The 54,324-nt window shown below is 70.4% G+C and carries 56 protein-coding genes and 1 tRNA gene (2 of these 57 running past the window's edge); 20 read left to right on the top strand and 37 right to left on the bottom strand.

What is annotated here, in order from left to right:
* From ACG0Z3_RS19645 to ruvB, 4 genes are all read left to right on the top strand, one after another.
* Positions 1-66, top strand: the final stretch of a protein-coding gene (locus ACG0Z3_RS19645; protein WP_394400686.1) for a sensor histidine kinase. Its footprint begins 1,347 nt before the window's first position; 66 of the gene's 1,413 nt are visible here — the last part of the coding sequence; its start codon lies off the left edge, out of view; the stop codon is at positions 64-66.
* Positions 67-91: 25 nt separating this feature from the next.
* Positions 92-745, top strand: a complete 654-nt coding sequence (locus tag ACG0Z3_RS19640) for a response regulator (RefSeq protein WP_268168026.1) — start codon at positions 92-94, stop codon at positions 743-745.
* Positions 746-772: 27 nt separating this feature from the next.
* Positions 773-1,342, top strand: a complete 570-nt coding sequence (gene ruvA, locus ACG0Z3_RS19635; protein WP_394400683.1) for a Holliday junction branch migration protein RuvA — start codon at positions 773-775, stop codon at positions 1,340-1,342.
* A gap of 82 nt (positions 1,343-1,424) precedes the next feature.
* Positions 1,425-2,483 carry a Holliday junction branch migration DNA helicase RuvB gene (gene ruvB, locus ACG0Z3_RS19630; protein ID WP_394400680.1) on the top strand — a complete coding sequence of 353 codons (1,059 nt, stop codon included), beginning with the start codon at positions 1,425-1,427 and terminating at the stop codon, positions 2,481-2,483.
* A gap of 90 nt (positions 2,484-2,573) precedes the next feature.
* Here ruvB and ACG0Z3_RS19625 read toward each other — a convergent pair whose 3' ends face one another.
* The 7 genes from ACG0Z3_RS19625 to ACG0Z3_RS19595 form a co-directional block, all read right to left on the bottom strand.
* Positions 2,574-3,530: a porin gene (locus ACG0Z3_RS19625; RefSeq protein WP_394400678.1), complete on the bottom strand. Its 957-nt coding sequence runs from the start codon at positions 3,528-3,530 to the stop codon at positions 2,574-2,576.
* A gap of 142 nt (positions 3,531-3,672) precedes the next feature.
* The gene (locus tag ACG0Z3_RS19620; protein ID WP_394400675.1) at positions 3,673-4,317 is read right to left on the bottom strand and encodes a histidine phosphatase family protein; all 645 of its coding nucleotides are present in this window, start codon (positions 4,315-4,317) and stop codon (positions 3,673-3,675) included.
* A complete protein-coding gene (locus ACG0Z3_RS19615) occupies positions 4,317-4,640 on the bottom strand; it encodes a DUF1840 domain-containing protein (protein WP_394400672.1) in 324 nt (107 codons plus the stop codon). The genes ACG0Z3_RS19620 and ACG0Z3_RS19615 overlap by 1 nt, the downstream gene beginning before the upstream one ends.
* A gap of 33 nt (positions 4,641-4,673) precedes the next feature.
* Positions 4,674-6,812: a putative bifunctional diguanylate cyclase/phosphodiesterase gene (locus ACG0Z3_RS19610; RefSeq protein ID WP_394400669.1), complete on the bottom strand. Its 2,139-nt coding sequence runs from the start codon at positions 6,810-6,812 to the stop codon at positions 4,674-4,676.
* Positions 6,809-8,110 carry a cyclic di-GMP phosphodiesterase gene (locus tag ACG0Z3_RS19605; protein ID WP_394400666.1) on the bottom strand — a complete coding sequence of 434 codons (1,302 nt, stop codon included), beginning with the start codon at positions 8,108-8,110 and terminating at the stop codon, positions 6,809-6,811. Before ACG0Z3_RS19605 ends, ACG0Z3_RS19610 begins: the two co-directional genes overlap by 4 nt.
* A gap of 248 nt (positions 8,111-8,358) precedes the next feature.
* A complete protein-coding gene (locus tag ACG0Z3_RS19600) occupies positions 8,359-9,396 on the bottom strand; it encodes a LacI family DNA-binding transcriptional regulator (RefSeq protein WP_394400663.1) in 1,038 nt (345 codons plus the stop codon).
* A 12-nt stretch (positions 9,397-9,408) separates the two neighbouring features.
* Complete coding sequence (locus ACG0Z3_RS19595) at positions 9,409-9,762, bottom strand: HU family DNA-binding protein (RefSeq protein ID WP_268168017.1); 354 nt, start codon at positions 9,760-9,762, stop codon at positions 9,409-9,411.
* Between the two features lie 87 nt (positions 9,763-9,849).
* Here ACG0Z3_RS19595 and ACG0Z3_RS19590 point away from each other — a divergent pair, with 87 nt between their 5' ends.
* Positions 9,850-11,883: a putative bifunctional diguanylate cyclase/phosphodiesterase gene (locus ACG0Z3_RS19590; protein WP_394400659.1), complete on the top strand. Its 2,034-nt coding sequence runs from the start codon at positions 9,850-9,852 to the stop codon at positions 11,881-11,883.
* Between the two features lie 52 nt (positions 11,884-11,935).
* Here ACG0Z3_RS19590 and ACG0Z3_RS19585 read toward each other — a convergent pair.
* From ACG0Z3_RS19585 to ACG0Z3_RS19575, 3 genes are all read right to left on the bottom strand, one after another.
* Positions 11,936-12,020: transfer RNA gene (locus ACG0Z3_RS19585), tRNA-Leu, on the bottom strand.
* Positions 12,021-12,072: 52 nt separating this feature from the next.
* Positions 12,073-13,584: an L-piperidine-6-carboxylate dehydrogenase gene (amaB, locus tag ACG0Z3_RS19580; RefSeq protein ID WP_394400653.1), complete on the bottom strand. Its 1,512-nt coding sequence runs from the start codon at positions 13,582-13,584 to the stop codon at positions 12,073-12,075.
* Between the two features lie 14 nt (positions 13,585-13,598).
* Positions 13,599-14,693: a saccharopine dehydrogenase family protein gene (locus ACG0Z3_RS19575; RefSeq protein ID WP_394400650.1), complete on the bottom strand. Its 1,095-nt coding sequence runs from the start codon at positions 14,691-14,693 to the stop codon at positions 13,599-13,601.
* Between the two features lie 120 nt (positions 14,694-14,813).
* Between ACG0Z3_RS19575 and ACG0Z3_RS19570 the strand changes: the two genes are divergently transcribed.
* The 5 genes from ACG0Z3_RS19570 to ACG0Z3_RS19550 all read left to right on the top strand — a co-directional run bounded on the left by ACG0Z3_RS19570 (position 14,814) and on the right by ACG0Z3_RS19550 (position 19,039).
* Entirely contained in the window at positions 14,814-15,278 is a 465-nt protein-coding gene (locus ACG0Z3_RS19570) for an Lrp/AsnC family transcriptional regulator (protein WP_394400647.1), read from the top strand.
* 18 nt (positions 15,279-15,296) lie between these two features.
* Positions 15,297-15,869, top strand: coding sequence for an NnrU family protein (locus ACG0Z3_RS19565; RefSeq protein ID WP_394400645.1), 573 nt, complete (start codon positions 15,297-15,299; stop codon positions 15,867-15,869).
* Positions 15,870-15,959: 90 nt separating this feature from the next.
* On the top strand, positions 15,960-18,167 hold the full coding sequence (locus tag ACG0Z3_RS19560) for a C1 family peptidase (protein ID WP_394400642.1): 2,208 nt from the start codon (positions 15,960-15,962) through the stop codon (positions 18,165-18,167).
* Positions 18,168-18,225: 58 nt separating this feature from the next.
* Positions 18,226-18,588, top strand: coding sequence for a DUF6970 domain-containing protein (locus ACG0Z3_RS19555; protein WP_394400639.1), 363 nt, complete (start codon positions 18,226-18,228; stop codon positions 18,586-18,588).
* A 16-nt stretch (positions 18,589-18,604) separates the two neighbouring features.
* Positions 18,605-19,039, top strand: a complete 435-nt coding sequence (locus ACG0Z3_RS19550; protein ID WP_394400637.1) for a VOC family protein — start codon at positions 18,605-18,607, stop codon at positions 19,037-19,039.
* 15 nt (positions 19,040-19,054) lie between these two features.
* Here ACG0Z3_RS19550 and ACG0Z3_RS19545 read toward each other — a convergent pair whose 3' ends face one another.
* From ACG0Z3_RS19545 to tsaB, 7 genes are all read right to left on the bottom strand, one after another.
* Positions 19,055-20,305, bottom strand: a complete 1,251-nt coding sequence (locus ACG0Z3_RS19545) for an FCSD flavin-binding domain-containing protein (protein WP_394400634.1) — start codon at positions 20,303-20,305, stop codon at positions 19,055-19,057.
* Positions 20,302-20,592, bottom strand: coding sequence for a c-type cytochrome (locus ACG0Z3_RS19540; protein WP_394400631.1), 291 nt, complete (start codon positions 20,590-20,592; stop codon positions 20,302-20,304). The genes ACG0Z3_RS19545 and ACG0Z3_RS19540 overlap by 4 nt, the downstream gene beginning before the upstream one ends.
* Positions 20,593-20,603: 11 nt before the next feature.
* Entirely contained in the window at positions 20,604-21,695 is a 1,092-nt protein-coding gene (locus ACG0Z3_RS19535) for a class I SAM-dependent methyltransferase (RefSeq protein ID WP_394400629.1), read from the bottom strand.
* Between the two features lie 150 nt (positions 21,696-21,845).
* Positions 21,846-23,912, bottom strand: coding sequence for a putative bifunctional diguanylate cyclase/phosphodiesterase (locus ACG0Z3_RS19530; protein WP_394400626.1), 2,067 nt, complete (start codon positions 23,910-23,912; stop codon positions 21,846-21,848).
* The gene (locus ACG0Z3_RS19525) at positions 23,909-24,703 is read right to left on the bottom strand and encodes a uracil-DNA glycosylase (protein WP_394400624.1); all 795 of its coding nucleotides are present in this window, start codon (positions 24,701-24,703) and stop codon (positions 23,909-23,911) included. The genes ACG0Z3_RS19530 and ACG0Z3_RS19525 overlap by 4 nt, the downstream gene beginning before the upstream one ends.
* On the bottom strand, positions 24,700-25,203 hold the full coding sequence (gene rimI / locus ACG0Z3_RS19520; RefSeq protein ID WP_394400622.1) for a ribosomal protein S18-alanine N-acetyltransferase: 504 nt from the start codon (positions 25,201-25,203) through the stop codon (positions 24,700-24,702). Before rimI ends, ACG0Z3_RS19525 begins: the two co-directional genes overlap by 4 nt.
* On the bottom strand, positions 25,200-25,889 hold the full coding sequence (gene tsaB, locus ACG0Z3_RS19515) for a tRNA (adenosine(37)-N6)-threonylcarbamoyltransferase complex dimerization subunit type 1 TsaB (RefSeq protein WP_394400619.1): 690 nt from the start codon (positions 25,887-25,889) through the stop codon (positions 25,200-25,202). Before tsaB ends, rimI begins: the two co-directional genes overlap by 4 nt.
* A 239-nt stretch (positions 25,890-26,128) precedes the next feature.
* Here tsaB and ACG0Z3_RS19510 point away from each other — a divergent pair, with 239 nt between their 5' ends.
* Positions 26,129-27,673 (top strand): methyl-accepting chemotaxis protein, encoded by a 1,545-nt coding sequence (locus tag ACG0Z3_RS19510; RefSeq protein WP_394400616.1) that lies wholly within the window; start codon positions 26,129-26,131, stop codon positions 27,671-27,673.
* Between the two features lie 94 nt (positions 27,674-27,767).
* Here ACG0Z3_RS19510 and ACG0Z3_RS19505 read toward each other — a convergent pair whose 3' ends face one another.
* The 3 genes from ACG0Z3_RS19505 to ACG0Z3_RS19495 all read right to left on the bottom strand — a co-directional run bounded on the left by ACG0Z3_RS19505 (position 27,768) and on the right by ACG0Z3_RS19495 (position 30,800).
* Positions 27,768-28,439, bottom strand: a complete 672-nt coding sequence (locus ACG0Z3_RS19505; protein WP_394400613.1) for a PEP-CTERM sorting domain-containing protein — start codon at positions 28,437-28,439, stop codon at positions 27,768-27,770.
* Positions 28,440-28,581: 142 nt separating this feature from the next.
* Positions 28,582-29,859 (bottom strand): ABC transporter permease, encoded by a 1,278-nt coding sequence (locus ACG0Z3_RS19500; RefSeq protein ID WP_394400610.1) that lies wholly within the window; start codon positions 29,857-29,859, stop codon positions 28,582-28,584.
* An 11-nt stretch (positions 29,860-29,870) separates the two neighbouring features.
* Positions 29,871-30,800, bottom strand: a complete 930-nt coding sequence (locus ACG0Z3_RS19495) for an ABC transporter ATP-binding protein (RefSeq protein ID WP_394400607.1) — start codon at positions 30,798-30,800, stop codon at positions 29,871-29,873.
* 166 nt (positions 30,801-30,966) lie between these two features.
* Between ACG0Z3_RS19495 and ACG0Z3_RS19490 the strand changes: the two genes are divergently transcribed.
* Positions 30,967-31,284, top strand: a complete 318-nt coding sequence (locus tag ACG0Z3_RS19490; protein WP_394400605.1) for a hypothetical protein — start codon at positions 30,967-30,969, stop codon at positions 31,282-31,284.
* Between the two features lie 53 nt (positions 31,285-31,337).
* Here ACG0Z3_RS19490 and ACG0Z3_RS19485 read toward each other — a convergent pair whose 3' ends face one another.
* The 9 genes from ACG0Z3_RS19485 to ACG0Z3_RS19445 all read right to left on the bottom strand — a co-directional run bounded on the left by ACG0Z3_RS19485 (position 31,338) and on the right by ACG0Z3_RS19445 (position 38,319).
* Positions 31,338-32,474: an acyl-CoA dehydrogenase family protein gene (locus tag ACG0Z3_RS19485; RefSeq protein ID WP_394400603.1), complete on the bottom strand. Its 1,137-nt coding sequence runs from the start codon at positions 32,472-32,474 to the stop codon at positions 31,338-31,340.
* Positions 32,475-32,541: 67 nt separating this feature from the next.
* Complete coding sequence (locus ACG0Z3_RS19480; RefSeq protein WP_394400600.1) at positions 32,542-33,021, bottom strand: MaoC family dehydratase; 480 nt, start codon at positions 33,019-33,021, stop codon at positions 32,542-32,544.
* Positions 33,022-33,102: 81 nt separating this feature from the next.
* A complete protein-coding gene (locus ACG0Z3_RS19475) occupies positions 33,103-33,768 on the bottom strand; it encodes an SDR family oxidoreductase (RefSeq protein WP_394400598.1) in 666 nt (221 codons plus the stop codon).
* Positions 33,765-34,394, bottom strand: coding sequence for a LysE family translocator (locus ACG0Z3_RS19470; protein WP_394400595.1), 630 nt, complete (start codon positions 34,392-34,394; stop codon positions 33,765-33,767). Before ACG0Z3_RS19470 ends, ACG0Z3_RS19475 begins: the two co-directional genes overlap by 4 nt.
* Positions 34,395-34,404: 10 nt before the next feature.
* Positions 34,405-35,241 carry an SPFH domain-containing protein gene (locus ACG0Z3_RS19465; protein WP_394400592.1) on the bottom strand — a complete coding sequence of 279 codons (837 nt, stop codon included), beginning with the start codon at positions 35,239-35,241 and terminating at the stop codon, positions 34,405-34,407.
* Positions 35,238-35,417 carry a hypothetical protein gene (locus ACG0Z3_RS19460; protein WP_394400589.1) on the bottom strand — a complete coding sequence of 60 codons (180 nt, stop codon included), beginning with the start codon at positions 35,415-35,417 and terminating at the stop codon, positions 35,238-35,240. Before ACG0Z3_RS19460 ends, ACG0Z3_RS19465 begins: the two co-directional genes overlap by 4 nt.
* Before the next feature lie 4 nt (positions 35,418-35,421).
* Positions 35,422-36,600: an acetyl-CoA C-acyltransferase gene (locus ACG0Z3_RS19455; RefSeq protein ID WP_394400586.1), complete on the bottom strand. Its 1,179-nt coding sequence runs from the start codon at positions 36,598-36,600 to the stop codon at positions 35,422-35,424.
* Positions 36,601-36,646: 46 nt separating this feature from the next.
* Positions 36,647-37,432 carry a substrate-binding periplasmic protein gene (locus ACG0Z3_RS19450; protein WP_394400583.1) on the bottom strand — a complete coding sequence of 262 codons (786 nt, stop codon included), beginning with the start codon at positions 37,430-37,432 and terminating at the stop codon, positions 36,647-36,649.
* A gap of 38 nt (positions 37,433-37,470) precedes the next feature.
* Complete coding sequence (locus ACG0Z3_RS19445; RefSeq protein WP_394400580.1) at positions 37,471-38,319, bottom strand: helix-turn-helix domain-containing protein; 849 nt, start codon at positions 38,317-38,319, stop codon at positions 37,471-37,473.
* Between the two features lie 58 nt (positions 38,320-38,377).
* On the opposite strand from ACG0Z3_RS19445, the gene ACG0Z3_RS19440 reads away from it, so the two are divergent.
* Positions 38,378-39,739: a cytochrome P450 gene (locus ACG0Z3_RS19440; protein ID WP_394400577.1), complete on the top strand. Its 1,362-nt coding sequence runs from the start codon at positions 38,378-38,380 to the stop codon at positions 39,737-39,739.
* 15 nt (positions 39,740-39,754) lie between these two features.
* Here ACG0Z3_RS19440 and ACG0Z3_RS19435 read toward each other — a convergent pair whose 3' ends face one another.
* A complete protein-coding gene (locus ACG0Z3_RS19435) occupies positions 39,755-40,006 on the bottom strand; it encodes a DUF3297 family protein (RefSeq protein WP_394400575.1) in 252 nt (83 codons plus the stop codon).
* Between the two features lie 177 nt (positions 40,007-40,183).
* Here ACG0Z3_RS19435 and ACG0Z3_RS19430 point away from each other — a divergent pair, with 177 nt between their 5' ends.
* The 3 genes from ACG0Z3_RS19430 (at position 40,184) to ACG0Z3_RS19420 (ending at position 43,875) form a co-directional block, all read left to right on the top strand.
* Complete coding sequence (locus ACG0Z3_RS19430; protein WP_394400572.1) at positions 40,184-40,882, top strand: hypothetical protein; 699 nt, start codon at positions 40,184-40,186, stop codon at positions 40,880-40,882.
* Between the two features lie 103 nt (positions 40,883-40,985).
* Positions 40,986-42,431 (top strand): M16 family metallopeptidase, encoded by a 1,446-nt coding sequence (locus ACG0Z3_RS19425; RefSeq protein WP_394400569.1) that lies wholly within the window; start codon positions 40,986-40,988, stop codon positions 42,429-42,431.
* Positions 42,432-42,447: 16 nt separating this feature from the next.
* On the top strand, positions 42,448-43,875 hold the full coding sequence (locus ACG0Z3_RS19420) for a M16 family metallopeptidase (protein ID WP_394400566.1): 1,428 nt from the start codon (positions 42,448-42,450) through the stop codon (positions 43,873-43,875).
* 38 nt (positions 43,876-43,913) lie between these two features.
* Here ACG0Z3_RS19420 and can read toward each other — a convergent pair whose 3' ends face one another.
* From can to ACG0Z3_RS19405, 3 genes are all read right to left on the bottom strand, one after another.
* The gene (gene can / locus ACG0Z3_RS19415) at positions 43,914-44,591 is read right to left on the bottom strand and encodes a carbonate dehydratase (protein ID WP_394400563.1); all 678 of its coding nucleotides are present in this window, start codon (positions 44,589-44,591) and stop codon (positions 43,914-43,916) included.
* A gap of 25 nt (positions 44,592-44,616) precedes the next feature.
* Positions 44,617-45,795 carry an isovaleryl-CoA dehydrogenase gene (locus ACG0Z3_RS19410; RefSeq protein WP_394400560.1) on the bottom strand — a complete coding sequence of 393 codons (1,179 nt, stop codon included), beginning with the start codon at positions 45,793-45,795 and terminating at the stop codon, positions 44,617-44,619.
* 92 nt (positions 45,796-45,887) lie between these two features.
* On the bottom strand, positions 45,888-46,784 hold the full coding sequence (locus tag ACG0Z3_RS19405; protein ID WP_394400558.1) for a LysR family transcriptional regulator: 897 nt from the start codon (positions 46,782-46,784) through the stop codon (positions 45,888-45,890).
* Positions 46,785-46,889: 105 nt separating this feature from the next.
* Here ACG0Z3_RS19405 and ACG0Z3_RS19400 point away from each other — a divergent pair, with 105 nt between their 5' ends.
* From ACG0Z3_RS19400 to ACG0Z3_RS19390, 3 genes are read left to right on the top strand one after another with little or no spacing between them, the layout of a single operon-like run.
* The gene (locus tag ACG0Z3_RS19400) at positions 46,890-47,567 is read left to right on the top strand and encodes a Bax inhibitor-1/YccA family protein (RefSeq protein WP_394400555.1); all 678 of its coding nucleotides are present in this window, start codon (positions 46,890-46,892) and stop codon (positions 47,565-47,567) included.
* Positions 47,568-47,592: 25 nt separating this feature from the next.
* Positions 47,593-48,189, top strand: coding sequence for an exopolysaccharide biosynthesis protein (locus tag ACG0Z3_RS19395; protein WP_394400553.1), 597 nt, complete (start codon positions 47,593-47,595; stop codon positions 48,187-48,189).
* Between the two features lie 44 nt (positions 48,190-48,233).
* The gene (locus ACG0Z3_RS19390; protein WP_394400551.1) at positions 48,234-49,394 is read left to right on the top strand and encodes an ATP-binding protein; all 1,161 of its coding nucleotides are present in this window, start codon (positions 48,234-48,236) and stop codon (positions 49,392-49,394) included.
* On the opposite strand, the gene ACG0Z3_RS19385 is transcribed toward ACG0Z3_RS19390, so the two are convergent.
* On the bottom strand, positions 49,384-50,781 hold the full coding sequence (locus ACG0Z3_RS19385) for a serine hydrolase domain-containing protein (protein WP_394400548.1): 1,398 nt from the start codon (positions 50,779-50,781) through the stop codon (positions 49,384-49,386). The genes ACG0Z3_RS19390 and ACG0Z3_RS19385 overlap by 11 nt on opposite strands.
* Before the next feature lie 122 nt (positions 50,782-50,903).
* On the opposite strand from ACG0Z3_RS19385, the gene ACG0Z3_RS19380 reads away from it, so the two are divergent.
* Entirely contained in the window at positions 50,904-51,755 is an 852-nt protein-coding gene (locus tag ACG0Z3_RS19380; RefSeq protein ID WP_394400546.1) for a hypothetical protein, read from the top strand.
* Between the two features lie 21 nt (positions 51,756-51,776).
* Here ACG0Z3_RS19380 and ACG0Z3_RS19375 read toward each other — a convergent pair whose 3' ends face one another.
* The 3 genes in view from ACG0Z3_RS19375 to ACG0Z3_RS19365 are tightly spaced (at most 21 nt apart) and all read right to left on the bottom strand, a layout consistent with a single transcriptional unit that may run on beyond the window.
* Positions 51,777-52,790 carry a transglycosylase SLT domain-containing protein gene (locus tag ACG0Z3_RS19375; protein ID WP_394400543.1) on the bottom strand — a complete coding sequence of 338 codons (1,014 nt, stop codon included), beginning with the start codon at positions 52,788-52,790 and terminating at the stop codon, positions 51,777-51,779.
* Positions 52,791-52,811: 21 nt separating this feature from the next.
* Entirely contained in the window at positions 52,812-53,909 is a 1,098-nt protein-coding gene (locus ACG0Z3_RS19370; protein ID WP_394400540.1) for an ABC transporter ATP-binding protein, read from the bottom strand.
* Between the two features lie 2 nt (positions 53,910-53,911).
* On the bottom strand, positions 53,912-54,324 hold the 3' portion of the coding sequence (locus ACG0Z3_RS19365; protein WP_394400537.1) for a carbohydrate ABC transporter permease. The gene runs 397 nt beyond the window's last position; only the last 413 of its 810 coding nucleotides appear in the window; its start codon lies beyond the right edge, outside the window; its stop codon occupies positions 53,912-53,914.

Genomic DNA, 54,324 nt, shown 5'->3' with positions numbered 1-54,324 from the left:
GGCCAGTGCTTGGTCGAATCCGGCCCGGGCTGGGGTACCGTCATCCGCTTGACGATCCCGCTCTAGTTTTCGTTCCCCCGAAGGTCCCCCCATGAACCACATCCTGCTGCTCGAAGACATCCCGGAGATCCGCGCCTGGCTGAAGGCCCTGATCAAGCAGGTGTTCGCCAACGCGCAGATCACCGAATGCTCGCGCGTGCAGGACGCCCTAGCCCTGGTCAACAGCCAGCGCTTCACGCTGGCGCTGCTGGACCTGGGCCTGCCGGACGGCTCGGGCGTCGACGTCATCGCCGCGCTGCGCGAGAAGCAGCCGGAAGTGCAGTCCGTCATCGTCACCATCCACGACGACGACGAGCACCTGTTCCCCGCACTGCAGGCCGGGGCCTTCGGCTACCTGCTGAAGGAGCAGTCGCGCGAGCTGTTGGTGGAGCAGCTGCAACGCATGAGCCAGGGCGAGCCGCCGCTGTCGCCGTCCATCGCACGCAAGGTCATTGCCTACTTCGCCGCACAGGTGAAGAAGCCGGCCGCCTCGCTGCTGCACGAGGTGTCGCTGACCGACCGCGAGACCGAGGTGCTGCTGCGCGTGGCCAAGGGCTTCACGCTGCCGGAGATCGGCGTGCAGCTGGGCTTGTCACGTCACACCATCGCCGACTACGTGAAGCAGATCTACCGCAAGCTCAATGTGAGCTCGCGCGCCGAAGCCGCGCTGGAAGCGCAGCGGCTGGGTTTGTTCGGTCGCAACTGAGGCTGAGCAGGCCCGGATAATCGGGCCATGATCGGAAGACTCAGCGGCGTCATCGCCGAGAAAACACCGCCCCAGGTGGTGATCGATGTGGCCGGTGTCGGCTACGAAGTCGACGTGCCGATGAGCACGTTCTTCAACCTTGGCGGCCTCGGCGAGCGCGCCGTGCTCCTGACCCACTTGACCGTGCGCGAGGACGCGCACCAGCTGTTCGGCTTCCTCACGCACGAGGAACGCGCCACGTTCCGCCAGCTCATCAAGATCAGCGGCGTCGGTCCCAAGATGGCGCTGGGCCTGCTGTCGGGCCTGTCGGTCTCGGAGCTTGCGCAGGCCGTGTCGCGCCAGGAGGCCGGCCGGCTGACGAAGGTGCCCGGCATCGGCAAGAAGACCGCCGAGCGGTTGCTGCTGGAGCTCAAGGGCAAGCTGGGCCCCGACCTCGCGCTGCCCGCCACCGTGGCCAACGACAACCAGGCCGACATCCTGCAGGCGCTGGTCGCGCTGGGCTACAGCGAGAAGGACGCCGGCGCGGCGCTGAAGGCGCTGCCGCCTGACGTGGGCGTCAGCGACGGCATCAAGCTGGCCCTCAAGAAACTCTCATGACGTTAGCCCCCACGCTCACTTCGTTCACTGCCCCCCGGAGGGGCTCCCGCCTTTCTTGGGGCGGCCCGGCGAAAGGTCGGTCATGAGCATCCAGACGGACGACTTCGCCCCGGCGCCGCGCATCGTCAGCGCCGCGCCCGAGTCCAGCCGCGAGGAAGCGCTGGAGCGCGCACTGCGGCCCAAGCTGCTGGACGACTACGTCGGCCAGAGTAAGGCCCGCGAGCAGCTGGAGATCTTCATCGGTGCCGCCCGCAAGCGCCGCGAGGCGCTGGATCACGTGCTGCTGTTCGGCCCGCCGGGCCTGGGCAAGACGACGCTGTCGCACATCATCGCGGCCGAGCTGGGCGTGAACCTGCGCCAGACCTCCGGCCCGGTGTTGGAAAAGCCCAAGGACCTCGCGGCCATCCTCACGGGATTGGAGAAGAACGACGTCCTCTTCATCGACGAGATCCATCGCCTGAGCCCCGTCGTCGAGGAAATCCTGTACCCGGCGCTGGAGGACTACCAGATCGACATCATGATCGGTGAGGGTCCGGCCGCCCGCTCAATCAAGCTGGACCTGCAACCGTTCACGCTGGTCGGCGCGACGACGCGCGCCGGCATGCTGACCAATCCGCTGCGCGACCGTTTCGGCATCGTGGCGCGGCTGGAGTTCTACACGCCGGCCGAGCTGCAGCGCATCGTCACGCGCTCCGCCGGTCTGCTCAACGCGCCCATCGATGCCGACGGCGCACTGGAGATCGCACGCCGCTCGCGCGGCACGCCGCGCATCGCCAACCGGCTGCTGCGCCGCGTGCGCGACTACGCCGAGGTGAAAAGTGACGGCCGCATCGTCGCCGGCATCGCCGACAAGGCATTGGCCATGCTGGACGTCGACCCGCAGGGCTTCGACCTGATGGACCGCAAGTTCCTGGAAGCCGTCGTGCACCGCTTCGACGGCGGACCCGTGGGTCTGGAGAACGTGGCGGCCGCCATCGGCGAGGAGGCCGGCACCATCGAGGACGTCATCGAGCCCTACCTGATCCAGCAGGGCTTCCTGCAACGCACGCCACGCGGCCGCGTCGCGACGCTGGCCGCCTACCGCCACCTCGGCCTGACACCACCGGGCAGCAAGACCGGCCCCGGGCTGTTCGGCGACTGACGTCACCGGCCTGCACCCGGCGGCAGCGCCGCCGCCGTGCAGGCGTAAAAAAGCGCCCCGCAGGGCGCTTCTCCTGGCTGATCCTGAAGATCAGAAGTTGTGGCGCACGCCCACAGCCAGCGAGTTGAAGTCGCCAGCGCCATTGGCCAGCTTCTGGTCGACGTCGGTGATGTAGCCGTAGACCTTGGTGCGCTTGCTCAGGTTGTAGTTGTAGCCCAGCGTCCACTGCGAAGCACCCGCATTGCGGAACGTGCCATCAGCACCAGCCTTGGTGCCGCCGATGTTGAAGTGGAACTCCGACTGACCCAGCGTGTACATGGCCGACACGCGGGCGATGTTGCGGGCCTTGAAACCGGAAGCGGTTTCACGCTGCACGTAACCAGCCACCAGGAACGGGCCGAACGAGTAGTCGGCTTCGAGGGTGTAGTTCTTGCGCTTCGTGGCGGTGTCAGCTTGCGAGTAGGCAGCCGCGACATGCAGGCCACCCACTTCGTAGTTGGCCGACAGGTCCATCGCACGGGCGTCGCCGGCAGCGCCTTCACCAGCGTGCAGGCTGGCGTTGACGCTGAAGCCGTTCACCGTGGGCGAGAAGTAGCCGACCTTGTTGGTGCGGAAGCCGAAGGCGAAGGACGAGAACAGGGCGTCGGACGACGAGCCGGTGTCGTGATTGTGGTTGCTGGTGCGATCCACGGTCGAGAAGTACGAATCCGGGAACCAGCTGCCCAGGCGAACCGTACCGAACGAGCCGGTCAGTTCCACGTTAGCCTGGCGGTTCCAGAACTGCGAGCCACCCGAAGCTGCGCCGGTGTCGGAGTTCAGGCCGTGTTCCAGGTTGAACGAAGCCTTCAGGCCGCCGCCCAGGTCTTCCGTGCCACGCAGGCCCAGACGCGAATTGTTGTTTTCCACAACGGCCTTGCGGTCCTGGTTGCCGATCTTCTGGCTTTCCACGGTGGTGTTGAGGCGGCCCCACAGCGTGACGGAGCTTTGAGCGAAAGCGGGAGCAGCGGTGGCAGCAGCCAGAGCGGCGACAAGGGCGATCTTCTTCATCGTGAGCCTTTGCAGATGGGTTGCGGCAGGTTGGAAAAACCTACCTTCGAAAACAGATGCAATGAAGTATAGGAGCGACTTTTCTCACGACGGGAAGGCCGATGTTCCGACGCAACAGTCGGCCTAGGGGTCGCGGCGGGCTTCAGGCCGCGACGTCGTCCGCCGCCAGGCCGGCCAGGTGCCGGTCGTCATTCCAGCCCACCAGGGTGAAGCCCTCGCTTGTCGCCAGCACCCGGTTGATGGTGGCATTTCCCAGTTGCCAGCTGCGCGGCGCGTCCAGCGCGGTGCGCGTGGCGGCGCGGTACAGGCAGTCCAGGACGCCGCCGTGGGCCACGAGCACGATGCTCTGGCCTGGATGCGCGGCAACGACACGGCGGGCCGCGCCCACACAACGGGCGCTGAAGGTATTGAGGCTTTCGCCGCCGCCCACCGCAAAGTCGGGCTCGCGACGACGCCAACGGGCAGAGTCGTCGGGGAAGCGCTGCGCGATCTCCTCCCAGCTCAGCCCTTCGAAGCGGCCGAAAGCCCGTTCGCGCAGCCCGACGTCCAGGCGCACCTCCAGCCCCCGCGTGGCGGCGAGCGCCTCGGCAGTCTGGCGTGCCCGGCTCAGATCGCTGGCGTAGACGGCGGCCAGCGGCTCGTCGGCCAGCGCCTCGGCCAGGCGCTGGGCCTGCGCCAACCCCAGCGGGCTGAGCGGGATGTCGGTGTGGCCCTGGATGCGGGTGGCGCGGTTCCAGGCAGTCTCGCCGTGGCGGACGAGGATGACGCGCGTGGGCTCCTCGAACATCACACACCCCAGACGACGTCGGCGCCGTGCCGATGGCTGCGCGTCATCAGCTCGTGCAGCGGCCAGGCACGCTGGCGCAGCGTCACGCCCTGGCGACGCGGCTCCGGCTCACCGGCCTCCTTGGCAGCGTCCACCCGGCGCTGGAACTCCGCGTCGTCAGCATCGACGCCGGCCTGCAACGCCTGCAGCAGCGCAGGCAGGTCGGCCGACTGCAGGATGCCTCGCGGCGCGGACTCGCGGCCCATCAAGCGCAACATGGCATCACCCGACTCCGCCAGCATGACGACATCGCCACCGGCCTTGGATTTGAAGCAATAGAGCATGGCCACATTCTGCGCCTGCCCCGAAACGGGATCTCAGCCGGCGCTGGCCAGACCCAGCCAGCCGGAAACCGCCGCGTCCACGACATGCCGACGCGGCCGCACTCGCTGTTCGAACTCCTCGGGGCGCAGGGCCGGCGCGAACAGGTAGCCCTGGAACTCGTGGCAACCCGCCTGGGCCAGGAAATCCCGCTGCGCCTCGGTCTCGACGCCCTCGGCGATGACCTGCAGGCCCAGCGCCCGCCCCATCTGCACGATGGCGTTGGCAATGCCCACGTCGCTGGGGTCGTTGGGCAGGCCTTGCACGAAGCTGCGGTCAATCTTGAGCCGCTGGATGGGGAAGCGCTTCAGGTAGCCCAGTGACGAGTAGCCGGTGCCGAAGTCGTCGATGGACAGCGTGACGCCCAAGGCGGCCAGCGCCTGCATGCGCTTGAGGCCCTCGTCGGCATCGCCCACCAGCACACCCTCAGTGAGCTCCAGCTCCAGCATGCTGGCGGGCAGCGCGGCGTCACGCAAGGCGGCAGCGACGCTCTCCACGAAATGGGCCTGCTGGAACTGCAGAGCCGACACGTTGACGGCGACCGGCATGCGCAGGCCGCGGCTGAGCCAGTGGGCGGCCTGGTCGACAGCCTCGCGCAGCACCCAGTCACCGATGGCGATGACAAAGCCGCTTTCCTCGGCCAGCGGGATGAATTCGGCCGGCGAGATGTCGCCGCGCTGCGGGTCGCGCCAGCGGATCAGCGCCTCGGCGCCGATGACGCGGTCACTGCCCAGCTCGACCTGGGGCTGGTAGTGCAGCCGGAAGCGCCCTTCGGCGAGCGCCTGGCGCATCGCGTGGTCCAGCCGCATGCGCGACAGCAGGTCGACTTCCTTGCGCGGCACGTGGAAACGGAAGCCCGCGCGCCCGCCTTCCTTGACCCAGTGCATGGCGCGCTCGGCGCTGGCCAGCAGCTCGTCGGGCGTGCCGCCGTCACCGGGATACAGCGCGATGCCGCAGCTGGCCGTGACGGTGAAGCTCAGCGTGTCGAAGCTGAAGGGCTGGGCCAGCAGTTGCTGAACGCGGCGCGCGGCGGCCTCGGCCTCGAACATCTGCGCGCCCTCGATGAGCAGCGCGAACTCGTCGCCACCCAGCCGGGCCAGCGTATCGCGGGCCCCCACGGCGCCCTGCAGGCGCTCGACCACCTCACGCAGCACGCGGTCGCCATAGCTGTGGCCCAGCGTGTCGTTGATCTGCTTGAAGCGGTCCAGATCCAGGTGCAGCAGCGCGAAGACCGGCGCAGGCTCACCGTCAGTGGCCGCAGCCATCTGCTGGATGATGCGATCGGCCAGCGCCCGGCGGTTGGGCGCACCGGTCAGCACGTCGGAGCGCCCCAGCTCCTCGATACGCTGGTGAGCCGCGAGCTTTTCGCTGAGGTCCCGGAACGAGAACACGCGGCCAATGGGCTCGCCACGGCTCATCTGCGGCAGCGACACCTGCTCCAGCACACGGCCGTCGGCCAGCCGCAGCATGTCGCTGGAGCGCATCAGCGGCGCGTCCAGCAGCGCCTCGATGCGCATGCGGTACTGCTCGCCGTCATGCATGACGCGCTGCAGGCTCAGCCACAGCCCGGCATCGCCCGGCTCATGTTGCAGGCCGCCGGGCAGTCCCCACAGCTTCGCAAAGCGCCGGTTGAAGCTGCGCACGCGGCCGGCGAGGTCGACGACGAGGATGCCGTCGGCCGTCGATTCCAGCGTCGCACGGAGCTCGGCCAGCAGCGTCTCGCGCTCGGCCTCGGCGCGCCGCCGCCGCGTCTGGTCGTGCAGCATGACCAGCCAGTAGCGGTCGCCCTCGGGCGTGTGGATGGGGCTGATGGCGCGGCTGACCCAGCGCGGCTGACCGTCGCTGTGCGTCAGCACGGTGTCGGAGCGGATGCGGGCGAAGGGGTCGCGTGCAGCACCCTGCCAGAAGGCTTCATCCTCCAGCGAGCCGCACAGCATGGCCGGCTGCTGCCCCAGGGCCCGTTCAGGCTTGAGGCCCAGCAGGCGCAGCGCAGCGCGGTTGATGACGCTGACGGTCAGGCTCTCGCCGTCGACCAGCCATGCCGGTTCGGGCAGGCCTTCTAGCAGTGCCTCCAACACGGAAGGCGCTGCGGGTGCGCGAGACTGGCCAGAGGTCGCCTCGCGGCTGGTGGTCACGCGGCCAGCTCCCCGGGGCCTGTGCTGACGGCGTCGAAGAAATACGCGATGCGCGCACGCGGGCTCAGGTAGTCCAGCGCCGGGCGGGGCAGGAATTGCGGCTTCAGGCTGCGGCGGATGCCCAGGTCGGGCGTCTCTTCCAGGTTCAGGATGAGCGCGTCTTCCTTGGGCACCTTGGGATCGTGGACCATGACGCGCGGCTTCAGCGGCCGTGCCGAGTTCACCGACACGACCAGCGCATAGCGGTCATCGGTCAGCTGCACGGTGGAGCCCGGCGGGTAGACGCCCATCATGCGGATGAAGGCGTTCAGCATGGTCGCGTCGAAGCGGTTGCGCCCTTGCGCAAACATCAGCGACAGCGCCTCGTGCGGCGTCATGGACTTGGACGAGATCAACGGGTTGCACAGCCCGTCGAAGCGGTTGACCAGCGCGACGATGCGTGCGCCGGTGCTCATGCGGTCCATGTTGATGCGCTGCGGGAAACCGCTGCCGTCGGCGTGCTCGTGGTGCTGCGCAATGATGAGCAGCGGCGCAGGCGCCAGCCCCATGGTCTGCGCAATGGCCACGCCCTTGGCGACGTGCTGCTGGTAGGCCGCCGTCTCGGCCGCAGTGAAGCTCTCGTCGCGATGCCGCAACCGGGCGGCCACCTCCAGCTTGCCGACGTCATGCAGCAGCGAACCGACGCCCAGGTCCATCATCTCGTCGCGACCCAGGCCGAAAGCACGGCCCAGCAGCAGCGCAATGATGCAGACATTGAGCGCGTGCGCGGTGGAGCGATCCCCGGCGGCCTCGTTCAGCAGCCGCATGTTGAGGTCGCCCTCCACCAGCATCTTGTCGAGCAGCGCGGCCGTCAGGCTCTCGGCCTGGGCACGCGCCTGGTGGGGGTCGGCCTGCACGTTCTCCATGACGCCACGGAAACCGTCGGCAGCCTCCCCGTATTGCGCCTCGCAAAGCCGCAGGGCCTCGCGCTGAGCGGCCAGCGCGCGACGATGGGCCTCACGGGCCAGTTCCTCGGGCGAGGGTTCAGCAGCCTGCGCCGCCATCTCGACCTCGGCAGCAACGGGGGTCTCCGCGCCGAGGGTGGTGGCCACCGGCTGCAGCGACAGATCGCTCTTGGCCGGACTCCAGCGCACCTGCGTCAGACCCAGCCGTCGCAGGATCAACAACTGGTCACTGGAGACGATCTTGAAGCTGGACAGCGGAAACGGATGCGACATCCACCCCAGATCCAGGTGGATGAACATCCCGACGGTCAATTGGCTGACATCGATCAGCGGATCGTTTGATCTATCCTGCATTCACTCAAACCCACGCCCACGGCGACCCTCTGTCCGACCCTGACGGGCATCGCTGCCGCGGCACTGGATCGGCCTCCTGCTGTACGTCAACTCGGCCGTTTGCTCACCCGGCCACCCGGGAAAATTCCCTGGCCGGCGCAATGCGGAGCTTAGCGCCTGATCATGAACGAAATTCTGTGCCTTTGTCGGGGCAAACGCGAAGGAATGCATGCCCTTTTGCCCCCTGTGCGCGCCTGCCGCGCGGTGGCTCAGCAGGCCCGGGTGGAATCACGCACGATCAGCTCGTGCGGCAGCACCTTGTGCAGCTCGGCCTCGTCGGTCGTCGTCGCGACGCCGGCCTTGTGCCCGAACACCAGCATCTCGACGGCGGCACGCGCCATCTCCGCGACCGGCTGACGCACGGTGGTCAACGGCGGCCAGACCAGCGATGCAGTGGGAGAGTCGTCGAAGCCAACCACCGACAGCTCGCTGGGCACGTTCAGGCCCAGGCGATGCGCCGCGGCCAGCACACCCAGCGCCATGTCGTCGTTGCTGGCGAAGACTGCCGTCGGCCGCAGCCGGCCGCTGAGCAGCTTGTGCGCCGCATCGCGGCCGCTGGCGAAGGTGAAGTTGCCCGGCCGCACCAGTTCGGCGTCGAGCTGCAGGTCATGCGCCCGCAGCGCGTTGACGAAGCCCTCGTAGCGCGCAGCACTGGCGGACTGGTCCGGCGGCCCCTTGATGAAAGCGATGCGCCGATGGCCCAGGCTGAGCAGCAGGTTGGTGATCTCCTCGGCCGCATGGACATCATCCATTCGCACCGACGGCAAGCTGCGGATGTCCCGCTCAGGCGACATCTGCACGCACGGCGTGCCACTCTCGCGCAGCGCGGCCAGCACCTCGGGGTTGTCGCACAGCGGCGGCGTCAGGATCATGCCGTCCGGTCGCAGCGCCAGCACCATGCGGTCGATCTGCTGGCGCAGGTCGGGCGCGTCGTTGTGCAGCGACTCGACGACAAGGTGGTAACCCAGCTCGCGACAGCGCAGCGTGGCGCCCTGCTGCACGCTGCCCACGAAGCTGGCACTCGGGTCGTAGTACAGCAGGCCGATCAGGAAGGACCGTCCGCCGGCCAGGCTGCGCGCCGACTGCTTGGGCCGGTAGCGCAGCGCCTCCACCACCTTGAGCACCTGATCCCGGGTGCTTTCATGCACGCCAGGCTCATGGTTGAGCACGCGCGAGACGGTTTTGATCGAGACACCCGCCTCGCGGGCGACGTCAACGATGGTGGGGCTGCCGCCGCGCGCGCTCATCGAGACGAAGAATTACTTCTTCTTGGCCTTTGCGGCAGGCTTGGCTGCAGGCTTTGCGGCCGGCTTGGCAGCAGCCTTCTTGGCAGCAGCCTTGGGGTCCACGGCGGCCTTGAAGCCGGCGCCCGGGGTGAACTTGGGCAGCTTGGCAGCGGCGATCTTGATCTTGGCGCCGGTGCTGGGGTTCACGCCGTTGCGGGCGGCGCGGGCGTGCTGCTTGAAGGAGCCGAAGCCGGGGATCGACACGGCACCACCCTTTTTGACGGTGGTGACGACAGCGTCCAGCAGCGTCTCGAGGATGCGGCCGGCTTCGGCCTTGCTCAGCTCGTGCTTGGCGGCCAGGTGTTCGATCAGATCGGTCTTGTTCATTGCGGGGGGTCTCGCGAAATTGCGCGCCCGAACGGCTCGGGCGGGCGCGATTGTGGCGCATACAGTCGGGGCAAAGCCTCGCACACAATGCCAATGCCGTCCGACGTGCACTTTGCCTCGCTGCTGGACGCCCTGCCGCAACAGGCCTGGCAGGCCGATGCGCAGGCCCGGCTGCTGTGGATGAACGCGCGCATGGCCGAGGCGCTGGCGCACCCTGCGCTCCCGCTGCCACTGATCGAGCTGCTGCAGGCCGAGGACCGGGCGGCCTTTGCGGCCACGTGGACGGCTGCGCAAGCCAGCGGCGCCTTCGAGATGGAGTACCGCCTTGGCCCCTCGTGGGTGCTGTCGCAGGCACAGCGCCTGCCCGGCTCATCGCTGTGGCTGGGCACGCACACCGACATCGCGGCCCGCCGCGCGGCCGAGGAACGGCTGCATGAGGCCGATGCCGTCTGGAAGCTGGCTCTGGAGAGCAGTGGCGACGGCGTGTGGGACTGGCATGTGCAGGCTGGCGTCGAGCACTTCTCCGACCGCTACCTGCGGCTGTACGGCTTCGAGCCGGGCGACGTTGAAGCGACGCCCGAGGCCTTCGACCGGCGCACGCATCCGGATGATCTGGCCCAGATGGCCCGCGACCGCGAGGACCACTTCGCCGGACGCATGCCCACCTACCGCAACGAACACCGCGTGCTGGCCCGCGACGGCACGTGGAAGTGGGTGCTGAGCCGCGGCATGGTCATCGAACGCGACACGCACGGGCGGCCGCTGCGCATGGTGGGCACGCACACCGACATCACCGACCGCAAGCACCAGGAGGCCCAGGCCTGGCAGCAGGCGCGCATCGACACGCTGACCGGCCTGCCCAACCGCCGCGCGCTGCGCGAGCGCATCGACCAGGCGCTGACCCAACCCGGGGAACTCGCTGTCATGTTCGTGGACCTGGATCACTTCAAGGAGATCAACGACTCGCTGGGCCACGACGCGGGCGACGCCCTGCTGGTGCAGGTGGCGCAACGCCTGCGCCGCTGCACGCCGGACGGCGGCGTCGTGGCCCGCATGGGGGGCGACGAGTTCACGCTGATGCTGCCGGCCACGCCCATCGAGGCCGAGGCCAGGCGTGTCGGCCAGGCCCTGCTGCAGACCCTGGCCGACGCTTTCGACGTGGCCGGCGAGCGGGTCTATGTGTCGGCCAGCATCGGCGTCAGCCTGGCGCCGCGAGACGGGCGGGAGATCGAGGCGCTGTTCAAGCATGCCGACCTGGCGCTGTACGAGGCCAAGGACGCCGGCCGCAACTGCATGAGCCTGTTCACGCCGGCACTGCACGACGCCGCGCAACGCCGCACGCGGCTGGCCACCGAGCTGCGCGAGGCGCTGCGGCTGGGACAGTTCAGCCTGGTCTACCAGCCCATCCTGTCGCTGCGCGATCCCGCCGCTGCGCCGCGCAAAGCCGAGGCGCTGCTGCGCTGGCGCCACCCGCAGCTGGGCGACGTGAGCCCGGCGCAGTTCATCCCCATCGCCGAGGCAACCGGGCTGATCGTCGACATCGGCGACTGGGTATTCCGCGAGGCCGCGGCGCAAGCACAGGCCTGGCGGGCGGCGGGGCAGGCAGGTTTCCAGATCAGCATCAACAAGTCGCCGGTGCAGTTCCTGGGCGAGCGCGGCCACCGCGTGCAGCCGGACTGGGCCCGGCATCTGCACACCCTGGGCCTGGACGGCGATGCGCTGGCCGTGGAGATCACCGAAGGCCTGCTGCTGGAGCGTGACGAGGCCGTCGCCCAGCGACTGCGTGACTTGCGCACCGCCGGGCTGACCATATCGCTGGACGACTTCGGCACGGGCTATTCGTCGCTGAGCTACCTGCAGCACCACGACATCGACACGGTGAAGATCGACCGCAGCTTCGTCGCCGGCCTGGCGCAGGGGGACAAGGCGCTAGCGCTGTGCCGAGCCATCGTGACGATGGCGCACGAGCTGGGCCTGGAAGTCATCGCTGAAGGCGTTGAGACCGAGGCGCAGATGCTGGCCCTGCGGCAGATGGGCTGCGACTGGGGGCAGGGATGGTGGTTTGGGAAGGGGGTCAGCGCGGCCGAGTTCGAGGCGCGCTGGTTTTCCAGCATGCGCTGAGTGAGCCCCAGAAACGGCAAAGGCCAGCACTTTTGTGCTGGCCTTTTTCGTTTGGTGCCCAGGAGAGGACTCGAACCTCCACGGAGTTACCCGCTAGTACCTGAAACTAGTGCGTCTACCAATTCCGCCACCTGGGCTTTCAGGAGCCTCGCAGTATAGCCTGATTTTTCAGGCCTGCAAGCGAGTTCGTCAAATGTCGAACTTCACACCCTGCGCCAACGGCAGCTCGCTGGAGTAGTTGACTGTGTTGGTCGTGCGGCGCATGTAGGCCTTCCACGCGTCCGATCCGCTCTCGCGGCCGCCGCCGGTTTCCTTCTCGCCGCCGAACGCGCCGCCGATCTCCGCACCGGACGTGCCGATGTTGACGTTGGCGATGCCGCAGTCGCTGCCCGCGGCGTTCATGAAGGCCTCGGCCTCGCGGAGGTCCGTCGTGAAGATGGCCGACGACAGGCCTTGCGGCACGCCGTTCTGCAGCGCGATGGCCTCTTCCAGCGTCGAGTACTTCAGCGTGTAGAGGATGGGCGCGAAGGTCTCGTGGCAGACGACCTCGGTCTGCGACGGCATGCGCACGAGCGCCGGCTGGGCGTAGTACGCGTCAGGGAAGCGGTCGCTCAGCGCGCGCTCGCCGCCAGAGACCTGGCCGCCCTGCTCGCGGGCAGCCTTCAGCGCGGCCTGCATCGCGTCGAACGCCTGCACGTCGATCAGCGGGCCGATCAGCGTGCCCACCTCCACCGGCGAGCCGATGGGCAGCTGCGCGCGGGCGCGGTCCAGGCGCTCGACGAGCGCGTCGTGGATGCTCTCGTGCGCGATGACGCGGCGCGTCGTCGTGCAGCGCTGGCCGGCCGTGCCGTAGGCGCCGAACAGGATGCCGCGCACGGCCAGTTCGAGGTCGGCGCTGGGCGTCACGATGATGGCGTTGTTGCCGCCCAGCTCCAGCAGGCAGCGGCCGAAGCGCGCTGCCACGCGCGGGCCGACGGCGCGGCCCATGCGGGTGGAGCCGGTGGCGCTGACGAGTGCCACACGGGCATCGTCGACCATCGCCTCACCGGCATCGGCGCGGCCGATGACCAGCTCGGACAGGCCATCCGGCGCGGCGTGGCCGGCGGCACGATAGGCCTTCACGGCGCGCTCGAACAGCGCCTGCGTGGCCAGCGCGGTCAACGGCGTCTTCTCGCTGGGCTTCCATACGCAGGCGTCACCCGCCACCAGCGCCAGTGCCGAGTTCCAGGCCCACACGGCCACGGGGAAGTTGAACGCCGAGATGATGCCGACGACGCCCAGCGGCAGCCACTGCTCCATCATGCGGTGGCCCGGGCGCTCGCTGGCGATGGTCAAGCCGTGCAGCTGGCGCGACAGGCCGACAGCGAACTCGCAGATGTCGATCATTTCCTGGACTTCGCCCAGGCCTTCACTCGTCACCTTGCCGGCTTCGATGGAGACGAGCTGCGCCAGTTGCGCCTTGTGCGCGCGCAGCTCCTCGCCGAACAGGCGCACGAGTTCGCCGCGTTTCGGCGCGGGCACGACGCGCCAGGCCTTGAACGCTTCGTGAGCGCGGCCGACGGCGGCCTGCATGTCGGCCGCGGTGGCGGTGGGCAGTTGAGCGAGCACGCTGCCGTCGATGGGCGAGCGCACGGTCAGGTCGCCGGACGCCGGCATGTGGACGCCCAGGGCGTCGAGAACAGAAAGGGTTGCTTGCTTCATGGCGAACATTGTCCTCACGAGATCGATTCGACCTGACGCGACTGCTGATACGCCGAGCCGAAGCGGTTGGCCAGGAAGTCCGGCAGCGCCACCTGCTCCTGGCGCACGAAGCCGCTCTGCGGCAGCTTGCCTTCTCGGAACAGGTCCACCGCGGCGCAGATGCCGGCGGCCGTCGTGATCTGGATGGCCGACAACGGTTGCGCGCCGTCACGCGTGGCGAAGATCTTGCGCGCGAACACCTCCTGCAGCAGCACGCCGTTCTTCATGCCCGACACGGTGACGAAGACGAGCACCACGTCCTGCATCGTCGCCGGCATGCTCTTGCGCATGATGTCCTTCAGGTTGCCCTGGTCGCTCTTCAGGCCCAGGTCGCCAAGCAGGAACTGCATCAGGTCGCGGTGACCGGGATAACGCACGGTCTTGTAGTCGAGGTTGCGCACCTTGCCCGCCCAGGTCTCGCACAGCGTGCCAAGGCCGCCGGAGGTGTTGAAGGCCTCGTACTCGGTGCCGTCCAGGCTGAAGTGCTCCAGGCCCTCCAGCGGCAGCGCGGCGATGGTGTCGCCTTCGTGGATGGCTTCGCAGGGGTGGCAGTACTCGTTGATGAGCCCGTCGACGGACCACGTCAGGTTGTACTTCAGCGCATTGGTCGGGAAGGCCGGCAACGCGCCGACGCGCATCTGCACGTCGCGCACCGAGTCGAAGCCGCTGGCCAGGTGGTGGGCCACGATGCCGATGAAGCCCGGTGCCAGCCCGCACTGCGGCATGAAGGCGGTCTTGGCGCCCACGGACATCTTCTTGATGGCCTGGGTGGCAGCCACGTCTTCGGTCAGGTCGAAGTAGTGGCAGCCGCATTCCAGCGCCAGCTCGGCAGCGGTGATGGCCAGGTGGTAGGGCAGCGCGTTGACGACGGCGTCCTTGCCGCGCAGCTGGGCGGCCAGCGCGCCACGGTTGTCGCTGTCGACCTCGGCCGTGGCAATGCCTTCGGCGGCCAGCACCTTCAGGTAGCCGCCGTTCTTGTCGAGCACGGTGACCTCGTAGTCGCCGGTGGCGTGCAGCAGGCGGGCGATGGTTTGGCCGATGTGGCCGGCGCCGAGCAGGGCGATCTTCATGAGGGGCTCCAGGCTGTGTTTGCGTTGGGCCGCACTCTAGGCAGAGGCGATGACGAAAGAAAGTGATGTTCCGACGAAAGCGATTTATCACTCGCCGGATCGTCGCGATAATTCGCCGTTATGAATGAATCACGGGTAAATCCGCACTCCTCGACCGACGACCTGGATCGCCGGCTGATCCTGCTGCTGCAGGCCAGCGCACGCGACAGCACGGCCACGCTGGCGCGCAAGCTGGGCGTGGCGCGCACCACCGTCGTCGCGCGGCTGGCGCGGCTGGAGGCCAGCGGCCGCATCGTGGGCTACACAGCACGGCTGGGGGGCGACGAGGCGGGCCGCAGCGTGCAGGCTTTTGTCGGCATCACCGTCAGCCCCAAGGCCGGACGCGAGGTGGTGAAACGGCTAACAGAGCTGCCGGAACTGCGCCAGCTCGCCAGCGTCAGTGGTGAGTTCGACTACATGGCGCTGCTGCGCGCCGACACTACAGCCCGGCTCGACGCGCTGCTCGACGAGATCGGCGACATCGACGGCGTGCTGCGCACCAACAGCTCGGTCGTGCTAGCGCTGCGCGTCGACCGACAGACCTGACCCTCACGAAAGACCCTGATGACCTGGCTCTCTCTCGGCCTCGCCCTCTTCCTCGGCATCCACCTGACCCAGGCCCTCGCGCCGCGCTGGCGCCAGGGCCGCATCGCCACGCTCGGCCCGATGGGCTGGAAGGCCTTCTACACCGTGGTCTCGCTGATCGGCCTGGTCCTGATCGTGTGGGGCTACTCGCTGGCGCGCCAGCAGCCGGCCGTGCTGTGGCCAGCCCTACGCGGCATGAACCACGCGGCGGCGGCGCTGATGCTGGTGGCGCTGGTGCTGCTCGCGGCGGCGCATGTGCCGCGCAACCACATCAAGGCGCGCCTGCAGCACCCGCTGACGCTGTCGGTCAAAGTCTGGGCCTTCGCCCACCTGATCGCCAACAACACGGCGACTGACCTGATGCTGTTCGGCAGCTTCCTGGTGTGGTCCATCCTCGTGTTCCGCGCGGCACGCCGCCGTCCGGCGCCGGCCCACGCTGCACCGACGCTGGCGGGCACCGCAATGGCCGTCGTCGTGGGCGTCGGCCTGTGGGCAGCCTTCGCCTTCTGGCTGCACGCGGCCTGGCTGGGCATCGCGCCCCTGGGGCGCTGACCCTTCCTTCAACCTGGGGACGGGCGCGTGGCTGGGGATGTCGTATCCGCAGCCCGGAGGCCATCATGCGCAGCCACTTCGGAGACATCCATGGCCACCCCGTCCAAGAAGCCCGTTACCGCCCGCCAGGCCGCCCCCGCTCCCCGGCTGGACGCCCGCCCCGACCGCCTGGACCTGCGTGACCTCATGTACCGCGCGCCGCTGCGCTCGCTGCCGGCGCGCTGGCCGCTGGATGCCGACCTGAAGCAGCAGCTGCCTGCCTATGTGAAGTCGGGCCGCATCCTGAACCAGGGCAACGAGGGCGCCTGCACCGGCTTCGGCCTGGCCTGCGTCACCAACTACCTGTACTGGCTGCGCCACCTCGGCGCGTCGCGCAGCCCGCTGCCCGAGCCCGTCAGCGCGCGCATGTTCTACGAGCTGGCCAAGCTCTACGACGAGTGGCCGGGCCAGGACTACGAAGGTTCTTCCTGCCGGGGAGCCCTCAAGGGCTGGCACAAGCACGGCGTGTGCAGCGCGGCGCTGTGGCCCTACCCGCTGGACGCCAAGGGCGGCGGCGTGTTCAAGCGCCCCCTGACCGGCTGGGACGAGGACGCCACGCGCCGGCCGCTGGGCGTGTACTACCGCGTCGAGAAGAAGAGCGTGGTCGACATGCAGGCGGCCATCTACGAGATCGGCGCCGTCTACGTGTCGGCCGAGGTGCATGACGGCTGGGCCATGGACGCCGCCACCCTGCCCGCCAGCCACGACAAGCTGCCGCGCATCGCGCCCATGACGCAGAAGACCGGCGGCCACGCCTTCGCGCTGGTGGGCTACAACGAGCGCGGCTTCGTCGTGCAGAACAGTTGGGGCACGGGCTGGGGTGCCAGCGGCTTTGCCGTCCTGCCGTACGAGGACTGGGTCACCAACGGCACGGACGCCTGGGCCGTGGCACTGGGCGTGCCGCAGGACCTGTCCGACGTGAAGGCGCGCCAGGCGCCGGCCCGGGGCGGCCGCAAGTCGGCCCCGGCGGCCAGCGGCTTTCGCGTCATGGCCGGCCGCGGGCTGGCCGACGTGGCCCCCACGCTGCGCCAGCCAGACAACCCACGCGACGACCCCTGGCCCTTCGACCACGCCTTCGACCACAAGCCCTACCAGCCGCTGCGCACCGACCAGGCCTACACGCACACCCTCGTCTCGGGCAACAACGGCCAGCTGATGGCCACCGACTTCACGCGCGAACGCAGCGACCGCGCCGGCCTGGCCCGCGAGATCGTCGTCACGCGCCCCGCCGCCTGGGCGCGTGCAGCCAAGGCCAAGACCGTCAAAGTCGCGCTCTACGCGCATGGCGGGCTGAACGCCGAGGGCGCCTCCATCCAGCGCATCCGCGTGCTGGCGCCCTACTTCCTGGCCAATGGCATCTACCCGCTGTTCTTCACCTGGAAGACCGGCCCGGGCGAGACGCTGAAGTCCATGCTCGAAGACCTCAAACACCGCATCGTCGACAGCGGAGACCGCAGCGAGGGCTGGCTGGACAAGCTGCGCGAAGCGGCCTCCGAGGCCAAGGACCGCGCCATCGAGGCCGTGGGCCGGCAGTTCGCGCGCGGCATCTGGAGCGAGATGCGCGAAAACGCCGCCGGCGGCGCCACCGACGACCATGTGCTGGACCTCGCCGCTGACATGCTGCGCGAACTGCGCGATGCGTTGACCCGCCAGGGCCAGACGCTAGAGCTGCACCTCGTCGGCCACTCGGCCGGCTCCATCCTGCTGGGCCACCTGCTGGGCCGGCTGGCGGACACCACGCCACTACCCGTGGCCAGCTGCGAGCTGTATGCCGCCGCCTGCTCCAGCGGCTTCGCCGTGCAGCACTACGGCGCGGCCCAGCAGGCCGGCGTGCTGTCGCTGACCACGCTGCGCCTGCACGTGCTGACCGACGCCAACGAGCGCGCCGACGGCCTGCCCAGCGCCGAGCGCGACATCTACGGCAAGAGCCTGCTCTACCTCGTGTCGCGCGCGCTTGACGATGTGCGCAAGCAGCCGCTGCTGGGCATGGAGCGGGCGCTGCTCAAGCCGCAGGCCGACTGGCCGCTGGACCAGTGGGCCGACGGCGCGCGGGCCGACATCACCGCCTGGCTCAAGCTGTGGCCGGCCGGCGCGCTGCTGAACCGCGTGACGACGCCCAAGGTGCGCACGACCAAGACTGGCGACCAAATCGCCGCCAGCCACGGCAGCTTCGACAACAACATCGACCTGCTGACCGGCACGCTGGAACGCATCTGCGGCGCCGCGCTGGTGGCGCCGATGGAGTGGCTGGACTATTGAGGCGCCGGCATACTGCGCGGCCATGCCTCACCACCCGTCTAACGCCAACTTGCTGCGGATGGCTGCCCTCGCGGCCGCACTGCTCGTCAGCGCCTGCAGCAGCGTCGACAAGCCCGCCGCACCCGATCCCGAGTTCGTCGTGCACGAGAACCTGCTCGCTGCGGAGCGGGTCGACGCGAAAGCGCTGGCCCGCATGACGGCGCACGTGGGGCCGGACGGCCAGATCGTCTACCTGCACACGGCCCTGTGCTGCGACCAGTTCAACAAGGCCTACGACGCCGACGGCCGCTACCTGTGCGCGCCGTCAGGCGGTTTCACGGGCCAGGGCGACGGCCGCTGCCCGGCGTGGGTGCACCGGCTCAGGCAGCGCCCGCCGGACACGGCCGCCAGCAACCCCTGGCGCATGCGGGACACGCTGTAGCGGGACAATCCTGCGCATGAAATACCTGCACACCATGGTCCGCGTCCATGACCTGGACGCGTCGACGAAGTTCTACCGCGACGCGCTGGGCCTCGTCGAAGTCAAGCGCTCCGAGCACGAGGCCGGCCGCTTCACGCTGGTCTACCTGGCCGCGCCGGGCGACGAGGACGCCCAGGTCGAGCTGACCTACAACTGGCCCGACGCCGACGGCAAGGCCGAGGTCTACACCGGCGGCCGCAACTTCGGCCACCTGGCCTACGCAGTGGACGACATCTACGCCGCCTGCCAGAAGTTCGTCGACCACGGCGTGCTCATCAACCGCCCACCGCGCGACGGTCGCATGGCCTTCGTGCGCTCGCCCGACGGCATCTCCATCGAGCTGCTGCAGCGCGGCCCCGCGCTGGCACCGGCCGAGCCGTGGGCGTCGATGCCCAACACGGGCGCCTGGTAATAGGGTCTGTTGCCGCTACAGCGCCAGCGTGTCGGCCCAGATGTTCTCGGCCCAACCCAGCGCGAACGCGGCCTCCTGAGCGCTGGCCGCAGCCGACACGCCGCCCGCGCCGGGCACCGGCTTCATCGTATTCTCGGCGGCGTCGTACTGGTGCACGGACGCCACGTGCATGGCCTCGGTCGGCGTCGTGAAGCTGTAGCAGGTGTTCATCACCACGGGCGCCGGGTTCACCGCCTCGCCCTTCAGCAGCGCCAGCACGGCCGCCGCGGCCACCTTGGCCTGCTGGTTGGCGAGATGGCCCGACTTGGGCATGCCGGGCGCGGACATCAGCGCGTCGCCCACCACGTGCACGCCCGGCGCCACCTGCGCCTGCATCGTCAGCCAGTCCACGCCCACCCAGCGGCGGTTCACGTTGGCGAAGTCCCGGGCCAGATCGCCCGCGCGCTGCGACGGGATGAGGTTCAGCACATCGGCCTTCACATCCTCGAACTCGAAGCGCGCGACGCCGCCGGCCGTCACCTCCTTCAGCTCGGCATTGGGCCGGTACTCCAGCACACCGGCGTGAGCTTGAGCGAACGCGCGCTCGAACAGCGCCTTCTTGCTCTGCACCTCGGGGTTGGCGTCCAGCACCAGCAGCTTGGCGCGCGGCTTGGCGCGGCGCAGGAGCGAAGCGATCAGGCAGGCGCGCTCGTACGGCCCGGGCGGGCAGCGGTACGGCGCCTTGGGGATGCTCATCAGCACGACGCCGCCGTCGGGCAGGTCCTGCAGCTGGCGGCGCAGCGCCAGCGTCTGCGGCCCGGCCTGCCAGGCGTGCACGGCGCGGCCGCTGTCCAGCGCCTGGGCCAGGCCGGGCACGTCGTCGGTCACGAAATCCACACCTGGCGCGACGATGAGCCGCTCCCAGGCCAGCCGCTCGCCGCTGGCCAGGCGCACCTGGCGGGCCGCCGGGTCCAGCGCCACCACCTCGCCCTGCACGCAGCGCACGCCCTGGGCCCGCAGCCCGTCGTAGCCATGTTCCAGCGCCTCGGGCGCCAGCGCGCCGGCGATGACGAGGTTGGACATCGGGCAGGACGCGAAGCGGGCACGACGCTCCACCAGCGTCACGTCCACGCTCGCGCCGCCCCACAGCTTGAGATAGCGCGCCGCCGTGGCGCCGCCAAAGCCGCCGCCCACCACCACCACGCGGCCCAGGCGCGCCGCCGGTGGCGTGCTGCAGCCCGCCAGCGCCAGACCGGCCGCTCCGAGGAGCTGGCGGCGTGCGATCACGGCCGGGCCTGCGCGGCGAAGTAGGCCGCCACCTCGCGCAGCTGGGCCTCGGTGTAGCCGCGCGCGATCTGCGGCATCACGGTGCCGGGCAGGCGGCCGCTGCGGTAGTCCAGCAGCCGGGCCAGCATCGCGTCGGCCGGCATGCCGGCCAGCAGCGGCATGGCCGTGCCACGCGCGCGGCCCTGGGTGCCGTGGCAGTTGGCGCAGGTGGCGGCCAACTGGCGGCCGGGATGCAGGTCCTGCGCCAGCGCTGGCGCCATCAGCAACAACAGCAGCCAGGCCTTCATCGCGCCGCCGCCTACAGCTTGTGCGACCGGTCGCCGCGCTCGAAGCCCTGCGCGTCGAACGGCGCCTGCAGCGGCGCGAAGCCGACCACCTTGAACAGCTCGCCCATCTCGTGCTCGGCCAGCAGCCGGTGCGCCATCGCGCGCTCGCCCAGCGACGCGCCGGCCAGCAGCTCGGCGATACCGCAGTTCAGCAGGAAGTTGGCCTGGCTGGTGTAGCCCAGCACGACGAGGCCGGCGTCCTGCCCGGCCAGCGCGATGCCGGTGAAGTTGACGTGGGCCGTGATGTCCTTGTCGCCCACGGCCACCAGCGGGTCGGCATCCGCGAGGTGGGCCTGGTGGCACATCAGCGTGCCACCACGGCGCTGCGGGTGGTAGTACTCGGCCTCGGGGAAGCCGTAGTCGATGAAAAAGGCAGCGCCGCGCCGCAGCCGGCCGGCCAGCGTGCGGGTGAAGGCCTCGGCCTGAGGGTGGATCTCGGTGACGGTGCCGGGCACGAAGCCCCCGTGCCCCGATTCCTGCAGCGGCGGGCGCAGCATGCTGTCGCGGTCCTCGAACGCGAAGCCCGCGCCGGCCGACACCACGCCGCGCTCGCGCCACACCTGGCCGTCGAAGGCAATGAGCTGCACGGGCATGGCGTCAAGCACCTCGTTGCCGACGACGACGGCCTCCAGCGCGTCGGGCAGCGCGTCCAGCCACTCGACGCGGCCGGCCCAGGGCGCCAGCCGCTCGCGCTGACGCTCGCGCAGCTCGGCCGACAGCTCCACGATGCGGTAGCGCGCCAGCCCGGCGCCCAGGGCGTCCAGTTCGGCGATCAGCTGCGCCGCCAGCGCGCCGGAGCCGGCGCCGAACTCGACAACCTCGGTGCAACCGCTGTGCGCCAGCGCCTGCGCGACCTGGCGCGCCAGCGCGCGGCCGAACAGCGGCGACATCTCGGGCGCGGTAACGAAGTCCGAGCCCTCGCTGGGCATCTGGCCGAACTTGCGCCGCCCGCCGGTGTAGTAGCCCAGGCCGGGCTCGTACAAAGCCATGGCCATGAAGCGGTCGAAGGGCAGCCAGCCGCCGGCGCTGGCGATCTCGGCGTGGATACGGTCCGCCAGCGTCATCTCAATGGTTGTCCTGCACGAAATTGCGGGCCGAGCGCCGGGCCGTTCCCAAGCCGGCCCGCGTTGGGCGATGTGCTTGCCGGTCGAGCCGGCAAGCATCGCCGTTCCCCTGGGGGACCGGCCAAGGCACGCCTTGGACGAGGGGCGCCATCATCTTGCCCGCACCCAGGCGTCGAACTCGGCCGCCGGCATCGGCAGGCCCACCAGCTCGCCCTGGATCTGCTGGCAGCCCCAGCCGGCCAGCAGCTGCCACTGGGCCGCCGTGCGCACGCCCTCGGCCGTGACCGTCAGGCCCAGGCCCACGGCCATCTGCACGATGGCACGCGTGATGGCCTGCGCGCCGACGTCGTCGGGCAGGCGCGAGACGAAGCTCTGGTCGATCTTGAGCTTGTCCAGCGGCAGCTCGGTCAGGTGGGCCAGCGAGGTGTAGCCGGTGCCGAAGTCGTCCACCGACACCGTCAGCCCCAGCGCGCGCAGCTGGGCCAGCGTGGTGGGCGCGTGCTGGATGTCGTCGATCAGCATGCGCTCGGTCAGCTCCAGCTCCAGCCACTGGCCGCGCGCGCCGGCATCGCCCAGCACGCGGGCCACGGTGTCGGCAAAGCCGTCCAGGTTGAACTGCATGCGCGACAGGTTGACGGCGATGCGCACCGGCGCGGGCCCCGGCGTGAGGCCCTGCTCACGCCAGCGCCGCGCGGTGGCGGCGGCCTCGCGAAGCACCCATTCGCCCAGCGCGAGCATCAAGCGGTGGCGCTCGGCGACGAAGATGAAGGCGTCCGGCGCCAGCAGGCCGCGGCGCGGGTGGCGCCAGCGCAGCAGCGCCTCGGCGCCCGAGAGCTGACCGGTGGCGATGTCCACCTGCGGCTGGAAGAACAGCTCGAACTCGTTACGCGTCAGCGCCTGCGCCAGCTCGGCCTCCAGCACGAGATCGGCATAGGCCGTCTCGGCCAGCGAGGGCTCGAAGAACTGGTAGGTCGCGCGGCCGCGCGCCTTGGCGCGGTACATGGCGGTGTCGGCATGCTGGATGAGCTCGTCGGCATGCTGGCCGTCGTCCGGGAACAGCGCCACGCCGATGGACGGCGTGACCGACAGCGCGCGGCCGTCGGCCTTCACCGGCACCTCGACGACCGACAGCAGGGCCTCCAGCACAACGATGACGTCGGCACGGCTGTTCAGGTCGGTCAGCAGCACGACGAACTCGTCGCCGCCGAAGCGCCCCACCAGGTCGCTGCCGCGCAGCGCGCCCACCAGGCGCTCGGACACGGTGGTCAGCACCTTGTCGCCTTCCAGGTGGCCCAGCGAGTCGTTGACGCGCTTGAAGTTGTCCAGGTCGATGAACAGCAGCGCCAGCATCTCGCTGCGGCGCTCGGCGCGCTTGAGCAGGCTGGCCATGCGGTCCATGAAGGCGGCACGGTTGAGCAGGCCGGTCAGCGCGTCGTGGTGGGCCAGGTGCTGGATGCGGGCCTCGCTGTCCAGGCGATCGCGGATGTCGCGCACGATGGTCATGCGCAGCTTCTCGCCGCCCTGCTCCAGCGTGCGCACGATGAACTCCACCGGGATGCGCGTGCCGTCCTTGTGCAGCACGGCGGTCTCGTAGCGCAGCTCGCGACCCAGGCGCATGACCTCCATCACCTTGGGCACCTCGTCCGGCGCGATGAAGGACATCACGTGCCGCCCGACCATCTCGCGCAGCGTGTAGCCCACCAGCTCGCAGCAGGGCGGGTTCACGTCGGTGGTGATGCCATCCTTGTGGAACAGGATGCCCTCCACAGTGGCGCGCATGAACTTGTCCAGCCGCACCTGCGACTCGCGTGCCTCGCGCTCGGCCAGGCGGTGCTTGGTGATGTCGTTGATGAGCACGCAGCTGGCCACGGCCTCGCCGTCGGCGCCCAGCTGCGGGATCAGGTTCACCTCGATCCAGCGCGGCGTGCCGTCGGCCTCGGGCAGCTCGCGCTCGTAGCTGACGGCCACGCGCTCGGCGATGACGCGGTCCACCGCCGGCTGGATCAGCGCCGCCGCCTCCGCGCCGATGATCTGCGCGAAGCTCAGGCCGACGATGCTCTGCTCCGTCAGCCCGAAGGCCTCGGCATAGCCGCGGTTGGCGAACAAACAGGTCTGCGTGCGCGCCTCGTACAGCGCGATCCAGGCTGGCAGGTAGTCGGCCAGCATGCGAAAGCGCGCCGCCTGCTCGGCCAGAGTGGCGGCGACGTCCACGCTCATGCGGGCCGGCTGGCCAGGGCCAGGCGCAGGTCGTCCCAGGCCCCGGACTTGTCGGCGGGCGAACGCAACAGGTAGGACGGCGCGTAGGTCACCACCAGCGGCAGGCCGCGCCACGCATGCACGCGGCCGCGCAGGCGGCCCAGCGGGTCGGGCAAGCCGGTGAGCCGGCGCGCGGCCAGCGGGCCGATGGCCAGCACCAGACGCGGCTGCAGCAGCTCGGCCAGACGCGCCAGCTGCGCCTCACCGGCGTCGAGCTCATGCGGCTGCGGCGGCCGCCCGCGCGGCGCCCGGCCGGGCACCAGCGGCGCGACGAAGGCGCTGGGCGCGTCGCCCGCAAGGCGCTGGCCGGCGGCCAGCAGCATGCGATCCAGCAGCCGGCCGGGCTCGGCCACGAACAGTTGGCCGGCCGCCTCGTCGGCCTCAGTCGGCGCATCGGTCACCACCAGCCAGTCCGCGCGCGGCAGCGCCCCGCGGCCGAACAGGTGGCTGCGGTGCTCGCAGGCGCCGCAGGCGCGGCCGTCCAGCACGGCGGCGCGCAGGGCGTCCAGGTCCAGGCCGGCCAGGGCGACGCGCACGGCGGACTGCGGGGCCGTCACGGCGGCAGGTCCGGGCACCGGGGCCGCCGGCGGCCGCACGGGCACAGGCGCCAGCGAGGACGGCGGCGCCACGACCGGCGCGGCCGCCACGGGTTCGGGCGCGGGTGCGGGCTCAGCCAGAACCTCCGCCGCCGACGCCGGAAGGCGCAAGCCCATCTCGGCCAGCATGGCCCGCTGGCGGCTGTCCCAACTCATGCGGGCACCGCCAGGCTCATCAGCACGGCGTCCTCGCGCGGGCCTTGCGGCACCGGGTAGTAGGCGCGGCGCAGGCCGACCTCGACGAAGCCGTAGCGTTGGTAGACGTCGCGCGCGCGCTGGTTGCTGACGCGCACTTCCAGCCACAGCTGCGTGAGCTGACGCTCGCGGCAGACAGCCACCAGCCGGTCCAGCATCGCGACGGCCAGGCCGCGCCCCTGCCAGCCGGGCGCCACGGTGATGTTGAGCAGGTGCATCTCGTCCACACCCGGCATGGCCACCCAGTAGCCCAGCAGATCCCGGTGCCCCCGGGGCCCTGTGTGAGCTTGCGTGCGCAGCACCTCGGCCGGGTAGCCGGCGGCCAACGAGTCGACGAAGTTGCCATGCGTCCACGGCACCGGGTAGGCCTGGCGCTCGATGGCCATGAGCTCGGTCAGGTCCGGCACGCGCAGGAGGCTGGCTTCCCAAGGCGGCGGGGTGCGGTCCGGCACGGCGCTCACGGCGTCGCCTTCTGCTCGCGCTCGGCCGTCGTCAGCGCCACCTTGTCGCGCACATAGACCGGCAGCGCCTCGGCCGCGTCGCGGCCCTCGCCGCGCTGCCAGGCGGCCCGGGCCAGCACAGCCAGCGCGGCAGCGCGGGAGCGCGCCTGCGGCCAGGCGTTGTCCAGCGCGCCCAGCGCGGCGGCGTAGACGGTGAGCGCCGTGCCCGCCACCGCCGCGGGGCGGCCCCAGTGCACGGCCAGCGCCTCGGGCGCGTACAGCGCCGGCGCCTCCAGCACCTGCCAGGCGTCATGCGCCCAGCAGTAGCGGGCGGCGTAGATCTCGCCGATGCGGGCATCCATGGCCACCCAGATGTCGTCACCGGCGCCCTGGGCCCGGGCGTCCTCGGCCACCAGCATCAGGCTGTCGATGGCCAGCACGGGCAGGTTCAGCCCAAAGGCCAGGCCCTGGGCCACGGCGCAGGCCGTGCGCAGGCCGGTGAACGCGCCCGGCCCCTGCCCGAAGGCGATGGCCTGCAGCTGCGCCATGGCGACGCCCTCGGCAGCCAGCAGCGCCCGGGCCTGCGGCAGCAGCTGCGCCGAGGCCTGGGCACCGCCCGCCGCCTCGACCACCCTGTCCTGCCCGGGCGTCACGAGGGCCAGGGCCATCGTGTCGGTCGAGCTGTCGAGGGCAAGCAGAAAAGGCATCGAGGCAGTTTACCGTCGGGGGTCGACGCCCCCGGGCGGGCGCGGCCTGCCACGCAGCGCGCCGGGAGCCGTGGCTGACGCGCCTTCTTCCGGACCACGCCGCTGCGGCAGGTTTGTGCGCAGGATGCCATGGTTTGTACTGATCATTTTTATCAAATTTGCAGGCGCGCGCCCAGAATGCCGGCGTCGCGTCGAGCGTCGAGCATCGAGAACGCGGACAACGGCATCTGGAGCGGAGCATGAACCTATTGAGCAACCTCAGCCTCGGCAAGCGGCTGTACCTGCTGGCCGGCGCGGTGACGCTGGCGCTGGTGGCGCTGGCGGCGACCGCACATGTGCAGCTGAGCCATGTGATGGACACGGCCCGGCGCACGGAGACGGCCCGCGTGCCGCAGCTCCGGCAGATCAGCGACATGGAGCTGACGGTGACGCGCACCTCGCTGCAATTGCGACACGGCATGCTGGCGCGCGACCCGGCCGAGCTGGCCGCCACGCTGGCCGACATCGGCCGGCTGCGCCAGCTGCTCAATGACCAGCAGCAGCAGTACGAGCAAGGCCTGTTCACGCCCGCGGGCAAGCAGCGCTACGCCGCGCTGCCGCCAGTGATGGCGGAGTTCTGGCGCCAGGGCGAGGCCAACCTGGCGCTGGTGCAGGCCGGCAACCGGGAGGAGGCCTTCGCCTTTCTCGTGGATCGGACGATTCCCGCCCGCAACGCACTGCTGAAGGTGCTGGCCGACATCCGCGCCTACCAGGAGGGCGCGCTGAACCATGACATCGAAGGCCTGGTCGACAACGTGCAGGCAACGCTGCGCCTGATCGAGGTGCTGGCGGTGGCGATCGCGGCCGGCCTGGTGCTGGCGGCCTGGCGACTGGCCGGCTCGCTGCGCCGCCGTGTCGCGCTGGCCCGGCGGGTGGCGGAGCGGGTGCGCGACGGCGACCTGGCCACCGCAACGACAGACGACCACCGCGACGAGCTGTCGCCACTGTTGCAGGCGCTGCAAGGCATGCGCGTCGCACTGATCGAGATCGTCGGCCATGTGCGCGGCAATGCCGAAAGCGTGGCCAGCGCCAGCGAGCAGATCGCCCAGGGCAACCAGGACCTGTCGGAACGCACCGAGCGCCAGGCCGCCGCCGTGCAGCAGGCTGCCACCACGATGGACCACCTGGGCCAGACCCTGCAGCAGACGGCCGACAACGCCGGTGAGGCCAGCCAGCTGGCGCGCAATGCGTCGCTGGTGGCCAAGCGCGGTGGCGAGGTGGTGGGCCAGGTCGTGAACACCATGGGCGCCATCCGCGAGGCCTCCGGGCGCATCGCCGACATCACCTCGCTGATCGACAGCATCGCCTTCCAGACCAACATCCTGGCCCTCAACGCGGCCGTGGAGGCGGCGCGCGCCGGTGAGCATGGGCGCGGCTTCGCCGTGGTGGCCAGCGAGGTGCGCACGCTGGCCCAGCGGGCGGCCGACGCCGCCAAGGACATCAAGGGGCTCATCACCACCAGCGTGGAGCGCGTGGAGCGCGGCGATGCCCTGGTCGGCGAAGCCGGCGCGACGATGAAGGACATCGTGTCGGCGGTCGACCGGGTCAACCAGATCGTCGCGGACATCAGCGCCGCCAGCCGTCAGCAGAGCACCGGCGTGAGCAGCGTGGCGGGCACGGTGGGCGAGATGGACCAGGGCCTGCAGCAGAACGCCGCCCTGGTGGAGGAAGCCGCCGCCGCCGCTGCGACGCTGAACAACCAGGCCGCGCGCATGGTGGACGCGGTGGCGGTGTTCAGGGTCTGAGCCTCAGCCACCCCAAGAACGCCAACGCCCCCGCACGATCGCTCGTCGGGGGCGCTGCCACAGGCCGGGGCCGCCCGACGCTGTGGAAATGCGATCAGGCTGCGCGCCGGCGACGGGCTGCGACGGCGCCCACCAGGCCCAGGCTCACCAGCGCCAGCGAGGCAGGCTCTGGCACCGTCGCAGCGGCCGCCTCGCCGTACAGGCGGAAAGCCATGTCACCGATGCCGGCACTGAAGCTGTAGTTCGCACCATTGAACTGCGCCATGCGCCCGTCACCGCCCGCAACACCGGACAGGCCGGTCTGCGTGAGCGTGACGCCGACGCCCGACATGCCGATCCAGTAGTCCTGGCCACCCTGCATCAGAAAGGGGGTGAAGTCGGCATGCAGGCGCTGCTGAGCCGAGGTCGCCGTGCCGCTGCTGTCGTCGACGGACACCGTGGTGCTGTAGGCCAGCAGCTCTGCACCCGGGACTGCGGTGCCGCCGGCACGGATGCTGACCATCACGCCTGAGCCCAGGCCGCCCCAGCTCACGCCGTTGAAGATGTCCATGCCGGACACCCAGGTGTTCGCCGAAAAACGCACCTGCTCATAAAAGTGCTGGCTGCTGTAGACGTTGGTCCAACTATTGCCGCTCGTCGTGCCACCAGTGGCGGCCGGGCTCCAGTCGATCAGCACCACGGGGGCAGCAGAGGCCGAGCCTGCCGCGGCGGCGAGCAGGCCTGCGGCAGCGATCGACAGCAGGCGGTTGCGGAAATTCTTGTTCATGTCTTGTTCCTTGAGGCGACGCCCTCTGCATCGCAGGCCGCGAGTGTCGAGGCGGCGGCCCTCCGGCAAGCGAGCGCCCCCCACGCTCGCGGGCCTGCGAATGCGGGGGCAGGCGCCGCCCGCCGGCACAAAGTCACGCCCCTCAGCCCTCCCAGCGGAACCGCCACACCGCCACCGCCGCGAACACCGCGCTGAAGCCCAGCATCACGGCACTGGGCAGCAGCGCCTCGGCGAAGGGCTGGCCGCGCCAGGTCATGGCGTCCAGCGCGTCCACGGCCCACCGCGTGGGCACGGCCAGCGAGGCCGTCTGCAGCCAGTCGGGAAACAGGAAGGCCGGCACCCAGGCGCCGCCCACCATCACCATCAGCAGCGTGGCCAGGATGGCCAGGCCGCGCGTCGCCTCGGGCGTACGGCCCAGCGCTGCCACCAGCAGGCCGAAGCAGGCCGTCATCAGCGAGAAGCACGCCAGCACCAGCGCCAGACCCGCCACGCTGCCCAGCACCCGCACGCCGAAGGCCGCGATGGCCACCGCGTAGATCACGACGAACACCAGCAGCGAGATCAGCGTGCTGGCCACGATGCGGCTGCCCAGCAGCTGCGTGCGCGATAGCGGCGCCGCCCGCAGCCGCTGCCACAGGCCCAGGCGGCGCATCAGCAGCAGGCCCACGGCCATGTCGATGCCGGCCATCAGGATGAACTGCACGCCCATGCCCGCAAAGGAATGCGCGTAGCTGTTGTAGGCCGCAGGCGCGGCGCCGGTATCCGGCAGGGCCTGCACGTCGCGGGTGGCGTAGGGCATGGCCAGGCCGGCCGGCGGCTCGCCCGCGCCCGACGTGGCGGCCTCGCGTTGCTGCACCTTGTCGATGGCGGCGAACATCTGCAGCAGCTCGCCGCGCTGCCCTTCTGGCACTTGGCTGTCGGCGCGCACCTGCTGCTGCAGGCGGGCCAGACCCTCGGGGCTGAAGGTGGCGCGACTGACCTCCTGCATCAGAGTCTGCGCCAGCAACCCGCGCACCACCGCCAGCGCGCTGGCCTGCGAGGGGTCGTGGTGCAACACGACCTCGGGCTTGGCCGTGCTGCCGAACATCGCGCCGCCGGCCTGGGCCGCCAGGCCCCGGGGCAGCACGGCCGCCACGCGCAGCTTGCCGGCGCGCACCTGGGCCAGCGCCTCGGCCTCGCCGGTGACCACGGTCTTGAGCGCGGGCTCGGCCTGCAGCGCGGCCACCACGCGCCGGGACAGCGGGCTGCCGTCCAGGTCCACCACGGCCACGGCGAGGCTGCCGCCGCGCGCGCCGCCGCCGAACAGGCTGCCGAAGAAGGCGGCGATCAGGATGGGCGCCACGATGCTGAGCAGCATGGCGCGGCGGTTGGAGAAGTGCAGCAGGATCTCTGCGCGCACCAGGGCGACAAGGGCTTGCATGGCGGCTCCGTTCAGTCGCGCAGTTGGCGGCCCGTCAGGGCCAGGAACACGTCTTCCAGCGTGGCGCGCGCCGTGGCCAGGCCGCGCACCGCCACGCCGCGCTGCGCCAGCGCGGCCAGCAGCGCCGACGTGTCATGACCGACGTCCGCGACCGCGATCTCCAGGCGCTGGCCGCTGCGCGTCACGTCGGGCAGCCCCTGCAGGGCGACCTCGTCCGGCTCGCCGTCGATCTCCACGCGCAGCCGCTGCACCGCCGGCAGCCGCGCGAACAGCTGGGCCTGGGTGCCGCTGGCCACCACGCGGCCGTGGTCCACGATGACGAGGTGGTCGGCCAGGCGCTCTGCCTCTTCCATGTAGTGCGTGGTGTAGACCAGGGCCTTGCCGGCGCGCTTGAGCGCTTCCAGGTTGTCGAAGATGGCGTTACGGCTGTGCGGGTCCACGCCGGCGGTGGGCTCGTCCAGCAGCAGGATGTCGGGGTCGTGCACCAGCGCGCAGGCGATGTTGAGCCGCCGCTTCATGCCGCCCGAGAAGGTGGCCGGCTTGTCGCGGGCGCGGTCGGCCAGGCCCACCATGGCCAGCACCTCGGCGGCGCGGCGCTTCAGCACGTCGGGGGCCAGGCCGTACAGCGCACCGAACAGCTCGACGTTCATGCGCGCAGGCAGGTCCTCGTACAGCGCGATGTCCTGCGGCACGAGGCCGATGCGGCGCTTGTAGGCCATGGGGTCGCTGGCCAGCGTGACGCCGCCGGAAAGCGTCACGCTGCCGGCGTCGGGCACCGTCAACCCGCTGATGATGCCCACCGTCGTGGACTTGCCGGCGCCGTTCGGGCCCAGAAGGCCCAGCACCTCGCCGGGGCGCAGCACGAGGCTGACCTCCTGCACCGCCACGCGGCTCCCGTAGGCCTTGCGCAGGCCGCAGGCCACCAACAGATCGTCACTCATCTCGCCATCTCCAGAGTCGAATCGGCGCGGATGCTAGGGCGGCACAGGGCGCGCGCCGAAAGCCTTCCGATGAATCGACAGCCATGAGCGCCAACGGCAAGACTCGCGCGCCAGCGGGCCAACATCTGCGACGATGCCCTCCCGCTTTTCGATCAAGGATGGGTTCATGACGTTCTTCCCGACGCGAGTCTTGGCTGCCTTGCTGCTGGGCACCGGACTTTCTGCTTGCACGGTCTTCCTGGGCGAGACCGACGAGCGCGCCGCCAAGTTCGACGACTGGGAGCTGTGCTCGAAGCTGGCCAAGCACACCTTGAAGTCCAAGACCGAATGGACCTGGGCGCTGGCGGACGAGATCAAGAAGCGCAAGCTTGATCAGTCACCCAAGTGCCGGAGCGCCTACGACAGCGCGGTGAAATCCATGCGCCTGAACGTCGTCCCGCCGACCTTCGAAGAGGCCCTGGCGGGTCGGTCGGTCAAGCCCTGAGGGCGCCAGCCTGGCGCCCGCTGCACTGGGCGAACAGGGCCACGGCCGCCGCCTCAGCCCGCTGCCAGCGCCCGCCCGATCAGGATCTTCTGCACCTCGCTCGTGCCCTCGTAGATCTGGCACACGCGCACGTCGCGATAGATGCGCTCGACGGGGAAGTCGCTGAGATAGCCGTAGCCGCCGTGGATCTGGATGGCCTCGGAGCACACGCGCTCGGCCATCTCGCTGGCGAACAGCTTGGCCATGGCAGCTTCCTTCAGGCAGGGCTGGCCGGCGTCCTTCAGGCTGGCGGCATGCCAGATCAGCTGGCGGGCGGCCTCGATCTGCGTGGCCATGTCGGCCAGCTTGAACTGCACCGCCTGGTGCTGAAAGATGGGCTGGCCGAAGGTGACACGGTCCTGGCTGTAGCGCAGCGCCGCCTCGAAGGCCGCGCGCGCCATGCCCACCGCCTGCGATGCGATGCCGATGCGCCCGCCCTCCAAGCCCGACAGCGCGATCTTCAGGCCCTGACCCTCGTCGCCCAGCCGGTTGGCGGCGGGCACGCGGCAGTTCTCGAACACGATCTGCGCGGTGTCGCTGGTGTGCTGGCCCATCTTCTCCTCGACGCGGGCCACCTGGTAGCCCGGCGTGGCCGTGGGCACGAGAAAGGCGCTGATGCCCTTCTTGCCGGCGGCCTTGTCGGTGACGGCCATCACGATGGCCACGTCGCCATGCTGGCCGCTGGTGATGAACTGCTTGACGCCGTTGAGCACGTAGTCGTCGCCATCACGCGTGGCGGTGGTGCGCAGGCCGCCGGCCTCGGAGCCGACATGCGGCTCGGTCAGGCAGAAGGCGCCCAGCATGGCACCGCTGGCCAGCGGCGTCAGGAAGCGCGTTTTCTGGTCGTCATTGCCAAAGGCCGTCAGGATGGAGCAGACCGGGCAGTTGTTGACGCTGACGACCGTGCTGGTGCCGCCATCCCCGGCGGCGATCTCTTCGAGGATGACGGCCAGGGCCAGGTAGTCCAGCCCGGCGCCGCCCCACTCGGTGGGCACGGCCACGCCGTAGCAGCCCAGGGCCGCGAGGCCCTTCAACTGTTCGACCGGGAAATGACGTTGCTTGTCCCACGCGGCAGCATGGGGCGCGATCTCGGCCTGCACATAGACGCGGATGGCGTCCTGCACGGCCAGGTGGTCTTCGGTAAGAAGCATGAGGTGACCCGTTGGTGAGGGCCCTCATTTTCACGGCCGGCAGCGCGTGCCGCCGTGCGGCCGCCGCTCAGGCGCCGCCGGCCTTCACCAGCAGCGTGCCGCGCCCGATGATGCAGGGGTGGGCGTTGCGCACCGTCGCGCGGCCATCGGCGTGGAACAGCCAGCCGCCCAGCGTGGCGTTCCATTCCACATTGGCCACGCGCCAGTACAGCATCAGCTCCTGCTCGGCGAACACCGGCGCCTTGAACGAGAAGTTGAAGTTCAGGCACAGCAGCTCGCGCGCCTGGCCGTCGTCGCTGCGCGAGAAATGGCTGGCGATCAGGCCGATCAGCTGGGCCGTGGTCTGCTGGCCGCTGGCGATGATCTCGCCGTGGCGTGCGCGCTGCGCGGCCTGCACGTCATGGTGCAGCGGGTTGGTGTCACCCGTCAGCCGGGCGAAGGTGGCGATGTCCTCGCGGCTGAAGCGGACGATGCGCTCGCAGATCTCGCCCACGCTCACCAGCGTGGTGGTGGCCGGCGTGGCACTCAAGTCAACGGTCGCGTTCATGCTGGATCTCCCGATTTGCCAGGCTCCCGCCCGGCCATGTTGTCGTCAGGGCATGACCTTAGCGCATGCCGGGCGGCGCCCTCACCAGGCCAGCGGCTGACCGTCGTAATTGAAGAAACTGCCGGTGTCGGCCGGTTTCACGCTGGCCAGCACCGTGCGCATGCCGGCGATGCTGGTGGGCGCGTCGATGTCGGCCTCGGCGCCGCCCATGTCGGTGCGCACCCAGCCGGGGTGGAAGCTGATGACGGTGACCCGGCCGGCCAGCGCCAGCGCGGCGTCCTTCATCACCGAATTCACGGCCGCCTTGGAGGCGCGGTAGAGCCAGCCGTGCGTGCCCGTGCGCAGGCCGATGGAGCCCATGCGCGACGACACGATGGCCAGCCGCGCGCCCGGCGCCAGCGCCTCGGCCACCTGCGGCAACAGCCGCATGGGGCCCAGTACATTGGTGCGCATGACGGTGTCAAAGTCGTCCTGCGTGGGCGCCTCCAACGCACCGGCGCGCGGGCCGAACACGCCGGCATTGATGATGACCACGTCAAAGGCCTCGCCGTCGATCTGCCAGGCCAGGCCCGACACGCTGGCCGCGCTGGCCACGTCCAGGGTCAGCGGCTTGGCGCCCAGCGCCGACAGGCGGGCACGGCCGGCGTCGTCGCGTACGGTGGCGGTAACGCGGGCGCCCGCCGCGCGGTACTGGCGCACGAACTCCAGGCCCAGGCCGCGCGAGGCGCCGATGATCAGGACGTTCATGGTTTGGTGAAGGCCAGCTTGGCCGCCAGCACGGTGAAGAGGCCGGCGCCGCCCAGGTTCAGCGCGCGGCCCACCCAGGGGCGCGGCCGGCTGCGGCGCAGCGGGACGACCAGCGCCACCAGCGCCACCAGGAACAGCAGCCCCTGGGCGATGAACCAGGTGCCGAGGAAGAGGAAGGCCGCCGTCTTGTCCGGTGCGGCCGCGTCGATGAACTGTGGCAGCAGCGCCAGGAAGAACAGCGCCACCTTGGGGTTGAGCGCGTTTGTGAAGAAGCCCTGGCGCACCGTGCGCCACAGCGACGGCGGCGCGCTGACCTCGGCGCTCGCCGCGGCCGGGCGCAGGCCCGCGCGGGCCATGCCCCAGGCAACGTAGAGCAGGTAGGCCGCCCCCGCGAGCTTGAGCACCAGGAAGGCCTCGGCCGACGTCGCCAGCAGCGCCGCCAGCCCGAAGGCCGCGGCCAGCGTGTGCAGCACGCAGCCGGCCATGATGCCCACGGCCGCGGCCAGCCCCTGACGCCAGCCACCACGCAGCGTGCTGGCCACCGTGTAGGCCATGTCCACGCCAGGCGTCGCGTTCAGCACGAACACGGTGGCGGCGAACAGCGGAAGATCGTGCGTGCCCAGCATGGCCTGCTCCTTACTTGCCGACGTTGACCAGTGGCTGCGCGCCGCCGCCCAGCAACACGGTGTTGCCGGCCTTGTTGGCGATGGCCAGCGCGGCGTCGCGCTGCAGCTCGGCCAGCTTGATCTCCTTGAGCGCCGGCGTCAGCGACGCGCTGATGATCTGGTTGGCCTTGGCCTGACCTTCGGCCTCGACGATGAGGCGCTCGGCCTCGGCCTTGGCCAGCTCCACCTCCTTGCGCTTGCGCTCGATGGCCTGGTCGGTCTCGGCGCGCTGGCGGATGGCGGCCTCGATGGCCGGGTCGGTCAGCAGGTTGCGCACGTTCACCGCCGTCACGACGAAGGCGCCCTTGTCGTTGGTGTCCAGCTCCTTCTGCAGCCCGGCGCGCACAGCCTCGGACAGCTCGGCGCGCTTGGTGTGCATGGTGGTCGCGTCCATCTCGGCCACGGCCTTGTAGATGGCCTCGCGGGCCTCGCGCGACACGCGGCTGTAGGCGATGACGAGGTCCTTGCTGCCGTCGCGCACGATGTCGGCATGGCGCATCACGTCGCCCTGGTACTTCGTGAACAGCCCCGGTACGGCCGCCGGCATGACCTTGAAGTAGATGTCGATGTCGACGTCCTTCATCGTCAGGTTGTCGCGGCTCTTGGGCGTCATGTCGGCCAGCTGGAAGCCGATCTCCTTCGCGGTGAACTCGTCCACCGTCTTGAACACCGTGAAGTAGATGCCGGGCGGCAGCGCCTCGGTGCTGACCTTGCCCAGCGTGCGCTCGACGCCCACGTTGCCGGTGTCGATCTGGGTGCAGCCGGCCAGCAGCGCGGCGAGGGTCAGCAGCAGGGGTTTGGCGTTCATAGCAGTTTCAATGCAGTGGAGTGGTAGGCCAGGACGAGGGCGGCCAGCAGCAGCGCGAGCACGGCCGCCAGGCGCACGCCGTGGCGCGCCCAGCGGTGCAGGCTGCGGCGGCTGCCCAGTTGCCACAGGCCGTAGGCCGCGAGCACGGCCAGGAAGATCAGGACGAGATGGCGCACCGCGTTACAGCATCTCGACGGCCAGCGCCGTCGCCTCGCCACCGCCAATGCACAGCGTGGCCAGGCCGCGCTTCAGGCCGCGCTGCTTCAGCGCGCCCAGCAGCGTGACGATGATGCGCGCGCCGCTGGCGCCGATGGGGTGGCCCAGCGCGACGGCACCGCCGTGCACGTTGACGATCTCGTGCGGCAGCTTGAACTCGGCCATCGCGGCCATGGTCACGGCGGCGAAGGCTTCATTGACCTCCCACAGGTCCACCTCAGAAGCCTGCCAACCGGCCTTGGCCAGCGCCTTCTGAATGGCGCCGGCCGGCGCGGTGCTGAACCATTCCGGCGCCTGCGCATGCACGGCATGGCTGGCGATGCGGGCGATGGGCTTGAGGCCGCGGGCCTGGGCTGTGCTCTCGCGCATCAGCACCAGGGCGGCTGCGCCGTCGGAGATGCTGGACGAGGTGGCCGCCGTGATCGCGCCATCCTTCTTGAAGGCGGGCTTTAGCGAGGGGATCTTGTCCAGCTTGGCCTTGAAGGGCTGTTCGTCGAACTTGACGACGGTGTCGCCCTTGGGTGAGCTCAGCGTGACGGGCGCCATCTCCCAGTCGAAGGCGCCGTTCTCGTTGGCGGCCTTGGCGCGCTGCGTGGACGTGATGGCGTACTGGTCCATGGCCTCGCGGCTGAAGCCGTACTTGGCCACGCAGCTCTCGGCGAACACGCCCATGGCCTTGCCGCGCTCGTAGGCGTCTTCCAGACCGTCCAGCGCCATGTGGTCGAACACGGCCGAGGCGCCGTACTTGATGCCCTTGCGCGCGGACATCAGGTGGGGCGCGTTGGTCATGCTCTCCATGCCGCCGGCCACCATCACGTCGGCCGAGCCGGCCGCGAGCATGTCGTGGGCGAACATCACGGTGCGCATGCCGGAGCCGCACATCTTGCTCAGCGTGACGGCGCCGGCCGAGTCCGGCAGGCCCGCCTTGCGCACAGCCTGGCGCGCGGGTGCCTGGCCCTGACCGGCCATCAGGCAGCAGCCCATCAGCACCTCATCGACGGCGTCACCCGGCAACCCGGCACGCTCGACGGCGGCGCGGATGGCGGTGGCGCCCAACTCCCAGCCGGCGAGGCCGGCGAAATCTCCCAACAAGCCGCCGATGGGGGTGCGGGCGGCGGACACGATGACGATGGCATCGGACATTTCAGAACTCCGTTCGGTCAACGAAGCCGCCATTGTGGCGTCGCCATCAGCGCAGCGTGGCAGGAGGCACGGTGCCGCACTCGGTGGGGCGCACCTCGGGCTGCAGCCGGCGCACCGACTGGCAGAACTCGTTCCAGAACGCACGCGTCCAGGCCGGGTGGGCTTTCGCGAAAGCCGGCGAGGCCGGCGCAAAGAACGGCAGCCGTGCCACCGGCGGCTGCCAGGCCACCAGGCCCTGGCGGCGTTCGGCCGGAAGCACCTCCAGCGCGGTGAACAGCAGGTCGAAGCGCCCGGCCAACAACATGGCGACCTCGGCATCCCGCGACGCCACCTGCTCCACGCGCCAGCCGCGCTGGCTGGCCAAGCTCTCCTGCACCGAGCCCGTGACGACGCCGACCCGCCAGCGGGCGTCCAGCGTCTGCCCGTCCCAGCCGGGCGGTGGCGGCGGCTGACCGGCGCGGCTGAACAGCACCAGATGCCCGAACGCGGGCGCCCAGGCCAGGTCGATCTGGCCGCGCGCATCGGTCGGGAAGCGCATGGCTTGGCGGCGCTCGGGGGTCGCGGCGTATAGCAAGGCGATGTCCAGGCGCCCCTGCGCCAGGGCCGCGCTCAGGCGTCGCCCCGGCAGCCGCTGCAGCTGCGTGCGCTGCGCCTGGCAGCCCAGCCGCGCCAGCGTGTCGCGCACGGCCTGAACCTCCCAGCCTGGCGGCTCGGCAAAGCCGGGCCCCTGGCCCAGCAGCGCTGGCGGGCTGGCGCGGTCGTTGAAGCCCACGCGCAGCGGCTGCGGGCAGGGCAGCGTGGCGGCCACTGCGGCGCTGGCGCCAACCAGCATGCCCAATGCCGCCGCCCACTGGCGCCACGTCCCTCCCCTCAACGCCACAGGCGATAGGCCCAGAAGGCCTCCTCCGTGTGGATACGGCGGCGCAGCTCCTCGGGGCTGAAGCCGGTGAGCCGGCGGGTCTCGCGGCACAGGTGGGACTGGTCGGCGTAAGCGCTGCCGGCGGCGATGTCGGCCCAGTTGAAGCCGGGCTGGCCCTCGGCAGCGGCCACCGCGTAGAACGCCGCCTCGGCACGCGACACGGCCCGCAGCTCGCGCAGCGGCAGGCCGGCCCATGCCTTGATGCGGCGCTCCAGCTGGCGCAGGCTGCGCCCGGCCGCGCTGGTGGCGGCCCGCACGGCCAGCGCCTCGCTCCAGGCGGCATAGCGCTGGCCGGGCTGCTGCGCGCCCAGCGCCTGCCAGCGCGGCACGAGAAAGTCCTGCAGCAGCAGCAGCCGGGCCGCATCGTCGGGCGCGGCGCCCATGCGCGCGGCCCAGTCGCACCAGTCCGGCGGCAGCACGTCGCGGGCATCGGCCACGCGGTTCACGTGCGCCGGCAGCGCCACGCCGGTCAGCGCGGTGAAGGCGTCCGGCAGCATCAGCAGCTTGAAGGCGCGCATCGCGCCGGGGTTGCGCGTGTGCGAGGGCTGCGTGAACGGCCCGCCCAGCATCACCGGGGCCTGCACCGGCTGCGTGGGTGGCGGCGCGAAACCGGGCGTGGCCAGCCAGTCGCTGCCGCCGTCCAGCCACCAGAAAAGGCTGACCAGCGGCGTGGCGGGGAAGAAGTTTTCGCGCGCGGCGGCGTCCAACGCCCGGCCGCGCGTGTCGCGCAGCATCACGCCGCGCACGCAGCCAGCCAGGGCCAGCGGCGGCAGCCAGAGGCGGGTGGCGGCGTCATCCATGGTTTCAGTGTCGCATTCGTTCAAGACCCGGCCGCCCACCCGGACGGAGGATGGCGCCATGACTGCACTCACCTGGAACGACCTGCCCGGCCACCCCACCCGCTGGGGCGGCCTGCCCGTGCTGCTGGCCATGCGGCGCGACTACCTCGCCGTCATCGACGCGCAACGCCCGCTGGGCGACCTGGTGCGCCAGCAGGTGATGGGCGAGCGCGCGGTGGACGTGTTCGACCCCGAGCTGGTGCGCACGCTGATGGTGGAGCATGCCGACACGCTGGTGCGCTGGGCTCGCGGGCCGGAGGTGTTCGCGGACCTGATGGGCCAGTCGGTGCTGGTGACCGAGGGCGCCACCTGGCAGCGCCAGCGCCGCATGCTGATGCCGGCGTTCGCGCCCAAACGCGTGGCCGGCTACGCGGCGCTGATGACCGAGGCCGCCGTGGCCGGGCTGGACGCCGTGCGCCCCGGCGAGGCGGGCCAGGCGGTGGCCATGGACGCGCTGTTCAGCCACCTGACGATGGACGTGATCTCGCGCACGCTGTTCAGCACGCCCATCGGGCAGGACACGGCGGCGGCGGCCGAGGCCGTGCAGGTGCTCAGCGAGACGGCGCTGCGCGAGATGTTCTGGCCGGTCACGCTGCCGGACTGGCTGCCCCTGCCCGGCAAGGCGGCCAAGCGCCGTGCGACGCGGCTGCTGCGCGGCCTGCTGGCGCAGCACATCGACGCCCGTCGCGCGACGGGCGGCGGCGGCGATGACCTGCTGGGCCGGCTGATGGCGCTGCGCGACGATGCCACCGGCGAGGCGCTGTCGCCGCAAGAGGTGTACGACCAGTGCATGGTGAGCTTCCAGGCCGGCCACGAGACCAGCGCGACCGCGCTGCTATGGTGGAGCTGGCTGCTGGCGGCCCACCCCGAGGCTCAGGCCCGCGCGCGAGCGGAGGTGGACGCGATGCTGCAGGGCCGCTGCCCCGGCGCGGAGGACGCCGCCGCCCTGCCCTGGCTCTCCGCTACGCTGAAGGAGGCGATGCGGCTGTACCCGCCGGTGGCCGCCCTGATGACGCGGCGGCTGACGCGCGCGGTGACGGTGGGCGGCGTGACGCTGCCGGCCCGCACGCTGGTGCGCGTGACGCCCTGGCTGCTGCACCGCGACCCGCGCTGGTGGCCCGAGGCCGAGGCCTTCCGGCCCGAGCGCTTTCTGTCCGGCGCGCCGGACGAGATCCCGCGCGGCGCCTACATCCCCTTCGGCCTGGGGCCGCGGGTGTGCCTGGGCCAGCACTTCGCGGTGCTGGAGATGACGCTGATCGCGGCGCTGCTGCTGCAGCGCTTCACTCTGGCTCCGCTGGGCGACACGCCCCCGAAGCCGCGCATGGCCGTCACGCTGCGGCCCGAGGGCGGGCTGCGGCTGCGCCTCACGGCGCGCCACTAGACCGCAGGCGTCAGGTCAACGATAGAACGCCTCGACTACGCCCTTCAACTTGATGCACAGCGGCCGGCCCTTGCGGTCCAGCGTCTTGCCGGCGGGCACCTTGATCCAGCCTTCGCTGACGCAGTATTCCTCGACATCGTTGCGCTCCTTGCCGTTGAAGCGGATGCCGATGTCGTGCTCGAACACGGCGGCAACGTGGTGCGGGCTGCGCGGATCCACGCTGAGGTGGTCGGGCAGTTCGGGGCGGGAGGCAGCGGTATCGGACATGGCTGTTCTGGTGCGGTGAAGCGGGGGCGCATTGTCAGGGATGCGCCGCGACGGCCCGACGGCCGCACAACAGGCAGAAACAATCACCATAAAGATCGGCGACGTGAGGATTCACCGGGATACCTCGTTAGGCTCCGGCGCACGCCGGCCGTGAGAGCCGCCCCTCCAGGAGACCGCATGACGAAGACTTTTTTTGCCGGCCTCGCAGCACTGCTGCTGGCCGGCTCCGCACAGGCGCAGCCGGCAGAGCCGGTCTGCCAGGTGAAGCAACCCAAGGTGCCACCGGTGGAATGGCGAGGCCAGGCGGCCTACCAGGCCAGGGCCGACGTCCGGGAAGGCCGCGTCACGACGGTAGAGATCAGGTCGCTGATGGGCGGCGTGGATCGGCGGGCCCAGCGCGCCTTCGCCCAGGCCATCACGGAGGCGCTGCGCGCTGCCCGCTGCCAGCCCGGCGAGCATGTCTTCGAACAGCGCTTCGACTTTGATGTGCGCTCGGATGGCGCAGCAGGGCAGCCCCCCGCCACGCTCGCTGCCCAAGACGGCAAGCCGCTGCGCCAGGGCGAGCAACCCCCAATGCCGGCCTGGAAGCCCGTGCTGACCCCGGACACCTGCGAGGTGCCGACCCCGGCGCTGCCAGCCGCCGCCGCCAGTTCGGCCTGGCGTGGCCAGGCGGCCTACCGCTCGCAGGCGGATTTTCGGGAGGGGCGCTTGGTGGCCGTGCGCACCCGCGCCGTCACGGCACCGAAGGACCCCGCACTCCACAGCGCGCTGTTTGGCGCCGTGTCCGACGCGATGAAGGCCGCGCAATGCCCAGCGGACACGCAACTGGTGGAGCGGAGTTTCGACTTCGATCTGAGCGGCGCCGCCGCTCGCTGAGCACAGCGGCGCCCGGGCCGTGGTCTAGGGACAAGCCCGGCGTGCCCTTCGGCATGCCGGCGCATTCGGCGGACACTCGGCGCCGTTCCCCACAGGAGACCCCATGTTGACCACCACCCGCCGCGCGGTGCTGGGCGCCATCAGCGCCGCCGCACTCGCGCTGACCGCCGGCCACGCCGTGGCCGCCCCGAAGGCCGCACCGGCCGCCGACCACTGGCAGATTCCCGTCCACGTGAAGACCCTGGCCAACGGCCTGACCGTCGTCATCTCGCCAGACGCCAGCAGCCCGACGGTGGGCATCAGCGTGGTCTACAAGGTGGGCATGCGGCTGGAGCCCAAGAACCGTACCGGCTTCGCCCACCTGTTCGAGCACCTGATGTTCCAGGGCACGCCCAAGGCGCCCAAGGGCGTGTTCGACCAAGTCATCACCTCGGGCGGCGGCAACAACAACGGCTCCACGCGGCCCGACTTCACCAACTACATCGAGACCGCGCCTTCCTCCGCGCTGGAAACCATGCTGTGGCTGGAGGCCGACCGCATGACCACGCTGGACTTCAACCCCACGACGCTGAAGAACCAGCAGGACGTGGTGAAGGAAGAGATCCGCGTCAACGTGCAGAACCAGCCCTATGGTGGCTTCATGTGGCTGGACATCGGCTACCTGGCCTTCGACAAGTGGGAGAACAACCACGACGGCTACGGCAGCTTCGTCGACCTGGAGAACGCCACGCTGGACGATGTGCGCGCCTTCCACCGCGACTACTACGGCCCCAACAACGCCGTGCTGTCCATCGCCGGTGACGTGACGCCGGCCCAGGGCTTTGCGCTGGCCGAGAAGTACTTCGGCAAGATCGCCGCGCGCCCCACGCCCAAGCCCACGGACTTCCGCGAAGGCCTGAACACCAAGGAACGCCGCCTGACGCAGGCCGACAAGCTGGCCCAGGTGCCCGCCGTCGCCACGGCCTGGAAGCTGCCCGACCGCGGCAGCAAGGACCAGGCGCCGTTTGCCGTGTTGGGCCAGTTGCTGGCCGGAGGCGACGCGTCGCGCTTCTACCAGGGCCTGGTCAAGGGCCGCGAGCTGGCGCTGAACATGAACTCGCTCTACGGCCTGACCAGCATGTGGGAATACGACGGCCCGAGCATCTTCACAGTGTTCGCGCTGTACAAGCCCAACACCACGGCCGACGCGCTGCTGGCCGGCATGGACGAGGAGATCGCCCGCGTCGTCAAGGACGGCGTGGACGCGCCGACGCTGAAGAACCTCAAGACCGCATTGCTGGCCGATTGGTACAACGGCGTGGAGATGTTCCTCAGCCGCGCCGACCGCCTGGCCAAGCTGCAGGCGCTGTGGGGCGACGCCACCGTCATCAACAAGGTGCCGGGCTGGATCGAAGCCGTCACGTCGGCCGACGTGCAGCGCGTGGCCGCCACCTACCTGACGCCGGCCAACCGCTCGGTCATCGACCGCAAGCCCGCCGCCATGCTGGCCGCGCCCACGCCCACGCCCGCGCCGGCCGCCTCCGCCGCTAAGCCGGCCACGCAACCCTGATGCCGGAGCCACAGACATGAGCCCTCTGAACACCACCTTCCGCCACGGCCTGACCGCCACGGCCGCCCTGGTGCTGACCGGCGCCGCGCATGCCGCCACGGTGCCGCTGCCCGCCGAGCTGCCGCCCTTCGGCAAGGACAAGCCCCTGGCCGTGCCCAACATCACCCAGCAGACGCTGCCCAACGGGCTGCAGGTCTGGGTGGTGCCGCGTAACGGCATCCCGCGTGTGGACTTCGTGCTGGCCGTGCGTGGCGCCGGCCTGGGCGCCGATGCGTCTGACGCGCCGGGGCGCGCCAAGCTGCTGGCCGGCCTGCTGTCCGAAGGCACGGCCACGCGCAGCTCGCGCCAGATCGCCGAGGCCGCCCAGGCAATGGGCGGCGGCGTGGGCGCCGGCGCCAGCAACGACGGCATCACCGTCTACGGCAATGCGCTGGCCTCCCATGCCCAGGGCATGGCCCAGCTGCTGGCCGACGTGGCGCGCCGCCCGGCCTTCCCCGACAACGAGGTGCAGCTGGCCAAGACCAATGCGCTGCAAGGACTGAAGGCCAGCGGCACGCAGCCGGGCTTCCGCGCCGCCAAGGCGCTGGACGGCGCCATCTACGGCAGCCACGCCTACGGCCGCACGCAGGAGACCGAGGCCGCCATCCAGGCGCTGTCGGCCGACGGCCTGCGGGCCGAGCACGCCCGGCGCTTCCGCCCGGACCGCTCGCTGCTGGTCATCACCGGCCGCATCGACGCAGCCGCCGCGCTGAAGCTGGCCCAGGCCGCCTTTGGCGACTGGCAGGCCAAGGGCGAGGCGCTGCCCGAGCTGGCCGCACCCGCCGCCAGCGCGCCGGTGCAGCGCCTGCTGCTGGAGCGCCCGGGCAGCGTGCAGGCCACGCTGCGCCTGGGCCGCCCGGGCATGCCGGCGGACCATGGCGACCAGGTCGCGCTGCGCCTGGCCAGCACCGTCATCGGCCAGGGCTTCTCCAGCCGCGTGAACCAGAACCTGCGCGAGGAGAAGGGCTACACCTACGGCGCCCGCGCCGGCGGCGTGTCCTGGCGCGTGGGCGGTGCCATCACCGGCGGCGCCGACGTGCGCAACGAAGTGACCGGCGCCGCGATGACGGAGTACATCAAGGAGTACCGTCGCCTGGGCGCCGAGCCCGTGCCCGAGGCCGAGCTGGCGATGAACAAGCGCTACATGGCCGGCAGCTACCTCGTCAGCACGCAGCTGCAGGGCGCCGTGGGCCGCCAACTGGCCAGCAACTGGCTGGTGGGTCTGCCGGCCGACTTCCTCGGCAAGTTCGTGCCGGCACTGCAGAAGGTCACGGCGGCCGAGGTGCAGGCCATCGGCAAGAAGTACTTCAACCCGGACGAACAGAGCTGGGTGGTGGTGGGCGACCCGGCCAAGATCGCCGATCAGCTGAAGGCCTTCGGCGAGTTCACGACCGTCAAGCCCTGAGCCTGCGGTGGCCAGCGCGCAAGGCCCGCCCTGCGCGGTCAGTCCTGCGGGGCGTAGCGCCGCTTGACGTTGGCCAGCGCGCGGCGGTAGGCCGGGTCGACGTCCTCCGCCTTGCCCGCCGTCAGTGCCAGGTCTTCCAGCAGACCGTTGTGCAGGCCGTAGACCCAGCCATGCACGACGACCTCCTGGCCGCGGCCCCAGGCGTCCTGCACGACAGTGGTGTGGCAGGCATTGCGCGCCTGCTCCAGCACATTGAGCTCGCACAGCGCGTCCACGCGCTGGGGCTCGGGCACCGTGTAGAGCCACTCGCTGTGCATGTGGCGCACGTCCTGCACATGGCGGATCCAGTTCTCCACCAGGCCCACGCGCAGGTCGTACAGCGCCGCCTTCACGCCACCGCAGTTGCTGTGGCCGACGACGATGATGTGCTTGACCTTCAGGTGATCCACCGCGAACTGCATGACCGACAGCGCGTTCAGGTCCGAGTGCACGACGACGTTGGCCACGTTGCGGTGCACGAACAGCTCGCCAGGCAGCAGGTCCACCAGCTCGTTAGCTGGCACCCGGCTATCTGCGCAGCCTATCCACAGGTACTGCGGCGTCTGCTGCTTGAGCAGCCGCGAGAAGAAGCCCGGCTCGCGGGTTTCGGTGTCGGCAGCCCAGCGCTTGTTGTTGTCGAGCAGGTCCTGGAGTTCGTGATTAGTCGGGGTCGTCATGCCCCGATTGTCGCGGCCCGGGGTTTCATAGGGTTTCGGCAAACAGCTCGCGGCCGATCAGCATGCGGCGGATCTCGCTCGTGCCCGCGCCGATCTCGTAGAGCTTGGCGTCGCGCCACAGCCGGCCCAGCGGGTATTCGTTGATGTAGCCGTTGCCGCCGAAGATCTGCACACCCTCGCCGGCCATCCAAGTGGCCTTCTCGGCCGTCCACAGGATGACGCTGGCGCAGTCCTTGCGCACCTGACGCACATGCTCGGCGCCCAGCAGGTCGAGGTTCTTGGCCACCGTGTACGCGAAGCTGCGCGCGGCCTGCAGCACGGTGTACATGTCGGCCACCTTGCCCTGGATGAGCTGGAACTCACCGATGCTCTGGCCGAACTGCTTGCGGTCGTGGATGTACGGGATCACGTTGTCCATCACGCTCTGCATGATGCCCAGCGGCCCGCCCGTCAGCACGGCGCGCTCGTAGTCCAGGCCCGACATCAGCACCTTGGCGCCGCCGTTCACCGCGCCCAGCACGTTCTCGGCAGGCACTTCGACGTTGTTGAACACCAGCTCGCCGGTGTGGCTGCCGCGCATGCCCAGCTTGTCGAGCTTCTGCGCGATGCTGAAGCCCTTCATGCCCTTCTCGATGAGGAAGGCCGTGACGCCGCGCGCGCCCAGCTCGGGCTCGGTCTTGGCATAGACCACCAGCGTGTCGGCGTCAGGGCCGTTGGTGATCCACATCTTGCTGCCGTTGAGCACGTAGACGCCGCCCTTGTCCTCGGCGCGAAGCTTCATGCTGAGCACGTCCGAACCCGCGCCCGGCTCGCTCATCGCCAGCGCGCCAACATGCTCGCCGCTGATGAGCTTGGGCAAATACTTGGCGCGCTGCGCGTCGTTGCCGTTGCGCTTGATCTGGTTCACGCACAGGTTGCTGTGCGCGCCGTAGGACAGGCCCACCGACGCGCTGGCGCGGCTGATCTCCTCCATGGCCACCATGTGGGCGAGGTAGCCCATGTTGGCGCCACCGTACTGCTCGGGCACGGTGATGCCGAGCACGCCCAGGTCGCCCATTTTGCGCCACAGGTCCATGGGGAACTGGTCGCTACGGTCGATCTCGGCGGCGCGCGGGGCGATCTCGGCGTCGGCAAACGCGCGCACCGCGTCACGCAGCGCATCGATGTCTTCGCCGAGTTGGAAGTTGAGGCCGGGCAGGTTCATGCGGGAGTCTCCTGGTGCCCGTTCAGCGCCCGGTTGTGCCAGGCCCGCCGGGCGATTTGATTGACGTAAACGTCAACTGTAGCAACTCGACCTCAGCGCGCCGCATCGGCCGGCTGCGGCAGCAGGCGGCGCACCAGCGGGTGGACGATCTTCTTGTCGGTGCCCACCGCGTAGAAGGCCTCCTCCACACCGGCGCAGTCGCCCACTCGCACCAGGCCGTCGCGCTCGATCAACTTGTCGCTCATCAGCGCCGCCGCCGGGAACACGCCCATGCCGGCTGCGCCGAAGGTGGCCAGCAGCGCGCTGTCCTCGAACTCGCCGGCCACCTTGGCGCGCACGCCGTGGCGCTCCAGCCAGTGGTCCAGCCGCACGCGCACGGCGGCGTGGTCGGTGGGCAGCAGCAGCGGCACGTCGGCCAGCGACGCCGGGAAGTTGGCGGCCGCCTGGGCCGCCCAGCGCGGCGCGGCGAACCACGCCATGGGCGAGCTGCCCAGAGCATGGCTGTACACGCGCAAGTTCGGGTTGTGCGGCGCCGGCCGGTCGGCCAGCACCACGTCCAGCCGGTGCAACGCCAGGTCGCCCAGCAGGTCGTCGAACTCGTCCTCGTGGCACAGCAGCCGCAGGTGCGGTGTGTCGATGATGGGCTGCAGCAGGCGCTGCACGACCAGCTTGGGCAGCCCGTCCGAGATGCCCACCGCCAGCCGTACGGCCGGCGCGGTGGACGCCTCGCGCACGCGGTCCGGCAGGGTCTCGCCGAGCGAGAACACCTGATCCGCCACCTCCAGCGCCGCCTGGCCGGCCTCGGTCAGCGTCAGGCCGCGGCCGGCCGGCTTCAGCAGCGCCGCACCCAGCGCCTGTTCCAGCTCGCGCACCTGCGTCGACACCGTCTGCACCGACAGCCCCAGCCGCTCGGCCGCACGCGTCAGCCCGCCCTCCTTGGCCACGGCCCAGAAGTAGTACAGGTGGCGGTAGCTGAAGCTCATGCTCATGGCGGCAACTCAACAAGTTAATCGGAAGAAAACTTTCGCGATTCTCTGCTTTTATTTGATGACTTGACTGGCTACGCTGCCCTCATTTTCAACCGGAGGTCTGCCATGCAAACCCGCCACACTGCCCTCGCCGTTCCCTACGGCACCGCGCTCGACCGCGGCACCGCTCACCGCGTGCTGCGCAACACCTATGCGCTGCTGTCCATGACGCTGCTGTTCAGCGCCGCCGTCGCGGGCGCTGCCGTGGCGTTCAGCCTGCCGGCGCCGGGGATCATCCTGACGCTGGTCGTCTACTTCGGCCTGCTGTTCGGCATCCACAAGCTGAAGAACAGCGGCGCCGCCGTGGGCCTGGTGTTCGCGCTGACCGGCTTCATGGGCTGGACGCTCGGCCCCTTGCTGACCCGCACGCTGGCACTGCCGTCGGGCGGCCAGGCGGTGATGCTGGCGCTGGGCGCCACCGGCGCCGTGTTCCTGGCGCTGTCGGCTTACGCGACGACCACCAAGCGCGACCTGTCGTGGATGGGCGGCTTCCTGTTCGCCGGCATGATCGTTGCGCTGCTGGCCGGCCTAGCGGCCGTGTTCTTCCAGATCCCGGCTCTGGCGCTGACGGTCTCGGCCGTCGTGGCCCTGCTGTCGGCCGGTCTCATCATGTACGAGACCCAGCAGATCGTGAACGGCGGCGAGACCAACTACGTGCTGGCCACGGTCAGCCTGTTCGTCTCCATCTTCAACCTGTTCACGAGCTTGCTCAGCCTGTTCGGCTACGGCAGCTCCAACGACTGATGCCGCGCGCACCGGGAGGCCTGACTTGAGCCCACGCGATCTCGCCTCCCGGCTGCGCGACACCGCCGGCCAGCTGCCGCCCGGGCCGGTGAGGCTGTCCACGCTGGCCGAAGCGCACGGCGGCGCCTGGCAGGCCAGCCTGCTGGTGCTGCTGGCGGCCCCCTGCCTGCTGCCCATCCCGGGCGTAGGCAGCGTGCTGAGCCTGGGCCTCGCGGTGCTGGGCCTGCTGCTGTGCTGCGCGCACCGCGCCGAACTGCCGCCGCGCCTGGGCCGCCTGAGCCTGCCGCGCGAGGGCGCATCCCGCAGCCTGACGCTGCTGGCCCGTTTCTACGAATTCATCCACCGCATCACCCGCCCGCGCATGACGCTGCTGGCCGGCCCCGGCGCCCGCTGGTGGCTGGGCCCGATGACGCTGACGATGGCGGCGCTGATCTTCCTGCCCATCCCCTTCGGCAACGTGCTGCCGGCCGTGTCGCTGATGCTGGCCGGCGTGGCGCTGGCGGCCAAGGACGGGATGCTGATGCTGGTGGCGCTGACGGTGAGTATCGGCGCGCTGGCGGCCTCGGGCGCGTTGATCGCGCTGGGCTGGCAGGCATGCGCGGCGTTACTGGGATTGCTCTGATGCCATTCATTGCATTTTGAGTATTCATCGCTCAAAATGCACGGATGATTGACCGCCGAGCCCATGCGCGACTCTCCGACCGCCTGACGCGCGCGCCCGCCGTGCTGCTGCTCGGCCCGCGCCAGGTGGGCAAGAGCACGCTGGCGCGGGCCGTGGCGGCCGCGCAGCCCGGCGCCATCGTGCTAGACCTGGAACGCGCCTCCGACCGCGCACAGCTCGCCGAGCCCGAGCTCTTCCTCGCCCGCCATCGCGAGCACCTCGTCGTGCTGGACGAAGTGCAGCTGGTGCCCGAGCTGTTCTCCGCGCTGCGGCCGGAGATCGACGCGCAACGTCGCCCCGGGCGCTTCCTGCTGCTGGGCTCGGCCTCGGGCGAACTCATGCGCCAACGCAGCGAAAGCCTGGCCGGCCGCATCAGCTACCTGGAACTGCCACCCGTGCTGGCGGCCGAGCAACCCACCGACCTGGCCTCGCTGCAGCAGCTGTGGCTGCGTGGCGGCTTCCCGCTCAGCCTGCTGGCGCCGGACGAAGGCGCCTCGTTCGAATGGCGACGCGACTTCATCGAGAGCTTTTTGCTGCGCGACCTGGCGCAGATGGGCGTGCAGATCGCCGCCGAGAGCCTGCACCGCTTCTGGCGCATGCAGGCGCATCTGCAGGGCCAGCAGTTCAACGCGTTGGCACTGGGGGCGTCTCTCGGCGGCCTGGCCCACACCACCACGGCGCGCTACCTGGACACGCTGGTGGACGCGCTGATGCTGCGCCGTCTGGAGCCGGTGCTGCCCAACCTGGGCAAGCGCCTCGTCAAGTCGCCCAAGGTCTATGTGCGCGACAGCGGCCTGGTGCATGCGCTGCTGGGCATTGCAGACCTGGACGCGCTGCAGGGCCACCCCATCGTCGGCGCGTCGTGGGAAGGCTTCGTCATCGAGCAAATCGCCGCCGCGCTGCCGCAGGGCGCGCAGCTCGGCTACTACCGCACGGCGGCCGGCACCGAGATGGACGTCGTCGTCAGTCACGGTCAGCGCACGCTGGGCTTCGAGATCAAGTTCTCGATGGCACCCACCGTCACCAAGGGCTTCTGGACCGCCATAGCCGACCTGAAGCTGGACGCCGCCTTCGTCGTCGCGCCCGTGGAACGCGCCTACCCTCTCAAGGCTGGCGTGGAGGTCATCGGCGTGCACGGCATCGCCGAGGCGCTGGCTACTCTTTGAGCCGCAGCACCAGGCTGCGCTCCACCACGCCCGTCACCCGAAAGCTGCCATCCGCCTGCGCACGCCAGTCCGCCAGTCCGATGGCCGTGACCAGCGCCGCCCGTGCCAGGCCACCCTGCAGGCCGATGACGACCCACTGGCTCGACGCCGGTTGAGGCCCGGGGTTGCCGAGCTTGGCCAGCGCAGGCGGCAGGCTCAGCTCGCCGCGGCACAGGCCGTCGGCGTCGCGCTGGAACTTCGCGCGGCCCTCTTCCAGCGGCGCGCCGTCCAGCTCGCCCGTGAAACGCGTGGCTTTCACCGGGCAGGGCTGCTCCGCAAGACCCGGCACCGGCGCGCGAAAGGGCGCGCTGAGCAGATCCGCACTGCGCTCGATGGACGAGGTCCACATCGCGTTGGACAGCAGGCTGACGCTCGTCGCCGCCCGCGGCCACAGCATCAGCACGCTGCGTGCACCGAGCGTGCTGCCGGCGTGGTGAACGGTGGGTTGGCCTTGCGCGTCCTCGCTCAAACGCCAGCCGAAGGCCAGGCGGAAGTCGCGCTCGGTCACAGGCTGGCCGGCGCTGTTCTGCGCGGGCTGCCACATCCAGTCCCGCGTGGCGGCGTTCAACACCTGGCCCTGCAGCACGCGGCTGCCCCATTCTGCGAGCGCCGGTGCGCTCGCGGCCAGGCCGGCACCGCCCCAGCTGTAGCTGAAGTCGTGCGGCGGCGCCGGATGCAGGCCGTCGAAGGCATGGGCGTAGGCGCCGCTCATCGTGGGCGACTTGCCTGTCTCGTCCGGCCCGATGTCCAGCCCTGGTGCGACCTTCGTTCGCAGCAGGTCGAGATAGGGCTGGCCCGCTGCGGCTTCCACCGTGGCAGCGAGCAGCGTGTAGCCCCAGGTCGAGTACAGGTAGATGCTGCCCGGCGCGGACTTCAGCGTGCGGCCCTTAACATGAACCAGCGCGTCGCTCGCCTTCGCGTGGTGCGTGCTGCCGCGCATCGCGTCCCGGCCTTCGTAGTGCGGCATGCCGCTCAGATGGACCGCCAGCTGGCGCGGCGTCAGCACCGCCAAGACCGGCTCCAGCTCGGGCAGCAGCGGGCCGACGGGCTTGTCCACATCGAGCCTGCCCTGCGCCTTCAGCTGCGCTGCAGCCGTGGCGGCGAAGAGCTTGGACACGCTGGCCAGCCGAAATCGCGTGTCCGGCTGCACGGGCAGCTTCTGCTCCACGTCGCGCAGCCCGCTCACGCCTTGCCAGCGCGGCTTGCCGCCCTGCCACACGGCGGCCGCCAGGCCCGGCGCACCGCCCAGTTCGCGCAGCGCGTCGAGCATGGCTTGGGCCTGGCGTTCGGGATTGGCGTGGGCCTGCAGGGCCAGGCCGAGGAGCGTGAGGGCAAGGGGTTTGAGCATGAGCGGCATTCTGTGGACTCGGCAGCGCAAGTAGCGAAAGTCAGGCGCGGCTTAGCCGGTGCCTCGGCACCCTTCTCGAAGCCCCCCCGCCACTAGACTCCGCCACCAAAAGGGAGGATTCGATGCGGCATGGCAAGCGCATGCTTTGGATGACGCTGGCCGCAGGCGCCATCGCCGGGGGTTTCATCTTTTTCGACTTGCGCTGGGCAGAGCCGCTGGTGATCAATGCCGGCCTCTGCGCCCTCGTGAAACCCGGCGACACCGCCGTGACGGACGTACCACGCAAGTTCAAGTTCCGCGCTTCCGATGTCGGGGATGCCCAGGTGGTGACGGCGTTGTTTTCCGCGCTCTCCGGCAAGTCCCGAAACCGCGACGTGGACGGCGAATGGGTAATTGGTGGCCAGATCGACATGAGCGCCGCCAACGCGCTGCGGCAACGGCTTGCGCAGGCATCCGCGCCCACGCGCTTGCGCATCAGCAGTGGCGGCGGCGACGAGCGCGCCGCCATCGACATGGCCGATCAGATCGCCAGCCATGGCCTGCCCGTCATCGTCGATGCCTTCTGCGGCTCATCCTGCGCCAACTACCTGCTGCCGGCCTCACCCCGGGTGCAGGTGGAGGGCATCGTGCTGATGCATGGGTCCTCGGCCTCCTGCGCCACCCAGTTGGGCGTTTGGGAAGGGGTGAGGCAGATGGGCTGGCGCGGCTTCTGGACGCTGCACTTCGCAGCACAGCGCCACGATGCGTTCGAGCAGCGCCACCCGCATTTCAAGGCGCTAGTGGCGCGCAGTGCGCCGCCCGATCGGGGCGACCCCAGTGGTACGCCGCATGTATGGCGCTACGTCTCGCCAGCCGAGCTGGTGGCCGCGCATCCGGCGCTGACGGTGGGCGCGCGAGAAGCCCAGTCGCTGGCCGCCTACCGCGCGCTGCAGCGGCAGGCGCCGGGGCTGCTGAGCGACATCTACCTTCCCTGAGTTCCGCTCCCCGGCGGCTCCTCAACGCGTCGCCGGCATACCGCCCTGGATGAGCTGCATCTGCGCCTTCACCCGCTGCAGCATGGGCGACGCGCCGGTCACGCTGGCGTCGAAGGGGTGCAGGCGCTGGCCGCCCAGCGCGGCCATGATCTTGCGCACGTACTGGCGCGTCTCGGCATAGGGCGGCACGCCGAGGTACCGGTCCACGGCGCCCTCGCCCGCGTTGTAGGCGGCCAGCGCCAACATCACGTCGCCCTCGAAGTAGGCCAGCAGCCAGCGCAGGTAGGCCATGCCGCCGCGGATGTTCTGCGACGGATCGGTGATGCGCGTGACGCGAAAGCGTGCCGCAGTGTCAGGGATGAGCTGCATCAGGCCCATGGCCTTCTTCGGCGACTCGGCCAGCGGATCGAAGCCGGACTCCTGCGCCATGACCGCCAGCACCAGCGCGGGCGAGAGCTGGAACTCGGGCGCGATCAGCTTCACGTAGTTGACGATGGCGGCCGGTGCCTGCGGTGGCAGCGGCAGCGAGGCCCACAGCGACACAGCCGGCTTGGCACCGCGCGCCGCCGGCGCGGGCACGGGCGGCGGGCCGACGGGCGCGGGGTCGGTCTCGGGCGGGCGCAGGCAGGGCGGCGGGTCGCCCAGCGGCGTGCCGCCCATGCGGTCCAGGATGTTCTGCGCCTGCGCCATGCCCTGCTCGGCAGCGGCCGCGAACATGTGGGCCGCCTCGGCGTCGTTGCGCTGGATGCCGCGCGAGTTCGTCAGCATCCAGCCCAGGCTGTACTGGGCCTCGGCATCGCCGTAGCGCGCTGCGCGGCAGTACAGCCTGGCGGCGGCCACCTCGTTGCGCGGCACGCCGTCGCCGTACTCCAGCGCCTTGGCCTCCTGGCGCCAGCGCTCCACCTGCGCCGGCACGACCGGCCCGCGCTCGCCGGGCGGCATCGTCGGGCGGGGCAGTTGCTCCAGTGTGAGGCCCGGCAACTGGGCCAGGGCGAGCGCGGGAGCAAGGGTCAGGGCGGACAACAAGCGCTTCATCAGGGGCGCGAGTCTAGAGCCCTACAACCGCTCCCCCGTCTCCGCATCGAACACCAGCAAGGCAGCCTCCGGCAAACGCAGCGTCACGGCATCGCCCGCCTGCAGCGGGGGCCACCCGGCGCAGCGCCAGTGCAGTCGGTGGTCGCCGAGCTGCAGTTGCACCAGGCTGTCCACGCCCGTGGGCTCGATCAACAGCACAGGTGCGCACAGCGACAGCCCCGGCGCATCGCCACCGGCGGACAACGCCTCCGCCCGCCACCCCAGCAGCAAAGGTCGGCCCAGCAGCCGCTCGCGCCGCGCCAGCGCCTGCGGTCGCCAGCTCACCGCGCCCGCCCCCTGCAGCGTCAGCGTGAACTCACCCTCGGGCTCCAGCCGCGCCGGCAGCAAGGTCATGGCCGGGCTGGCCAGGAACTGCGCAACGAACAGGTTCGCCGGCTGCTGGTAGACCTGCTGCGGCGTACCCAGCTGCTGCAGCCGGCCGGCCTTCAGCACGGCGATGCGCTGGCCCAGCGTCATGGCCTCGGTCTGGTCATGCGTCACGTAAACGGCGCTGCGGCCCACGCGCTGGTGCAGCAGCTTGATCTCGCTGCGCATCTCGGCGCGCAGCTGCGCGTCGAGGTTGGACAGCGGCTCGTCGAACAGGAACAGTCGCGGCTGGCGCGCCAGCGCCCGGCCCATGGCCACGCGCTGGCGCTGGCCGCCCGAGAGCTGCGCGGGCCGCCGGTCCAGCAGCGCCTGCAGCTGCAGCATGCGCGCCACCTCCTGCACGCGGGCCTCGCGTTTCGCGCGCGGCCAGCCCTGCATCTCCAGGCCGAAGCCGATGTTCTCGGCCACGGTCATGTGCGGGTACAACGCGTAGTTCTGGAACACCATGGCGATGTCGCGCTCGCGCGGGCTCAAGGCCTCGATGCGCCGGCCGTCCAGCCAGATCTCGCCGCTGCAGTGCGGCTGCAGTCCGGCGATGGCATTCAGCAGCGACGACTTGCCGCAGCCCGACGGCCCCACGAGGATGAGCATCTCGCCCGCGTCCAGCTGCAGCGTGATGTCGTCCAGGATGGTCTGCGCGCCCACCCGGCGCGTGAGGCCGGTGATGCGCAGGCCCGTGTCTTCTTCGCTCATCTTCAACCCTTGACTGCGCCGGCCACGAGGCCGCGCGTGAAATGCCGCCCGGCCAGCAGATAGACGACCAAGGTAGGCGCCGCTGCCAGCAGCGCCGCGGCCATCTCCAGCGGGTAGGCGCGGGCGCCGGTCTCGGTCTGCGCGCTCAGCTGCGCCAGCGCCGCCGTGATGGGCCGCGCGTCCTCGGGCCCAAATACGAGGCCGAACAGGTACTCGTTCCAGATCGTCGTGAACTGCAGGATCAGCACGACGACGAAGATGGGCCGCGACAGCGGCAGCACGACGCGCCACAGCAGCCGCCAGAAGCCGGCGCCGTCCAACCGCGCAGCCTGCAGCAGCTCGTCCGGGAACGCCAGGAAGTGGTTGCGGAAGAACAGCGCCAGCGGCAGGCTGTAGATCACGTGGATGGCAATCA

The sequence above is a fragment of the Pelomonas margarita genome (assembly GCF_043555875.1).
GTDB classification, from domain to species: Bacteria; Pseudomonadota; Gammaproteobacteria; order Burkholderiales; family Burkholderiaceae_C; genus Pelomonas; species Pelomonas margarita.
The sequence above is the reverse complement of the archived record's forward strand: the minus strand, read 5'-3'. Positions and strand labels throughout refer to the sequence as shown.

Coding starts and splice junctions, on each gene's coding strand:
- ACG0Z3_RS19640 (WP_268168026.1), top strand. CDS start 92: ATGAACCACATCCTGCTGCTCGAAGACATCCCGGAGATCCGCGCCTGG.
- ruvA (WP_394400683.1), top strand. CDS start 773: ATGATCGGAAGACTCAGCGGCGTCATCGCCGAGAAAACACCGCCCCAG.
- ruvB (WP_394400680.1), top strand. CDS start 1,425: ATGAGCATCCAGACGGACGACTTCGCCCCGGCGCCGCGCATCGTCAGC.
- ACG0Z3_RS19625 (WP_394400678.1), bottom strand. CDS start 3,530: ATGAAGAAGATCGCCCTTGTCGCCGCTCTGGCTGCTGCCACCGCTGCT.
- ACG0Z3_RS19620 (WP_394400675.1), bottom strand. CDS start 4,317: ATGTTCGAGGAGCCCACGCGCGTCATCCTCGTCCGCCACGGCGAGACT.
- ACG0Z3_RS19615 (WP_394400672.1), bottom strand. CDS start 4,640: ATGCTCTATTGCTTCAAATCCAAGGCCGGTGGCGATGTCGTCATGCTG.
- ACG0Z3_RS19605 (WP_394400666.1), bottom strand. CDS start 8,110: ATGCAGGATAGATCAAACGATCCGCTGATCGATGTCAGCCAATTGACC.
- ACG0Z3_RS19600 (WP_394400663.1), bottom strand. CDS start 9,396: ATGAGCGCGCGCGGCGGCAGCCCCACCATCGTTGACGTCGCCCGCGAG.
- ACG0Z3_RS19595 (WP_268168017.1), bottom strand. CDS start 9,762: ATGAACAAGACCGATCTGATCGAACACCTGGCCGCCAAGCACGAGCTG.
- ACG0Z3_RS19590 (WP_394400659.1), top strand. CDS start 9,850: ATGCCAATGCCGTCCGACGTGCACTTTGCCTCGCTGCTGGACGCCCTG.
- amaB (WP_394400653.1), bottom strand. CDS start 13,584: ATGAAGCAAGCAACCCTTTCTGTTCTCGACGCCCTGGGCGTCCACATG.
- ACG0Z3_RS19575 (WP_394400650.1), bottom strand. CDS start 14,693: ATGAAGATCGCCCTGCTCGGCGCCGGCCACATCGGCCAAACCATCGCC.
- ACG0Z3_RS19570 (WP_394400647.1), top strand. CDS start 14,814: ATGAATGAATCACGGGTAAATCCGCACTCCTCGACCGACGACCTGGAT.
- ACG0Z3_RS19565 (WP_394400645.1), top strand. CDS start 15,297: ATGACCTGGCTCTCTCTCGGCCTCGCCCTCTTCCTCGGCATCCACCTG.
- ACG0Z3_RS19560 (WP_394400642.1), top strand. CDS start 15,960: ATGGCCACCCCGTCCAAGAAGCCCGTTACCGCCCGCCAGGCCGCCCCC.
- ACG0Z3_RS19555 (WP_394400639.1), top strand. CDS start 18,226: ATGGCTGCCCTCGCGGCCGCACTGCTCGTCAGCGCCTGCAGCAGCGTC.
- ACG0Z3_RS19550 (WP_394400637.1), top strand. CDS start 18,605: ATGAAATACCTGCACACCATGGTCCGCGTCCATGACCTGGACGCGTCG.
- ACG0Z3_RS19540 (WP_394400631.1), bottom strand. CDS start 20,592: ATGAAGGCCTGGCTGCTGTTGTTGCTGATGGCGCCAGCGCTGGCGCAG.
- ACG0Z3_RS19535 (WP_394400629.1), bottom strand. CDS start 21,695: ATGACGCTGGCGGACCGTATCCACGCCGAGATCGCCAGCGCCGGCGGC.
- ACG0Z3_RS19530 (WP_394400626.1), bottom strand. CDS start 23,912: ATGAGCGTGGACGTCGCCGCCACTCTGGCCGAGCAGGCGGCGCGCTTT.
- ACG0Z3_RS19525 (WP_394400624.1), bottom strand. CDS start 24,703: ATGAGTTGGGACAGCCGCCAGCGGGCCATGCTGGCCGAGATGGGCTTG.
- tsaB (WP_394400619.1), bottom strand. CDS start 25,889: ATGCCTTTTCTGCTTGCCCTCGACAGCTCGACCGACACGATGGCCCTG.
- ACG0Z3_RS19510 (WP_394400616.1), top strand. CDS start 26,129: ATGAACCTATTGAGCAACCTCAGCCTCGGCAAGCGGCTGTACCTGCTG.
- ACG0Z3_RS19505 (WP_394400613.1), bottom strand. CDS start 28,439: ATGAACAAGAATTTCCGCAACCGCCTGCTGTCGATCGCTGCCGCAGGC.
- ACG0Z3_RS19500 (WP_394400610.1), bottom strand. CDS start 29,859: ATGCAAGCCCTTGTCGCCCTGGTGCGCGCAGAGATCCTGCTGCACTTC.
- ACG0Z3_RS19495 (WP_394400607.1), bottom strand. CDS start 30,800: ATGAGTGACGATCTGTTGGTGGCCTGCGGCCTGCGCAAGGCCTACGGG.
- ACG0Z3_RS19490 (WP_394400605.1), top strand. CDS start 30,967: ATGACGTTCTTCCCGACGCGAGTCTTGGCTGCCTTGCTGCTGGGCACC.
- ACG0Z3_RS19485 (WP_394400603.1), bottom strand. CDS start 32,474: ATGCTTCTTACCGAAGACCACCTGGCCGTGCAGGACGCCATCCGCGTC.
- ACG0Z3_RS19480 (WP_394400600.1), bottom strand. CDS start 33,021: ATGAACGCGACCGTTGACTTGAGTGCCACGCCGGCCACCACCACGCTG.
- ACG0Z3_RS19475 (WP_394400598.1), bottom strand. CDS start 33,768: ATGAACGTCCTGATCATCGGCGCCTCGCGCGGCCTGGGCCTGGAGTTC.
- ACG0Z3_RS19470 (WP_394400595.1), bottom strand. CDS start 34,394: ATGCTGGGCACGCACGATCTTCCGCTGTTCGCCGCCACCGTGTTCGTG.
- ACG0Z3_RS19465 (WP_394400592.1), bottom strand. CDS start 35,241: ATGAACGCCAAACCCCTGCTGCTGACCCTCGCCGCGCTGCTGGCCGGC.
- ACG0Z3_RS19455 (WP_394400586.1), bottom strand. CDS start 36,600: ATGTCCGATGCCATCGTCATCGTGTCCGCCGCCCGCACCCCCATCGGC.
- ACG0Z3_RS19450 (WP_394400583.1), bottom strand. CDS start 37,432: ATGCTGGTTGGCGCCAGCGCCGCAGTGGCCGCCACGCTGCCCTGCCCG.
- ACG0Z3_RS19445 (WP_394400580.1), bottom strand. CDS start 38,319: ATGGATGACGCCGCCACCCGCCTCTGGCTGCCGCCGCTGGCCCTGGCT.
- ACG0Z3_RS19440 (WP_394400577.1), top strand. CDS start 38,378: ATGACTGCACTCACCTGGAACGACCTGCCCGGCCACCCCACCCGCTGG.
- ACG0Z3_RS19435 (WP_394400575.1), bottom strand. CDS start 40,006: ATGTCCGATACCGCTGCCTCCCGCCCCGAACTGCCCGACCACCTCAGC.
- ACG0Z3_RS19430 (WP_394400572.1), top strand. CDS start 40,184: ATGACGAAGACTTTTTTTGCCGGCCTCGCAGCACTGCTGCTGGCCGGC.
- ACG0Z3_RS19425 (WP_394400569.1), top strand. CDS start 40,986: ATGTTGACCACCACCCGCCGCGCGGTGCTGGGCGCCATCAGCGCCGCC.
- ACG0Z3_RS19420 (WP_394400566.1), top strand. CDS start 42,448: ATGAGCCCTCTGAACACCACCTTCCGCCACGGCCTGACCGCCACGGCC.
- can (WP_394400563.1), bottom strand. CDS start 44,591: ATGACGACCCCGACTAATCACGAACTCCAGGACCTGCTCGACAACAAC.
- ACG0Z3_RS19410 (WP_394400560.1), bottom strand. CDS start 45,795: ATGAACCTGCCCGGCCTCAACTTCCAACTCGGCGAAGACATCGATGCG.
- ACG0Z3_RS19405 (WP_394400558.1), bottom strand. CDS start 46,784: ATGAGCATGAGCTTCAGCTACCGCCACCTGTACTACTTCTGGGCCGTG.
- ACG0Z3_RS19400 (WP_394400555.1), top strand. CDS start 46,890: ATGCAAACCCGCCACACTGCCCTCGCCGTTCCCTACGGCACCGCGCTC.
- ACG0Z3_RS19390 (WP_394400551.1), top strand. CDS start 48,234: ATGATTGACCGCCGAGCCCATGCGCGACTCTCCGACCGCCTGACGCGC.
- ACG0Z3_RS19385 (WP_394400548.1), bottom strand. CDS start 50,781: ATGCTCAAACCCCTTGCCCTCACGCTCCTCGGCCTGGCCCTGCAGGCC.
- ACG0Z3_RS19380 (WP_394400546.1), top strand. CDS start 50,904: ATGCGGCATGGCAAGCGCATGCTTTGGATGACGCTGGCCGCAGGCGCC.
- ACG0Z3_RS19375 (WP_394400543.1), bottom strand. CDS start 52,790: ATGAAGCGCTTGTTGTCCGCCCTGACCCTTGCTCCCGCGCTCGCCCTG.
- ACG0Z3_RS19370 (WP_394400540.1), bottom strand. CDS start 53,909: ATGAGCGAAGAAGACACGGGCCTGCGCATCACCGGCCTCACGCGCCGG.